The following is a 57671-nucleotide window of genomic DNA, read 5'->3' as shown; positions in this document are numbered from 1 at the left end:
CTGAAAGCCCTGGGATTCGTGGAAGATGTCCTCGGCCAGGTTGATGGCCACCGCGCGGCGCTTTTGCACCGTAGGATCCGCCACCAAGTGGCGCGCCCTGCCCACGTGGCGCAGGGAGGTGACGGCGGCGAGGCGGGCATCGTGATCCGAGGCGCCTTCGCTCACCAGCTGGGCAACGATATTGTCCACCGACGGCGAGGGGATGTACAGGTGCCGGCAGCGCGAGCGGAGGGTCTGGGAGAAATCCTCGGGGGCATCGGAAGGCGCGCACATGATAATCACGGTGCGCTCCGGCGGCTCCTCCACCGTCTTAAGCAGCGCGTTGGCGCCGTTATTGTTGAGGCGATCCGCGTTATTGAAGATCACCACGCGCCATGGGGCGACCGTGGGCAAGCTCGCGGCGCGCCCGATGACCTCGCGCACCGTATCCACCGGGATGATGACCTCCTGCGGGTCTACCAAGACCAGATCCGTGTGCTGCTTAGTACCCAGCACGGCGCGGCAGGCCTCGCATTTCCCGCAGCCCGGTTCCTCCGGATCGGTGCACATGAGCGCGGCCGCGAAATCGATTGCGGCCAAGGAACGCCCGGAACCGGGAGGTCCGGTAAAGAGCCAGGAATGGCTCATCGCCCGCGGATCTGCCCCCGGCATCCCCCGCGCCGCCCGCGCGGCACCCAAGATAGTGCGGGCCACACCTGGGGTATCTGCCAATCGTTGCGCAACGCTTCCCGTATTCACTCGCTCTAGCCTACTGGTCTTACTACAGTAAGTAGTTATGAACAGACTATTGCGTGGCGCTCGTTGGCTTATGGGAACCCAATGGCCGGTCTACGCTGCCTTGGTCTTGGGCGCCAATCTCATCGGCGCCATCGCGATCATGACCTTCATCCTCTATTTCCTGCCCATGCCGGAAATCGAGGACTTTGCCGCCGAGCTGCCCAACCTCAAGGGCGTGGCGGCGGTCTACCTCATCTTTGCCGTCATCATCGGCATCGCCGCTACCCTGCTGCTCTTCCGCCCCGTGCTGGACTGGCAGCGCAATCCCGATGCGCACGATCCGAATATGGTGCGCACCCTCGTGCTGCGCATCCCCGTGTACCAATCCCTGGTCGCGGCCGCGGTCTGGCTCATCGGCATCATCTTGACGGTGGCTATCTCCAGCGGGCAATCTGGGCGGCTCGGGCTCGTCGTGGGTGTCTCCACCACCCTGGCGGGCTTGGTGGTCATCATCTTGACTTATCTGCAGGCAGAGCGCCTCGTGCGTCCCGTCGCCGCGCAAGCCGTCGCCCGCCGCTTTGAAGATTCCACAGTCGAACCACCCATCAAATATCGCCTGTTTTCCACCTGGCTGATGACCTCCGGTGTGCCGCTGCTCGGCATCGTGTTGGTGCTGCTGGGGCAGCACACCGGGCTCTTCTCCGGCGATGCCAGCGAGATCATCCCAGCCATCGTGGCGCTGGCACTCACCGCGCTGGCTACTGGGTTTATCGGCACCAGCTTCGCCATCATGAGCGTGGTCGATCCCATCGTGGAGCTGCAGGATGCGATTAACCGCGTGCGCCGCGGCGAGTCCGATGCCGAGGTCGATATCTACGATGGATCCGAGCTCGGCGTCCTGCAGGCAGGATTTAATGAGATGATGCGCGGTCTGCGCGAGCGCCAGCGCGTCCGCGATATCTTCGGCCGCTACGTGGGCACCGAGGTGGCCCAGCGCGCCCTTGATGAGCGCCCCGAATTGGGCGGCGAGGACCGGAAGGTCGCGGTGTTGTTTATCGATGTCATCGGTTCCACCACCTTCGCGGTCAACCACTCGCCCGAAGAAGTGGTCACGGAGCTCAATAAATTCTTCGAGCACGTCGTGACGGTGGTGCACCGCAATAAGGGCATCATCAACAAGTTCCAAGGCGATGCCGCCCTCGCCGTCTTTGGCGCGCCGCTCAACGTGTACGACTCGACTTCGATGGCGCTGCAGGCCGCCCGCGAGCTGCGCGGCGAATTGCGCGGGCTTGAGTTACAGGCCGGCATCGGCGTCGCCTCCGGCCACGTGGTGGCCGGCCACATCGGCGGCGCGGATCGCTTCGAGTACACCGTCATCGGCGATGCCGTCAACGAGGCCGCCCGCCTGACCGAAATGGCCAAGGACACCCCTGGCCAGGTCTTGACCAATGCTGCTACCTTAAAGACCGCCAACGAGGCCGAACAGGCCCGCTGGACCGTCATGAAATCCATCGAGCTGCGCGGGCGCCGCCGCATGACCCAGTTGGCGCGCCCCATCCGCGCCAGCCTGGCAGAAAGGTGCGAAATCTAATGGCAAGCACCCGCCTCATCGTGCCCGATGCAGCGCGCGGCATGGCGCTTTTAGGCATCGCGATTGCGAATATGACCACCGCGTGGATCATCACCGAGGATCGCCCGGGCGCGTATTTCGGCGGCATCGTCAATGACAGCGTGCTCGATAAAACCGCCGTCGTCTTCGGCGCTTTCTTCGTGCACAACCGCGGCCTACCCATGTTTTCGACCCTGCTGGGCTTCGGCGTGGGGCTTATTGCGATGAGCCTGTGGCGGCGGGGATTTCCGCTGGGGGAGGCAAGGAGGGTCATCGCCAAGCGCTATGGCTTCCTCGCGCTGTTGGGCGCGGTGCACATGGTGCTGCTGTTTTGGGGCGATATCATGTTTGTCTACGGCATAGCGGGCATAGTCATTGCCCTGCTGCTCACGCTGCACAATTCTACGCTGCGCAAGATTTCTCATATCGCGCTCGGGGTGCTGACGGTGCTCGGCATCGCCACGTTTATTTTCTCCGCGATTGACGGCGGGCTCGATATCCCCGTCGATGCCGTTGGCACGGTAAATTCCTACGGTGACCTGCTGCTCAGCCAGCTTCTCACCCTGGGCGCGCAGATCATCTCCGCCCCGCTCATCGTGCTGATGTACCTGCCGGTCATGCTGGTGGGCTTTGTGTGGGCGCGCGAGGGCGTGCTTGCCGATGTCCCCTCTCACCGCCCCCAACTCCTGCGCTGGGTGGCCATCGCCGCCGCCGTAACGCTGGTCATTGGCACGCTGTGGTCCTTAGGCACCCTCGGGGTCATTGATGAGCGCTGGGCGAACGCCGCCAGTAGCGCCAATTCCACCCTCGGCGTGCTAACCGGGCCCGGAATCCTCGCCGGGCTCGCGCTTATCCTGCAGCCCGTGCAAGAACGCCTTGCGGCCGGCGCCTCCGTGCCCGCCTTCTTGTGGCCCTTCGTCGCGCTGGGAAAGCGATCCATGAGCGGTTATGTGGGCCAGTCGATACTGTTTTTCCTTATCGTGCACCCCTTCACGCTGGACTACGGCCACGAGCTAGGCGCCTTCGGCCAAGCCGCCCTCGCCTGCGGCGTGTGGCTGGTCACCGTAATCGGCGCCTGCGTGCTCGAAGCGCTAGGCCTGCGCGGGCCCTTCGAGGTGGTACACCGCCGGCTATCTTATGGCCCGAGCATGCAGCCGGAGCGGAGCTTACCCAGTCAGGACCTTACCTAGTCAGGGCATCGACTAGCAGGAAGTGCCCCAGAGCAAAGACGCCGGCCTCCGCCGCACCCACCGCCCGGGCCGCCTTCGTGGGCTTGGCCTGTTTCTTGTTTTTCTTCAGTATCCGCGTCTTCTGCTGAGACTCAGCAAAAGACAGCCACGCCCGCAGCGCAGTCAGGCCTTCCGCCGCGACCAAGAGATTGGCGCCGTGGCTCAAGCCCTTCGTCGCATCGGTGCGCAGGCGCGGATCGCCCGCCAGCGCCGAGGTGGTCAGCACCGCCGCGCCGCCCACCGCTACCGCGGTCCGGGTGGGCTGCTTGCGCGTGGCGAGGAGCGCCGCCGCCCACGCCATGGCGCGCAGGCCCCACCCGCGGGCATCGTTGCGCGCGCCGCGCCGATAAAGCACCCAAGAATATGCCGCGTGGCTAGCGCTAACGCCGGCTACCCCAAGGAAAGAGGGGTGATGCAAGCGGCGCGATTTTTCCGCCTGCCCCACCGCGCCGGCCAACAAGGCGGGGCTCAGGGTGGGGTCCTGCGCCTCCGCCGCCAAAAGCGGCAGAAGCGGCGCGCTCGTGACGGCGTGGGCCTTCTTCCAGCCAAAGAGGCGGGACCACACCGTGGACTCGCCTAGCGCTAGGTACGCGAAACGCCGCCAGCCCCGCGGCGTGCGCCGGGCTGGGTCGGTGACATCAGCAAAAGTTTCAGACACCGCGCGGGTCAAGGCCGCGGCGCCTTCCTCGGTGCGGGCAAGAAAATCATTCATGCCCGCCACCTTACTTATCTCTGCACTTATTTCTTCCGCGAGCCGGCCTTCACCACGTTCTTCGTGCCGGGCGAAGGCTTCGAGCTGGATTTCTTAGCCGCCTTCTTCGTGCCCTTCTTAGTGGCCTTCTTGCTGGACTTCTTGGTTGCCTTCTTCGTCGATTTCTTGGTCGACTTCTTTGTGCTCTTTTTAGAAGACTTCTTCGTGGACTTCTTCTTCGTCTCCCCAGAGGCCTCTTTGGCGCGGCGCTCGGAGAGGAGCTCGTTGGCGCGGGCATCGGTAAGCTGCTCCGGATCGTCGCCGCGGCGCAGGGACGCATTGGTGGTGCCGTCCGTAACGTACGGGCCGAAGCGGCCATCCTTAACGGTCATAGGCTTGCCCGAAACGTCATTATCGCCGAGCTGCTTCAGCGGCGGCTGTGCGGCCGCGCGGCCCCGTCGCTTCGGCTCCGCATAAATGCGGCGGGCCTCATCCAAGGTGATGCTAAAGATCTGCTCTTCCTTAGCCAGCGAGCGCGAATCCGTGCCCTTCTTCAAGTACGGGCCGTAGCGGCCGTTTTGGGCGGTGATCATCTCCCCGTCGTCCACGCCCACCTCGCGCGGCAGGGACAGCAGCTCAAGGGCCTGTTCCAGCGTGACGGTCAGCGGCTCCATCGAGCTAAAAAGCGAGGCCGTGCCCGGCTTCAGCTTCTCATCAATGTAGTCATTGATGCGCTTTTCCTTTTGCTTCGCGGCTGTCTTGGTCTCCCAATTCTTGGCGCGCTTGCCTTCCTCGGCGCGCTGTTTATCCTCTTCGGCGCGCTCCTTCGCGACGATCTCCAAGGCCTCCGCCTCGGCCTTTTCCCGCTCATCATCGCGGACGACCTCGGTGACATAGGGGCCAAAGCGGCCTTCCTTAGCCACCACCATGCGGCCGTTTTCAGGGTTTTCGCCCAGCTGGCGCCCGCCCTGCGAGGTAGCAAAGAGCTTTTCCGCCAGCTGTTCATTCAGCCCATCCGGGGTCACCGTCTCCGAGAGGTTGGCGCGCTGGTATTCCACGCTGCCGTCCTCGTTGGTGCCGATCGCGCGCTCGATATAGGGCCCGTAGCGGCCGACGCGCACGAAGACCTCGCGGCCCTCCGAATCGGTATAGAGCTTGAGCGAGTTGACCTTGCGGGCATCGATGGCCTCGAGGTTGACATCGATAAGCGATTTCAGCCCGCCATGCCGCGCAATGGAGGCCGCCTTGTGCTCGTTGGCCTCAGCGTTGCCAAAGTAAAAGCCGTTGAGCCAGTCCGTGCCATCCTCCGTGCCGGTGGCAATCGAGTCCAGCTCATCTTCCATGGACGAGGTGAAGTCATAATCCACCAGCTCGGTGAAGTTTTCCTCCAAGAGGCCCACCACGGCAAAAGCAACCCACGAAGGCACTAGGGCGTTGCCGCGCGAGACCACGTAGCCGCGGTCCTGGATGGTCTTGATGATAGAGGCATACGTCGACGGGCGCCCGATGCCCAAGTCTTCCATCTTTTTCACCAGGCTGGCTTCGGTATAGCGCGCCGGCGGGTTGGTGGAGTGGCCTTCTGCCGAGACCTCTTCGGCCTTCAGATCGCGGCCTTGCTCCAGGTGCGGCAGGCGGTTCTCGCTCTTCTTGCTCGTATCCTCGTCGGCGCCGTAAGCCTTCAAGAAACCCGGGAAGGTAATGGTGCGGCCGGTTGCAGAGAACTCGACATCATAGGCGCCATTATCCGTGGTCGCGGTGCCGGCGACCGCCACCTTCATGGAGGTGCCCTTGGCATCGGCCATCTGCGAGGCCACGGTGCGCTTCCAAATCAGGTCATAAAGCTTAAATTCCTCCGCATCCAGCTGGCTAGACAGCTGGCCTGGGGTGGCAAAGGACTCGCCGGCGGGGCGGATCGCCTCGTGCGCCTCCTGCGAGTTTTTGACGCGGCGGTCATAAACGCGCGGGGAATCCGAGACGTATTCTTCGCCATAAATGCTGGTAGCGGAGCTACGCGCGGCGTTCAAGCCCTGTTTGGACAGCGAAGAGGAGTCCGTACGCATATACGTAATGTGGCCGTTTTCGTAGAGGCGCTGCGCAATGCGCATCGTGCGTTCAGAGGTAAAGTGCAGGCGCCGGCCCGCCTCTTGCTGCAGCGTCGAGGTCATAAACGGCGCATAAGGCTTGCGGGTATAGGGCTTGTGCTCTACCCCGGCTACTGTCATGCCCGCGCCCTGCAGGGCCTTTTCCAAGGCTTCTGCCTGCGGCTGGGTGATGACGATGACGTCCTTGGTCTTCACATTTCCGCGATCGTCGAAATCGCGGCCCACAGCCACGCGCTTGCCATTAACAGCGGTCAGGCGCGCGTCAAAGGCGGACGGGCCCTCGCCGCTGCCGCTACTGGTACCCGCGTCCAGGGTGGCGAGCAAATCCCAGTAATCGGCGGAGATAAACGCCATGCGTTCGCGCTCACGCTCGACGATGACCCGCGTGGCCACCGACTGCACGCGCCCGGCCGAAAGGCGCGGCATGACCTTCTTCCACAGCACCGGGGATACTTCGTAGCCGTAGAGGCGGTCGAGGATGCGGCGGGTTTCTTGGGCATCAATAAGGTCATAGTCCAAATCGCGGGTGTTTTCCGCCGCCTCCAAGATGGCGGACTTGGTGATCTCATTAAAGACCATGCGGCGCACCGGCACCTTGGGCTTTAAAACCTCTAACAGGTGCCAAGCAATGGCCTCGCCCTCGCGGTCCGGGTCTGTTGCCAGCAAGAGGCTATCGCACTGCTTCAGCTTGGATTTAAGGTCAGCGACCTTTTTCTTCTTATCCGGGCTGACGACATAGAGCGGGGCGAAGTCATCTTCCGGGTTAACACCCAAGCGGGCCCAAGATTCCTTCTTGAACTTCGCCGGCACGTCGGCAGCGCCCCGCGGGAGATCGCGGATATGCCCCACGGAGGCCTCCACGATGTAGTTATCTCCCAGGTACGGCTGGATCTTTTTCGCCTTAGTTGCCGACTCCACAATCACTAAAGTTTTGCCCGGCTCGGCCGCTTCTGCCACTTCGACTTCATCCCTTTCGATGATGCGAACATTAAAATTTGTGCGCTTTCAGCAATCGCCCCTAGCGTACACAGGTGGTTTATACCGTTCTTCGCACCATATACTCGGTAACACCAAAAGGCTGTGTAGGGGGCACTTCGCACCCCCACCGAACCGGTCTATACTGACCTTTTTAGAAAGTCCAGCAGCTGTGAAAGCATTGTTGGGGACGATAGCACACCCACAACACACCCCGTGGAGGATTAGATGGTTGACACAGTAACCATGTGGATTGAAGCCATCATGGGCACGGAGTGGGTTTATCCCATCGTGGGCCTGCTCATTTTCGGGGACTGTTTCTTTCCAGTGCTCCCCTCTGAAATCCCGCTGAATATGGTCGGCGCTTGGTCCGGTTCGCAGGGATTTCCGCACCTGCCCACCATGTTCTTTGTGGCGCTCGTAGCAGCCATGTTGGGCGATAACCTGTGCTTTTTGCTGGGCACGCGGTTCATGCCGCTGCTTAACCGCATTCAAAAAGGAACGAAGGCCTACGAGGCCCTCTCCTGGGTAAAACGCAATGTGCGCCGCGGCGGCGGCGCGGCCATTATCATTGCCCGCTTTATCCCCTCGGCCAGGCTCTTTATGACCATTTTGCTGGGGTCAATGCGCTTTCCCTGGCCGGTCTTCCTCTTCTTCGACACCATTGGCGTGATGCTCTGGGTATTCCAGGCTTTGGCCATTGGTTATGTCGGCGGCATGGCGTTCTCCGATACCCCACTATTTGCGATGGTCATCAGCATTATCGCCGCCATCTTCATCGGCTTGGGTCTGCAAAAGGGCCAAAACAGCATCATGGAGTGGTGGGATACCCGCCGCGGCTACGCCGAAACGCCCTACGGCTCTAAACCCCCTGGGGCTCTAAACCCCCTGGGGTTTAGAGGATGGAAACGGCCTGCGCCTGGTCGCCCTTCGGGCCGGATCCAACCTCGAAGCTGACCTTCTGGTTTTCTTCCAAGGTGCGGAAACCGCTGCCCTGAATCTCGGAGTAGTGCACGAAGATGTCTCCACCGCCGTCCTCGCGCTCGATGAAGCCGTATCCCTTTTCGGAGTTAAACCACTTAACGGTTCCTTGTGTCATGGTGAACTGAGTTCCTTTTCTTAAAGAGGTAGCGCGGATTGCCGCGCCGGTAGTTATTCGGTAAATGGGTCCTCGAGCAGTACCGTGAAGTATAAAACCGCACCAAGACAACATTGGCCTGTCAACAGTGTGACACGTTCCACGCCAAAGCGATAGATTTAACTCACAAGGTGGTAAAAATTGTCTCACCCGGCTGGCGATAACCCCATTGGTGAAGAGCTCCTAGAACTCATCCAGCGGCGCCTTTCTGAGTCCACCCTGACATTTCACACCACGCTCCCGGCAAAGCGGGCGCGCTACGCCGATTGGCCGGAGTGGGTGCTGCCGGGGTTGAAGGAGGAGGTGATGGATGGGGGCATCGGCAAGCTCTATGCGCACCAAGCCGAGCTCGCCGAATGCGCGTGGCAGGGCCGCGACGCCGTGATTTCTACCGGCACCTCGTCCGGCAAATCCTTGGGCTACCAGCTGCCCATCCTCACCAGGCTGGCGGAGGAACAGACCGCGTGCGCGCTCTACCTCACCCCCACCAAGGCCCTGGGATCGGACCAGCTGCAATCCGCAATCGAGCTGTGCCGAGGGATTCCGGAGCTCAAGAACGTGGTGCCCGCGCCCTATGACGGCGATACGCCCCAGGAGTCGCGGGCAGGCGTGCGCGAGCATTCACGCCTGGTGTTTTCCAATCCCGATATGGTGCACATGTCCATGCTGGCCGCGCACGCGCGGTGGGCGCGGGTGCTGCGCCACCTGGAGTTCATCGTCATCGATGAATGCCACTCCTACCGGGGCGTATTCGGCGCCAATGTGGCCCTGGTTCTGCGCCGCTTGCTCCGCCTGTGCCGGCATTATGGATCGCAGCCCACCATCATTTATGCCTCCGCAACCATGAATGACCCGGCCCGGCATGCCGAGCGCCTCACCGGCCGCCCGGCGCACGCGATTACTGAGGATTCCGCCCCCACCGGCGCGCGCACGGTCGCGCTCTGGGAGCCTGGGTTCCTAGAAGGCGCGGAGGGCGAGCACGGCGCCCCCGTGCGGCGCGCAGCCACCACCGAGGCCGCCGAGATGATGGCGACCTTCATCGCGGAAGGCGCCCGGACCATGACCTTCGTGCGCTCCCGCCGCTCCGCCGAGGTCGTGGCGATGGTAGCCGCCGAGACCCTTTCCGGCAGTTTGGGCCGGCCTGATTTCGCGCAGCGCATCGCCGCCTACCGCGCCGGCTACCTGGCCGAGGACCGCCGCCGGTTGGAGCAGGCGCTTGACGATGCCTCCCTATTAGGCGTCGCCACCACCTCCGCCCTCGAGCTGGGCATCGACGTCGGCGGGCTCGATGCCGTGGTTACCGCGGGGTTTCCGGGCACGGTGGCTAGTTTTTGGCAGCAGGCCGGGCGCGCGGGCCGCCGCGGGCAAGGCTCGCTCGTGGTGCTCGTCGCCCGCGATGAGCCCATGGATACCTACCTGGTGCACCACCCCGATGCGCTACTGGGAAAACCGGTGGAAGCAAGCGTCTTTAACCCCACGAACCCCTATATCCTCTTTGGCCATATCTACTGCGCGGCGGTGGAAAAACCGCTGGATGATGCCACCATTGCTGAGTGGGGTGCCAGCGAGGTCATCCACCAGCTTGCGGAGCAAGGCCTCGTGCGCCGCCGGGAGCGCGGGTGGTTTGCCGTGCCCATTCCCGCCTCCAGCGCGGAGGAGCTCTCGCCGGAAACCGCCCACTCGGCAGTATCGCTGCGCGGCGGGGCGGGCGAGGAGGTCATGATCGTGGATGCCTCAGATGGCCGGCTATTGGGCACCATCGATGCAGCGCGCGCGACCAGCCAGGTCCACCCCGGCGCGGTCTACCTGCACCAGGGCGAAAGTTTTGTCATCGAGGAGCTCATCCTATCCGATTATGTGGCGCTCGCCCGCCCGGAGACCCCCGAGTATTCGACCACCCCGCGCTCTACTACGGATATTCGCATCGTGCGCGAGGCCGATAACCTGGTCAATTATTCCCCGGGCCTGTGGGTGGCGGACGTGGAGGTCGAGGTCACCGACCGCGTCACCGGGTACCAGGTGCGGCTTGCCGATGGCACCATCGGCGACGATATCCCCCTCGATCTCCCCGAGCAGCGGCTGACCACCCGCGCCGTGGCTTATACCATCGACCCGCTGGCACTTTCTGCGATGGGCATTACCGCCGCCGATATCCCCGGCACCCTCCATGCGGCCGAACACGCCACCATTGGGCTGTTGCCGCTTATCGCCACCTGCGACCGCTGGGATATCGGCGGCGTATCCACCGCATTGCACGCGGATACGCAGCTTCCCACCGTCTTTGTCTACGACGGCCACCCCGGCGGCGCCGGGTTTGCCGAAGAAGGCTTCCGCCGCTTCCCCGAGTGGATCGCGGCCACCTTTGAGGCGGTGCGCTCCTGCCCCTGCGAAGCCGGGTGCCCATCGTGTGTGCAATCGCCCAAGTGCGGCAACGGCAATAATCCGCTGAGCAAGGACGGTGCCATCAAGCTGCTCGGCGCGCTCGTCACCATGACGCAAGAGACCGCGGTTTAAACCGGGCCCGCCTTGGCCGTGGCGCTCTGGCCGCGCACCGCGGCAACGGCGATGATATCGGGTGCATTGTCGGTGCATTCCTCGAGGCTCGCGCCGTTTTCCCGCGCGGTGCTTTCTGCCGCCGCACACGCATCCTTGCCGGTGGCCAAGGCCCACGCGCCGGCCACGGCGGCAAGGTCCGCGGCTACCTGCGCTTCGTGGCGCGCGGTCACGCGAGACCCCACCGCCGCGATGACCAGCAATAAGCTGATGATGGCGACGATGATTCCGGTGGCGGCGATGGTGGCGTACCCGTCCTCGCCGCGCAGTTTGCTAGTCATTGCCGGCCACCTCCGCGGGAAAGACCGCTTCCGCGCTCATGGTGCCGATGGGAGCATCGACGCTTACCGATGCCCTGATAAGCCCCGCGCTTTCCTGCACGCTTACCCGGGCATCCTCGCGGGCCGGTTGGTACTCGACGCCGATGGCGTGCGACCTAGCCGCCGCGCCCGCCATGTCCACCGCCGCGATATAGGACGCCATCGTCGCGATCGCACCGATGATGCCCGCCGCCACGAGGACGAGGGAGCTTAATGCCAGGGCGGCTTCGATGGTCACGGAACCATCGTCATCGACTACCGTGCGCATGATTCCTCCTTTCTTGTGTTCTAGTGCGCCCGGTTAGCTCGGGGTATTCGACAGCGCATCGGTGATGATTCCCTCGATGGCATCGACCACGCCGCCGCCGTTGATGACCATGTACAGCACGCCGGCAAGTGCCGCGGCCGCAAGCGATCCCATGGCGTATTCGATCGTGCTCATCCCCTCATCGTTGCGGACGAGGGCGCGGGTGAGCTGGGAGTACTTGATAAATAGTGCAGACATTTTAGGAGTCCTTTCTGAAAAGGTGTGGTGGTTGAGTAGTTGAGTAGAAGTGAAAAGTGGTGCGTCTAGAAAAGCTGCGCGCCCAAGCTGATCACTACGGGCGCGAGGCCTAGAACGATAAATGCTGGCAGGAAGCACACCGCCAGCGGGAGGGCAATGAATACTCCTGCGCGCTCTGCTTTAGCCGTAGCGTGAGCAGATGCTTCGGCGCGCAAAGAAGTACAGATTCGCGTGCATCCGGCGGCTATGGTGGCGCCGGACTGGCCCGATAAGATGACAAGCCCCGCCACGTCCTCTAATCCCGCATGGCCCTTCATGTGGTCCCATGCAGATTCCGTGGGCACGCCAACTCCTAGGAGCGCGGATACCGTCTCCCACAGGTGCTGGGTATCGGCCTCTGCCGTACGCGCGACTGCCGTAGCAGCGGCGTGCACCGTCAGGCCCGCACTCAGGCAAGCTGCGAAAAGCTCGATATCCCCGGCCACGAGGAGTGGATCCACGGTGGTAGAGGGCTGGAGTTTGCTCATCAATCCCCCGCGCACTGTTGCGCCATCGCGCTTTCTTGGGCCGGCGCGCGGGGTCTTCGCCGTGTGCTGTGCTGAGTTCTGTGCGGTAGCCGGTCCCAGCCTCCCCTTGGTGGCCGGCAGCCCAACGAGCACGGCCAGCGCCAGGCAGATAAAGGCCATCATGGTGCCGCCTTCCTGATGATGACGCGGGACCAGGCAAAGCCGCCGCAGGCAAGCCCCACCCCGATGACCAGCAGGATTCCGCCTAATCCCCCGCCGAGCAAGAAGCCCAGCGAATTAGCCCCCATCGCCCCGCCCATGGCGATGCCCGCTATGGGAAGACACGCCAAGACCGTGGCGGTAGCTTGGGGTCCTTGCAGTCCGGCCGCGGTGGATTGGTGGTGGCGGCGCAGCGCATCCATCCGGCTTTGGGCCTGCTCAAAGAGGCTTGCTACCGCGATGCCGTGCTGAGTAGATAATTCGAGCAGGTGGCCCAGCCGGGTAAGTTCCGCATCCGCATGGGCTCCTGAGAGCGCCACGTGTGGGGGCGCGCCGCGCGCCGCCGCAGTAGCGGTGGATTCTAAGGCCGCGCTCATATCCCGCGGCGTCGTTACGGGTAGGGACTCCGCCCCGCGCGATAGCGCGCTTGCAAGGGTTGCCCCGGCGCGCAGGTCAGCGGTGACGACCCCAAAGTATCCGGCCAGGGCCTCGCGGCCGCGCCGGCGCGCGCGGGCGGCCATGATGTCCTTGATATACCACGACACGCACCATGCGATGATCGCTGCCGCGACCGCAATGCTCATCCGCCCGACCGAGAAGAAGACCAAGCTGCCGCAGAATACGGCGCCCAAAATGACCAAGGAGCTGGCCTTTATCCGGCTGCCCTTGCCAGCAATGCGGGACGCGCTCGAGGGCGCAGACAGCAAGAGGGCTGCGGCGAGCAATAAGAAACTAAGCATCCGCCTGACCTCCTGCTTCTTCGCGCTGTTCCTCCAACAGCGCGGCGGAAAATTTCGCAAAGCCGGGCGCGGGTCCCTCGGTCGCGCTCCAGACAATGCGCGGGGTGACCGGATTGCCCTCTAAGACGCCGATATGGGCCAGGCGCCGGCCGTGTGGCGTGCGCTCCATGGTCAGGACCACGTTGACGGCGGCCGCCAATTGCGAGTGGAGCGCGCTGCGGTCCAGGCCGCCGAGCGCGCCGAGGGCCTCCATGCGGGCGGGTACCTCAAAGAGGGAATTGGCGTGCAAGGTGCCCGCGCCACCATCGTGTCCCGTATTCAGCGCGGCGAGGAGATCGACTACCTCTGGGCCGCGAATTTCACCGACGACGATGCGGTCCGGGCGCATGCGCAGCGCCTGCCGCAGCAACTGCGCCATCGTGATTTCGCCGCTGCCTTCCGCGTTTGCCCGGCGCGAAACGATGCTCACGCAATGCGGGTGGTGCGGCGACAGCTCCGCTGTATCTTCGATGACCACGATGCGCTCGCGCTCGGATACGGTTCCTAAAAGCGCCGAGAGCAGCGTCGTCTTGCCAGAACCGGTACCGCCAATAACGAGGAAGGACACTCGCTTTTTCACCATCGCGATAAGCAGTTGGCCAATGTCTTCGGGCACGGTGCCATTGGCCACCAACTGCGGCAGGGTGGTCTGTGCCTGACGCAATACGCGCAGGCTAATGCACGTTCCGCCCACGGCGGGTGGGCTTAAAAGGGCATGCACGCGGAGCACGACGCCATCGGGGCGCGTGACGCGGCCATCGGCAAAAGGCTGGGCATCATCAAGCCGCGTGCCCGAGGCCGCCGCCAACCGGGAAGCGAGCTGGCGCACCTCCCCATCGTTGCGAAAGGTGATATCGCTGCGCTCTAGCCCCTCGCCGCGGTCCATAAAGACGTCTTCGGGCCCGTTGACCACGACATCGGTCACGCCCTGCCGGGCCAATAAGGCATCCAGTGGCCCCATGCCGGTGGCATCCTGTCGCAGGCGCCGGAGCAAATCCACCACGGCGACGTCACTGATAATCCCTGCTTCCTCGCGGATCCGCCGGGCCAAGCTAGAGGCGTCGTGCACCAGATCCGGCTCGGCGGCAATGAGCCGCTGCATCTTTTCCATGGTCTTTTCCATGGTTTCGGCCGAGCTATCCATCGCCGCGCTCATACCCCTACCTCCTCGCGCACCGCACGGGCGGTTTTGGCGAGCGCCGCGGGAAGCCGGGCCGGGAGTCCACCGATTTCGATGCTGCGGGTCAGCCCGCGCACCGTGGGCAATTGGGCACTGACCCGGTGGTGGATGATGTCTTCTACCTCCGGTGCGCTCAGCGCCGCCCACTGCCGTTGGCGCAGCACCACCACGATGTCGCGCCGCGCCTCATCCAGGCGCAGTATGAGCTGTGCGGCCGCCGCTGCCGATCGCACCTCCGCGGCCACCACCAACACCACGTGCGTGCAGGCAGCCGGGATATTTTCCGCCGTGCAATCCACAACGCACAGGCCCTCGCCCGCGTGCGCGGCAGACGTCGCCGCCGCTAGAAGCGTGGTATCCAGCTTGAACGAGTCCTTCACCGTACTGCGCGCTGCGGATAGCACCGCTATGCCATCGGCAGTAGAAGGCAAGGCGCGGTAGAGATCGGCGGCATCGATGCTGCCATCGCCAATATTGAGCTCTGGCCAGCGAGCGCCTGGCAAAGCTTCCACGCCGAGGAGGAGATCGAGGCCGCCGGAGTGCGCAGTGGCATCGATAAGAAGCGCCCGCGCCTGCTCGTCCGCCGTGCAGTGGGATCGCGCCAAGGCTGCTGCAAATGTGGAGGTGCCTACCCCACCGCTGGCGCCCACCACCGCGATGGTGGCGCTACCGGGGCGATCTTCCGGCGGGTGCGCTGCCTGGGCAATAGCCGCCAGCAAGTCCTTAATTTCCGCGGGAATAATGAAGGCGCGGTCCGCATGGCAGGCAAGCGCTGCTTCATAATCGATGGGACCCGGGTCCGCGGCGAGGAAAAGCACCGGGGCGGGCGAGGTCTGTGCGGCTTGCGCCGAAGCGATAACGCGCGCCATGAGCGCGTCGACCAAGACCGTATAAGCCCCGGGAAGGCTGCGCGGGATATCGCGGGGATCGGTTACCGTAATGACCTCGTGGCTGGTCGCGGCGGCTGCGTGGACCGCCTCGGCGCGCAAGGCTTCCTCACCTATAGCGACGACGATGGTGGAGCGAGACTGTGCTGTATTCATGCCCCCTAGCCTGAAGCACCCGCGCCACCAGCACTAGAGACGTGACTTCCCGCCTGTGGATAAAAGCGCGAAAGCTACCACTTAGCGCTCGGTTAGTTGCATTTTCAACAAAGCCTTGTGGATAACCGTAGATATAGGTGACGGCCCGCGCATCGGGGGGTGCGCGCGGGCCGTCAGTAACCCGGCCTCGGGGGCGAGCCGGGGCAGGCCACACTGTATATCGGGGCCTTGCACCGCTTATTATGACACGTTCATTACCCGATCACAACAGCTAAGAAAAATAAGCTACCTGCACGGTCCTGACCTGCACCGAATGGATGTTCACCGCCTACCGGGTACGGGCTTACGGTTAGGCGGCGCGGGCGATGGCATCGGCTTCTTTGCCGCCTACCTCCCAGGCGGAGAGATGGAAAAGCACCACCTCACCGGGTTTGTCGCGGTAGTTCGCACTGCACTCGCGATAGGCCTTGGAATGGCGGTGGAAATACACCTCCGGCACGGCGAACCCGCGGGGATCGAAGCCGGTGTGTATGGCCGCAAGGCGGGCTGCAACGCGCGCTACGACACCGCTGCGCGGGCCAAAGAATTCACCGGCCGCGATTTCCGCGTGCACGACGCTTGGCAAGAGATCGCGGAATGCGGGGCCACTGCCCTGCGCAATCAGGCGCGCCAAGCCCTGCAAGCGCGCACTATCGGCGCTGGGAATCCCAGTTCCACCAGCGGCGACGTCGATGCGCGCGAGCACCTGCAGCGGCGCGCGGGCAAAGGAGCGGACGGTAGAATCCACCACCTCAGGTGCCGCTACGGAATACGCGCTGACCGCGCCGGCGAGCGGACCGCTTTCCACATCGTCAGGGCCAGGGTGCGGGGGGATGGCATGGCCATCCAAGGCCACGCTGGCGCGCGCTCCGCGCATCAAAGATTCCGCAGAGATGACCTCATATCTGCGCAGTCCCGCCGGCCTGCGGTGGGCGCGCGCGATGGCAGCCGCGGCTTTGTCCGCACCTTCTTTCACCCCCGGGAGGCGAAATAGCGGGGATAACGGGTCATTTTCTGGCATATACATTAGGATAGCCCTAGACGCCCCGAGCCCCGAAGGCCCCTACCTTTTGGCGTGGCACCGTAAAACCGCGCTGTATCTATTATCATTGGGGCCGTCACAAGGTTTAGATGAAAACGAGGAGAATTAATCGTGAGCAACGATGGATTATTTACTGACGGCACCGATCAATTCGCACCAAAGGTTAATTCGATTCCTTTGAGCGATGTTGATGCATCGTCCTCCGAAACCTCCATCGGCAAGTTGGTCTCCAACGCCACCGAGCAGATGTCCCAGCTCGTGCGCTCTGAGGTAGAGCTGGCCAAGACGGAGCTGGCGCAGTCCGCAAAGAAGGGCGGCATCGGCGCCGGTTTCTTCGGTGCGGCCGGCACCATCGCGCTGTACAGCTCTTTCTTCTTTTTCATCTTCGTCGCTGAGCTCCTCGCGCTCTGGCTAGATCGCTGGGCCGCTTACTTGATCGTCTTCCTCGTGATGATCGTGGCAGCCGGCGCCCTCGCCCTGCTCGGTGTCAAGAACGTCAAGAAGGTCAAGGCGCCGCAGAAGACCATAGATTCCACCAAGGAACTCAAGAACCTGATTCCGGGCAAGGCGCAGAAGTCGCTGGACCGCAAGGACACTCACGGCCTGTATACCTAAACCGCACGCACTATTAGATCCGCCTCAGCCTTTCCTGGGGCGGATTTTCTGTACACATAGAAAGGCGCCTTGCCCTCCATGGCCTTAGCACCACTTCCCCCCTCCACGGTTGAGCTGGAAGGACCCTTTGCGCACGAGTTTGTCCACACCCGGGGCATCCGCCTGCACGTGGCCATAGCGGGCGATAGCGCCGATCCCCTCGTCGTTTTTATTCACGGCGCTTTTGGCGGCTGGTTCGATTTCCAGGAGGTCATAGGCCCCCTCGCGCAGTGCGGCTACCACGTCGCCGCGGTGGATATGCGCGGCTTTGGCATGTCCGATAAGCCGCCTATCGATCCCGGCCAGGATATCCGCACCTTGGTCGGGGATCTGGATGGCCTCATCCAGGCCTTGGGCCACGAGGATGCCTATATCGTCGGCGCCGATACCGGTGGCGCGGTAGCGTGGTGCCTGGCCGCCGAGCGCCCCAATCGCGTGCGCGGCTTGGTTTCGGTCTCGGCCGCGCACCCCGTCGATATCCGCCGCGCCATCGCTGCCCGCCCCTGGGACTTTGGGTGGATGATCCTGCGTTCCCTCCTCTGCCACCTGCCAAAGGTCACCCGCGCGAATACCCTGTTGCTCAGCCCCCGGGCCTACCGCAAGGAGCTAAGCCTAGATACGGGGCCCGCGCTTGCCGATGCCACCTTAGAGTCCATCCTTAGCCTGCGCCTGCGCGCCTCACAGATTGGCAAGGTGCGCCGCGGGATCCTGTGGAACCACCGGATGCGCACCGCCGTGGTGCCCTTAAACTGGTCAGAACTAGGCGTAAAACGCCCCGTCCTTTTCATCCACGCCCAACAGCGTTTGTGGAACCCAGTTATCAAGCGGGCCGCCCTCCGCGCCCGCGCTGGTTTTAGCGCCACCTCGATTCCAGGCGCCAAGAACCTGCCCTTCCTCGAGGCCCCTGAGGAGTTCGTCGACGAGCTGCGCCGCTGGCTCGACGCGTAGGGCGGATTGCCCTACGCGGATCTAATGCGAAAGCTAGTGCGCCACGCACTCGCCGGTTTCTACTGGGCGCTGCAATTGGGTGACATCCCCAATGTGGCCGATGACCTCGTCTGCGGTCAGCGCGTATCCGGTCTCAGAATCGTCTACTGAGGCGCCGAAGATAACGCCCAAGACCTCGCCCGCGGTATTGACCAGGGGGCCGCCGGAATTGCCCTGTTGGATATTGCCGCGCACCGTATAGGAATCGCGCTCTACCCGGCCTTGGGAGTAGATATCTGGCCCGGCGATGGTGATGCGATCGCGCACGCGGGCCATTTCCGCATTAAAGGGGCCGGAGTGTGGAAAGCCCATGACCATGGCATCGTCGCCGGTCTGGGCCGGCTGCTGCGCCCACGGCAGGGGCTGGATGCCCAGATCCGGCGCGCGCAAGACGGCGATATCGACCTCTGGGTTGTAATAGACCACCGTGGCGTCCTTCAGGCCTAGCTTCGTATCCAACCTCACCGTTTGGGTGCCGGCCACCACGTGGGCATTGGTGACCACATAGTCATCGGCCACCACAAAACCGGAGCCCAAGAGGCGGCGGGAGCACTCTTCGGCATCGCCAAGCACGTGAATGATGGATGGACGGATGCTGCGCACCAGCTCCGGGTCCTGCACGTCAGGGGCTGGATCCTCGACGTCCTCGCCGCTGATGGACTTTTCCCACGGTGAAACCAGGGGCGGAAGGCCCGATTCATTGAGCAACGCCGCCACGCCATTGGGAAGGGAAGCAAGGCGCGGCGGGGCGGCCGCGTTGAGGTTGCTCAGGATGCGGGAATCGCGCAGACCCTGCCCCGCGGAACCGCCCAAATTGGTGGCCACGGGAATGGAAATCATCCAGATGACAATAAGCGCGATGAAGGACTGAAAGACCGCGCCGAATAGCGAATCTACCCGTTGGGTGCTGCGCGCCTTCATGCGATCGCGCACGCTGGTGCCCAAGGAGGAACCGATGATTTGCCCGATGCCCACCAGCAAAACCAGGATGCCCACGAGCAGGAGCAAACGCAGCGAAGGCTCGTCCACTGTGCGCAATACGCTGGGGGCTACGGCGATGCCTACCACGAGGCCCGCGCCCACGCCGATGGCGGAGAGCACCGCGGCGAGCGCACCATTGCGCCAACCACTGAGCAATGCTGCTAACACGGCAAGCACAATCAGGCCGTCAACAATGAGCGCAGCAGTCATGGCTTTGGTTCTTTCTCTATCGAAATCTCGTGCGTCTCCCGGCGCCTTAAGCGCGCGGGCAATTAGGACATCTTCTCATTATTGCGGGACTTTTTGAGAGTGTCACGCAGGTCTATGACCGAATTGTTATCCCACGGTACGCTCCACCCAGAATGATCCAATAATGCTGCCAGCACCCCGGCAGTAAAGCCCCAAATCACGTAGTCATTGGCATAAAACGCCGGGCCTTGCCACTGCTTAAATCCCACCAGCAGGCGGTTGCGGGGGTCAATGAGCTCCCTAATCGGGACGAAAAACACATCATCGGTCTCCGCCGGGCTTGCGGGATAGACCTCGCCCGGTTGCTTCCAATGGGCCAAAATCGGGCTGACCGGATTGCCCGTGGCGCGAATGTGCAGCTGCTCCCACTGCTCTAAGGGAGTGACCGTATGGCGCTGCAGGTCGGTTTCCTCCCATGCCTCCCGTAGCGCGGTATCAACCAGCGACGTATCGCCCGGATCCCGCCGGCCACCCGGGAAGGCAATCTGGCCGGAGTGCGAGCGCATGGACGGCGAGCGGTGCGTGAGCAAAATTTCGCCATCCTCCACGCTGTTCCCGCTCAGTAGCATCAGCACCGCGGCTTCCCGCTTGGTTGGCACCTCTTCCTCGGAGCCATTGAGCTGCGAGGCCTGCCGCTTACCAATGAGCTCTTGCACCTGACTCGTATCGACACCCAGCGCGGGTTTTATCCACTCGGGTGTGTATTCGGGCCATACTTTACTCATCCGGCAAGCGCCTCCTTGACCGTCTTTTCAATCTCGTCCGCAGAGGTAAACGGCTGGGCCGCCTGTTTGATCACTTCGCCATCGCGGAGGATCACGGTCACGGGAACCACGCCCGGCAGGCCCAGCGTGCCCGCGAAGCTATTATCCGGATCCTGGAAGCTCGGCAGGTCTACTCCCACATCGTTAAGAAAGGCAGCCCCGTTGGCGGCGTTTTTATCCGCGTGCACTCCAATGACCTTCCAGTCAGGGTGGGACTCTGCTACCTCGTCCAAGTGGGGCAATTCCGCGCGGCACGGCTCGCACCACCACGCCCACACGTTGGCGATGGTAATGCCCTCATCCGCCTTGTCCCCCTCACCGGCATCATCGCCGCCCAGGCATTCCAGATCCACCCCGGCGATGGGCCCCGCGGGGCAATCTGGGCGCTCGGCTACGTCCTGGCCGTCCGCCGCGCCCGATTCCATGCCAGGGGCCTGCGCCGATTCACCCGCGCCGGTGTCATCCCCACGCAGCTGCATGACCCCCACTACCACGAGGACAGCGATGACAATGGCCGCAATGACGGTGCCGAAGACGTATTTTTTCATACCGCTAGCTTAATGCAGCCGGGCACAGATCCCGCACCACGCAATCCCCACACTCCGGGTTCCGGGCATGGCAGACCCGCCGGCCGTGAAAAATGACACGGTGGGAAAACATCGTCCACTCGGCCTCTGCAATGAGCTTGGCGATGTCCCTTTCTATCTTCACCGGCGTCTTCTCCCCCGTCAGCTCCAGGCGCTGCATCAGGCGGCTAAAGTGCGTATCCACGGTAAGGCCGGGCACCCCGAAGGCATCGCCCAGCACCACCAGCGCCGTCTTGCGGCCCACCCCAGGCAGGGAGGTCAATTCCTTTACGGTCTGTGGCACCTCACCGTCGAATTCAGAAACTAAGCGCTCGCCGATGCCCATGAGGTGCCCCGCCTTCGCCCGCTGAAACCCCAGCGGCCGCAGGATTGCCTCAAGGTCCTCCCGCCTGGCCGCTGCATAATCGGCCGCCGTGGGATAGGTGCGGAAAAGCTCAGGGGTCACCGAGTTCACGCGCGCATCCGTGCACTGCGCGGAAAGCACCGTGGCCACCAAGAGCTGGAGGGGCGAGTCAAAATCGAGCTCGCACCGCGCATCGGGGTGTTCGCGTGCCAATCGTTCATTAATGACGGGCGCTCTCTTGCTCGGGGCCGCGGTGCTTGGCAATGCTGAACTCATGCCGCCAAGCTTAGTAGGATAGGAATACATGATTTCACTTGTTATTTTCGTTCCGCTTGGCATCGCTCTTTTTGCCCTCCTCATGGAAAAACTGGAAGCGATTGTCTTCGCGGATTAGCAGAAAACCCGCTGGCTGTAACGCTAGGGGCGTAAGTGATCCCATTTCTGTTATGTGAACGAAACAAGGGGCAGTACCCAAAAGTGACGAACTGCACTGTAAAATGGGGTACGCTAAAAAATTGACCCCGCTTGTTCCGCATTAGCGTGCCTCCCTGGAGCCCGCAAAAGGATGTGGCCCAAGCACTTTAGTGACTTATCGCAGTCGACATCCAAGGAGTAAAACGTGGAAGGCGTACAGGACACCCTCTCCCGCGCCGGAATCTTCCAAGGCGTTGATCCCGTAGCAGTGCAGAATCTTCTCGAGCAGATGGAGACAGTGCGCTTCCCGCGCGGTACCACCATCTTCGATGAAGGCGAGCCCGGTGACCGTTTGTATATCATCACCTCCGGCAAGATTAAGCTCGCCCGCCACGCCCCGGATGGCCGCGAAAACCTCCTGACTGTGATGGGCCCTTCCGATATGTTCGGTGAGCTCTCCATCTTCGATCCGGGCCCGCGCACCTCGTCCGCCGTCTGTGTGACCGAGGTCCAGGCCGCCACCATGAACTCCGAGCTGCTGGATAAGTGGGTAAGTGATCACCCCGCCATCGCCCAGCAGCTGCTGCGCGTGCTGGCCCGCCGCCTGCGCCGCACCAACGCCAACCTTGCGGACCTCATCTTCACCGATGTGCCCGGCCGCGTTGCCAAGACCCTGCTGCAACTGGCTAACCGCTTCGGCGTCCAGGAAGGCAGCGCGCTGCGCGTCAACCACGATCTCACCCAGGAAGAGATTGCCCAGCTGGTCGGCGCTTCCCGCGAGACCGTCAACAAGGCCCTGGCTACCTTCGCCCACCGCGGCTGGATTCGCCTCGAGGGCAAGTCCGTGCTCATCGTCGATACCGAGCACCTCGCCCGCCGCGCGCGCTAAAAAATTCCCTCCGTCCCCCGTGCACAAGCACTAGGGGCGGAGGGAATAAGCGTTTTAGTCGGCTGCCTGCCGCGACGCGCGTTAGTTATCGGTACCGGAACCGGTGCCGGTGCCGTCGAGGTACTTCAACGCGGTGCGCGTGGACTGCTCTGCGGCATGGCGCAGCACCGGATCCACATCGTCATACATTTCATTGACCAGGGTGGTCAGATCCACGTCATCGCCCAGCCGGGAGCGGATCTCCCGGATCTGATCCAGGCGGTAGTGACGGCGGTCAATGTATTTGCGCGCCACCTGCGAGGTATCCTCCAAATCCGGCCCATGGCCTGGGAAGAGCGGAACATCCTTGCCGCGAGATTCCAGCACGTCCAAGGCGTGCAGGTAATCGGCCAAATCGCCGTCGGTTTCAGAAAGCAAAACGGTATGGCGCCCCGCGATGGTATCGCCGGTGATAATGCCCTCTAGCCGGGAATTTTCCACCTCCCCGCTCCACACGAAGAAGGACGTGGAGTCCGCGGTGTGGCCCGGCGTGTGCAGGACCTCCAGCTGCGGGGTGATGCCCTCCAAAGTCAGGATCTCACCCTTCTGTAACGCCTCCGCGCCATTGCAATAGCTGGGATCGAAGGCGCGGATGGGCGCGCCAGTCATCTGCCGGAGCCGCTGCGCGCCAGAGGCGTGGTCATCGTGGCGGTGGGTAAGCAGAATTAAAGCCACCTCACCAGCATGACGATGCACAACGTTGAGGTGGCCTTCATCCTCCGGCCCCGGGTCCACGACGATCGACCGGGAGTCTTCAGCGGCACTAATAATCCAGGTATTCGTGCCCTCGAGGGCGGTATAGCTGGGATTATCACAAAGAACTACGCCAACGGATTGGCTTACGGGACGCAATTGACTATATGCGGGGTGCTCCATGCCTACCAGCCTATCCGATCACTCAGCGATCTCTACGATCAATTCGATCTCCACCGGGGCGTTCTTTGGCAAGGCCGCAACGCCGACTGCAGAACGAGCGTGCGTGCCAGCTGCGCCGAATACCTCCCCGATGAAATCCGATGCCCCGTTGACCACCGCTGGCTGATCCTCGTAGCCGGGATCCGACGCCACGAAGCCAACGAGCTTGATCACGCGGGAGATATTGTCCAGCCCGATCTCTGCATCGACAGCGGCCAAGGCATTGAGCACGGCGGTGCGGGCCTGTTCTTGGGCCTGTTCCGTGGTGACCTCAGCGCCCACCTTGCCGGTCACCGGCAGGGAGCCTTCCACCAGGGGAAGCTGGCCAGAAGTCCATACCTGATTGCCCACGCGCAGCGCTGGCACATAAGAAGCCAGCGGCTTAGCGACGCCCGGCAGTTCCACCCCTAGCTCTTTCAAGCGAGCGGAAAAGCTCATTTACTCTGCCACCTCGCGCTTGAAGTAGGCCACCACGTTCTCCGGGTTCGGGCCAGGGGTGATGGAGACCAATTCCCATCCGTCTTCGCCCCAAGAGTCAAGAATCTGCTTGGTGGCGTGGGTCAGTACTGGTGCGGTTGCGTATTCCCATTTAGTCATGGGTTTCATTCTAGCGATTTAATACGACTTATGCCGCCCCTATTCCGGAGCGTCACCGCTGTCGGGCGGGCAATTACCCCTCTGACCGCCTTAAATGCCGACGAGTTCGCCGCCCTTAGCCAGGTAATTGGCCCAGTCTGTGATGTGGGGGTTCTTGCGCAGCAGCGCGCGGCGCTGGCGCTCGGTCAACCCGCCCCACACGCCAAATTCCACACGGTTATCAAGGGCATCCGCCCGGCATTCCGTTAATACCGGACAGTGGCGGCAAATGACGGCGGCTTTGCGCTGTTCAGCGCCGCGCACGAATAATGCGTCTGGGTCCTCATTGCGGCACTTTGCTTGAGTAACCCACTCACCACGCTCGGGATTTCGGGCTGTATTGGACATTCCCGCAGTCTTCACTCGAACGGTCATGGGTGAGTGTTCTCCTTCCCAGACGGAATACTATGTACCGAGGCCTGAGTCTATTCACTAGAACGCGGAATTGTCTACGAGGTCACACTTTAGGGGGTGCAGGTCACCTTCCCCATTGCCAGGCAGACCACGTAGGGTATTGGGGGTGACTGTCTTCAAATCTTTGTCCAAGATAGCCCTGTCCACGGTCTTGGTAGCCGCGCTCATCGCGCTCGCGCTCGCCCCCTTTGCGGGCATTTCCGGCGTGGCGATCGCCCGCACCAACCAGACCATGCAATCGGACCTGCAAGATCTAACAGCGGGCAATATCCCCGGCGTCACCACGGTGCAAGACGCCTCGGGCAAAGATATGGCCTATGTCTATAGCCAACGCCGCCACCCCGTAAGTGGCGATGAGATTTCGGACGCGATGAAAAACGCCATCGTCTCCATTGAGGATGAGCGCTTCTACGAACACGGCGGCGTCGATCTCCAAGGCAATTTCCGCGCCCTGTGGACCAACCTCACCTCCGGCGGGGTCTCCCAGGGTGCGTCCACCATTGACCAGCAGTACGTCAAGAACTACCTCCTGTTGGTCTCCGCGCAGACCGATGAAGAACGGGCCGCGGCGACCGAGCAGTCCGCCACCCGCAAGCTGCGCGAAATGCGCATGGCAACCCAGATGAATGAGGAATTGGATAAGAAGGAAATCCTCACCAACTACCTCAACCTGGTCTCCTTTGGTAACCATGCCTACGGCGTGGAGGCCGCCGCGCGGACCTATTTTGATAGCCATGCCGCAGATCTCACGGTGCCGCAGGCGGCGATGCTCGCGGGCATGGTGCAGTCCTCGGAGCGCCTCAACCCCTTTACTAATGAGGAAGAGGTGCTTGACCGCCGCAACGTCGTGCTCCAATCCATGGTGGATAACGGCTATCTGGAGCAGGCGGATGCGGATGAGTATAAGGGGGAAGAATTGGGCGTCGGCAAGCAGCCCAATACCCTAGACAATGGCTGCATCGGCGCAGGTGATCGCGGCTTTTTCTGCGACTTTGTGCTGCAGTACCTCGAGGAAAAGGGCATTAACCAAGACCAGCTCGCCCACGGTGGATACACCGTAAAGACCACGCTGGACCCGCAGGTGCAGGATACGGCGCTATCCGCGGTGCAATCGCATACCAACCCGGATGCCCAGGGTGTGGCCGAGGTCATGGACGTTATCGAGCCTGGTACGTCGGACCGCAAGGTCTTGGCCATGGTTTCCTCCCGCGCGTACGGGCTGGACCAAGACAATAATGAAACCCTGCTGCCGCAGACCAACTCCTTGGTGGGCAATGGCGCTGGTTCGGTCTTTAAGACTTTTACCGCCGCGGCCGCCATCGAGGCAGGCTACGGCATTAAAAATACGGTGGATGTGCCCACCCGTTACGAGGCCGAAGGCCTTGGCCACGGCGGCGCCGATAACTGCCCCGCCAACCGCTACTGCGTGGAGAACGCGGGCAATTATAAGGCCACAATGTCGCTGCAAGAGGCGCTGGCGCACTCGCCCAATACGCCGTTTATCAAGCTCACCGAGCAGGTTGGCGTGGCGCCCATCGTGGATATGGCGGTGCGCCTTGGCCTGCGCTCCTACGGCGACAAGGGCACCTTTGATAAGGACACCTCCATCGCTCAGCGCACGAAGGACGCCAATTCCGGTTCCTTTACCCTGGGCCCCACCCCGGTCAATCCGCTGGAGCTATCCAATGTGGGCGCCACCATTGCCTCCAATGGCCGGTGGTGCGAGCCCAACCCCATTGACAAGGTCCTGGATAAAAACGGCAACGAGGTCTACCTCAAGGAAACCCCGTGCGAGCAGGCAGTAGACCAAGACGTGGCCCACGCCCTGTCCAATGCGCTGTCTGAAGATGCTACGCAGGGTACCGCCAAGGACGCCGCCCAGGCCGCCGGTTTTAGCTCCCCCATCGCCGCCAAGACCGGCACCACCGAGTCCAACCAGTCCTCGGCATTTTTGGGATTCAACGACGGGCTCGCCGCCGCTCCTTATATTTATAACGACGGCACCGATACCCAGCCGCTGTGTACCTCCCCCGTGCGCCAGTGCACCGGCGCCGGCAACCTCTTTGGTGGCTTGGAGCCCGCGCAGACATTTTTCACCATGGCATCGCAGCTGCCGCGGGCTACCCAGAGCGGGCTGCCCAATTACAATAAGAAATACGATGACGGCACCACCGGGGACAAGCTGCTCGATAGCGTGCGCGGGCAAAGCGAGTCCCAGGCCCGCAGCGCCCTTGAGGCCCGGGGCTACGTGGTAAAGACCTCCCGCGTCGTCGGCGGGGACGTTCCCTACGGCCGCGTGGTGCGCGCAATTACCGGCAAGGATGGCAAGAAGGAAGGCGCGGAGATTACGCTGCAGCTTTCCGATGGCTCCCCTGCCACCCAATCCCCCTCCAGCGGCGTCGGCAGTGCGAATGCCACCGGCGCACAAAATAACACCGGCAGCGCGAACACTACCGGTGTGAGCAACGAGGGAGGACATGGTGCCGGCGATTTCAACCTCAGTCCTGAGGACTTTGGAATCCGCCAAGAAGATATCGATAACTTCCGCAACGATATCCGCAGCCTCCTCGGCCACTAAAGCTTAATTAAGCTGGCCTTTTACCTCTGCGGAAAGGCGCTTGCCGTCGGCCTGGCCGGCGGCTTTTGCGTTGGCCACCTTCATAACCGCACCCATCTGCTTCATGGTGGGTGCTTCACCGTTTTCCTTTTCTACCTCAGCAATTGCCTCTTCTACCAAGGCCTTAAGCTCCGCGTCATCGAGCTGGCGCGGCTGGTAGGCCTCGAAAAAGGGGACATCGACAAGCTCAGCCTCTGCCAATTCCGGGCGGCCGTTTTCTTCATAGACCTCCGCGGACTCGCGGCGCTTTTTAATCTCGCGCGCGATGACCTTGAGGATGTCTTCATCCTCCAGCTCGTGGCGGGAGCCGGTAGTTTCCTCGGCCTGGATTGCCGCGAGCAGCGCGCGAATGGCGCTGGTGCGCTGCTTTTCCTTGGCCTTCATCGACGTTTTCAGATCTGCTCGGATAGTATCTTTTAGCTCGCTCATGCCTTTCAATATACGTCCATTTAAGGCAGGTAGTGTAGAAGCTGTGAAACTTCAACGGATTCTTGGCGGCGTCGCCGCCGGCCTAGGTGTTGCTGCTTGGGGCTTTAGCGAGCTCAACAAATTCGAGCTCAAGGAATATACTCTTCCGCTCCTGCCCAAAGGCACCCTGCGCGGCGAAGAAGAGTTCCGCCTGCTGCATATTTCTGACCTGCACATGATCCCGGGGCAACAGACCAAGATCGATTGGGTCTCTGCCCTCGATGCGCTGGATCCAGACCTCGTGGTCAATACCGGCGATAACCTTTCCGATAAGCAGGCCGTGCCCGATACCCTGCGCGCGCTCGGCCCGCTTCTCGCCCGGCCCGGCGTCTTCGTATTTGGCACCAATGATTATTGGGCACCCCGCCCGGTCAATCCCTTCAAGTACCTGCTGGGTAAAAAGCGCGAGCCCTCCTACGTTGACCTGCCCTGGCGCGGCATGCGCGCGGCCTTCGTGGAGCACGGCTGGTACGACGGCAACCAAGCCCGCCACGAGTTCAAGGTGGGCAATGTCCGCCTCGCCGTAGCTGGTGTGGACGATCCGCACCACGACTTGGACGATTATTCCGAAATCGCCGGCCCGCCCCACGAGGATGCCGATCTCTCGCTCGCGCTCCTCCACGCCCCCGAGCCGCGCGTGCTCGAAAAATTCGCCGCCGATGGCTATCAGCTTTCCCTTTCCGGCCATACCCACGGCGGGCAGGTGTGCCTGCCTGGTTCGCGCGCCATCGTGACCAACTGCGGCATCGACCGCCCGCGCGCACAGGGCCTGCATGACTTCGGCCCGATGAAGATGCACGTCTCCAATGGCCTGGGTACCTCCAAATTCGCCCCGGTGCGTTTATTCTGCCGCCCCTCAGCCACCCTGCTGCGGATCACTGAGGTGGACTAGACCTGCCGTTTTGCCGATCTCATTCAACGTGCGTTAAAGTATCTCAGTACTGCTTTTAAGCAGTGACCGGGATATGGCGCAGGTTGGTAGCGCGCTTCGTTCGGGACGAAGAGGTCGCAGGTTCAAATCCTGTTATCCCGACAGCAGCCCGCAGGAAACTGCGGGCTTTTTCGGGTTAAATAGCAAAAAGTGTGTCTGGGTTTCAGCGTAAGCCTTGGTTAGCTTGTCTAAATAGGAGCTGAATAAACTGTTGTGGCTTATTCGGTCCTGCTGTTTGTTCAATCCATCGGAATGGCACCGGCATGTGGTATGCAGTGCGTTGGTTGAATTTTCCGATGCCCACTAACCGACCACGATACCCTATTTGTGCAGGACAAATGAAGAAAATGGCACAATACTCAAAGGTGGGATGAACATAACATTGGCTTCTGCGTTCACCGACCTTGATACCCAGACCTGATGAATGTAGGGACGGGATAAGATCACCCCCTGTTTGGGGTTCCTTTCTTTCGATATTCTAGACACCCGAGCCAGAACCACAAGCTCAGAGCGCACACAGCCTCAAGCAAGTGCACCGCTGTCACACTTTATGAGAAAATGGACAGCAGCCCGACGGAGACAACCAACGGGAAACCCAACCGGATTTAAACTGGACGGGTTGAACACAGAAAGGACGCAGCATGAGCAACACGCTTCACAAGAACGCGGCTGATTGCGGGAAGATGCTGGCATTTTCGGACTCTGCAGGTCGCGTAACCCACGTTGCGAAAGAAGACATGAACCAAGATATCGAGCTTCTTTACTCGAACCCCGATGCCCTTCGCGTATTCCGAGATAGCTTGGAAGATTACGCAGACGGCCGATTTGTGGATTTTGAACTCTAACTGACCAGCAAGAATAAATGCCACGCTTCAAGATCCAGTTTGCCCTATCCGCCGCAGAAGACCTTAAGAAAGCGCTAGCCAAGTATCCCGACAAGAGGAAAAAGGTCAAGAAAGCAATTGGGTTCTTGGAAGACCCAGGCCCTTCATACCCAAGCCTTAACACGCATACCATGAAGGGTAAGACGGCCAATAATGGTGAGACCATCTATATCTCTTATGTAGAGAATCACAGTCCCCAAGCATGGAGGATTTACTGGTGCTACTGGGGACCTGACAATATTAGAGTTCTGTACGTTGGCCCCCATGAATGAAGCATAACCACCGACAAAATCTTCAAACCCGCCTTCGTCTGTGAAGGCGGGTTTCTTCTTCAGGCTGAAGTCTCCTAGGTTTTATTCCGTTTGAGTAGATGACAAAATCTGGAACACTTCAAACTGCGTTTCCCAACGGAACCGACTACGGAAACCGATGGTGCAGGTGGGCGGGTGGTTTCGCAAAAGACCCTTCGCCTTGGATTCCAGGGCCACCGTTTCTTAGGCCAGCATTCCGGTAAAGAATGCGATGGCAACGAGGAAGATGGAAAATACCCATGCGATGGGGAAGGCTATCTTGAGGTACTTGCCCATCTGGCCGTCCGCCAGTCCCAACGCCAACCACAGCGCCGGCGAAAATGGGGAGACGAAGGTTCCGACCACGTTGCCGATGATAAGTGCGCTCGCAGCGCCCATACCGCTGACGCCGAAGGACTCCACCGTGCCCTGGACAATGGGCAGTACCGAGAAGTAATACGCATCCGTGGAGGTCAACAGATCCAGCGGAACCCCAAAGAATCCCACGATGACGTGCAGGTACGGCGCCACACTTTCCGGCAGGATATTCACCAGGCTCAGCGCGATTTCTTCCAGCATCTTAGTCTCATTGAGCACGCCCAAGAACATCGCGGCCGCGATGATCACTCCGGCCATGGACAAGGCGTTGGGGGCGTGACGCCGCAAGGCGTCGCCCTGCTCCATCGCGCCGTCAAAGTTGACCACCAAGGCAATGGTGGTAGCAATGAGGAATGCGGGCGCTGGTGGCAACAAGCCCGAAAGCAGGGCGGCAAGCACGGCCAAGGCGACGACGATATTCGCGATGGTCACCCACCGTGCTTTCCGGTACCTGAACCCAAGTTTCTGCTGTTCTTCGGCCTGCTTGGCGGAAAAATCATCCGCCAACGAATTCACGTCCACTGAAATGGCGCCCTTAATCTCGCCGCTTTCCTGCAGCTTGGCCAAGCGGCGCTTTTCGCGCCACCCCAATAGGGCTGCGATGGCGAAGATGAGGACCACCGCCACACCCTGGATGGGCAATAGGTGCAGCCAGATATCGTTGGGGTCTTGCTCAACCACCGCACCGGCGCGCCCCAGCGGCCCGCCCCACGGGACCATATTCATCACTGAAGCGGCCAGGGCCACGATAGTAATCAGGACGTAGCGCGACATGTGCAGCGCCCGGTACAGCGGCAGCAATGCGGGAATCGTAATAAGGAAGGTCGTGGAACCCGATCCATCGAGGTGCGCCACGATGCCGATCGCTGCCGTACCTATGGTCACGGCCATGACATTGCCGCGGGTCGCCTTGATAAGGCTGCGGATTACCGGGGTAAAAAGGCCCACATCCTGCAGGATGCCGAAGAAGATAATGGCGAAGATGAACATCACCACGACGTTGATGACAGAGCTTAAGCCTTCGCCAAAGAAATCCGCGATATCTTCTATGCCGAAACCGGCTATCACAGCGCCGATGACGGGCACCAGGGTCATGGGAATAATGGGATTAACGCGGCCGCGGATGAGGATGCCCACCGTTACAAAGATGATGGCCAATCCCATCAGGGTCAGCCCGAGGGAGGTCTGCATTGCGCTCCTTTAAATGTCACTGGCGCCCGCGCGGCGCACGCCATTAGCCAAAAGACGTATGGCTAATGTTAAACATTACTGTGTGGTAGCGCACATTTCTGCCCATAACCGCATAAAACAACCCCACCTCACCGTGGATATATAGCTTTGGGTAAAAACGGGAAACGACGCGGCGCCCCTACAGCACCGCGTCGTCCCTATTCCCTATCACTCACAACGGCGCAAGCCGCTCGCCTACCCCCTAAGTAGGCGGTGTGAGCACTAGTAAGAATAACACTTATCGTATTCCAGCCATAGCGCTGGCAAATATTGCCAGCTTTATACAAGCTTTTGTCTATTTAAGTATAAATTTTCATACTTTAGCGCCGGATTTTTGAATCTTTTTGACAGGAACGAGCCATTTCACTGCACTCAGGCCCACCAGAGTGATAGCACCCAAGACGCCAAGGCCCGTCCACAGCACCACGGCCTCCCCGTCGTTGCCAGCCACGGTCACGGCGGCCGTCGTCCAGTTCAGCGGCAAAAGGTTGGCCACTACCTGCCATACCTTGTCCACCCCGGCGATGGCCGCGGATTTCCACAGCCAGCCCACCAACGCGGTCTGCCCAATGCCAAAGAGCGCAGCGAGGATGGACCCCACGGTCATGCCGCACAGTTCGAGCAGGCCGCGCACGATAAGCGCGGAGGACAGCGCACCCAGGAAGAGCGCCCCGCCGGCGGCCACGGCGGCGATGGGAGTAATGCCGATGGACAGGACGTAAAGCAGGCTCTCCCCGATGGCCACCGCTGCCAGCGAGCCGCCGAGGACCATCAACCACGGGCGGAATCCCAGTTTCCACGCCACCCCGGCGGCGGATCCGGCCAGCAGGACGAGCGCGGAAATGAGCATGGCGATGACCGGGCTCAGCTGGCGCGCATCCTCCTCCGCGGCCACGTGTGCGGGCGGCAGCGCACGCTGCACCTCACCCAGGTTCGATTGGTTTTGTTCTGCCATGCCGGTGAGCTTGCCGGCGCCATCGTCAAGCTTGCCCACCCCATCGAGCGCCTCATCCACGCGGCTATTAAGTTCCGCGATGGACTGGTTGAGCTGCTGCGCGCCAGCCACGGCCTGGTTAATGCCGTCGTGATAGGCATAGCCGCTTACCGCCAGCTGATTGGACAGATCGCGCGAGCCATCCTTGAGCTTCTTCAACTCCCCGGTCAGGGATTCATCGAGGCGGAAATTTTCCACTTGCTTGCGCAGATCCCCCAGCTGAGAGCGGACCTGTTTCGCTTCCTTGGAATCATTTCCCTCCAAATCGCGCACCGTGCCATCAATGGCCTCCAGGATTTGGCCTTGGACGGCTCCCAGGCCCACGACCTGGTCGACGGCCCCGCCAACGGTATTGGCCAGCTCCGTCGCCCCTCCGCCGAGGGTATTCGTCCCCGACTGCAGCTGGTTCAGCCCCGCCACCAGCTCTTGCGAACCGCCGGCGAGCTTGTCGACGCCCTCTCCTAGCTCCCCCGCACCCTTATCCAACTCGCTGGTGCCCTTGTTCAACCGGTCCGCCCCGGATTTCAAGATGCTGGCCTGCGCCTGGGCGCGGCTGGCGGCCTCGGCAGCTTCCTTGAGCTCTGGCGATGCCGAATTCGCCTGCGGTGCGCCATAAGGCTGCGCGGCGCTCGACCACGCGTGCGCCGGCTCCCACTGCGACCAGGTCGCCACTGCGGTACCAACGATAAGTGGTACGGCGAGCAATACGAGCAATAAGAGCGTGCGCCACTGCGAGGAACTCGCGGACGCAGTAGACGCGGTCGAGGCAAGGCTTTTGGTCATGCTAGTAACCTATCGCTGCAGGTCATTCCCTTTCTGCAGGCGCGCCGATCCCCGCGCATAACAAAGAGAATCTACTATTAAGACATGCCTATCCCCCGAAAATCCGTTCTCTCCCGCACGCTAGCCTGCGCGGCCGCGTTTCCGCTGAGCATGGCACTGGTGTCCTGCGCCGATGATGCCGATAACTCCGCCAACCCTAGCGAGCCCCATTTTTCCGATGCCGTGGCGCAGTCCAGCTCCAGCGCTACAAGCTCCACGGAGGAGACGACGGCTACTACATCCGATGCCCCAGCAACCTCGCCCGCACAGACGCACGCGCAGCAGCCCACCCCGCAAGAGGTCACGGTCACCACGACCGCCAAGAAGGCCAAGGGCGATTGCTCACCAGCATCCTTTGCTCCCCTAGCCCCCGATATGAGCAATATTGTGGTGCTCGATTGCGATGGTACTTGGGCACACTTTGGTCAAAACCAAACAGATTGGCTCGTATGGGCCCACTTTGTCGATGGCGCATGGACGGTCATCCGCCCGATTGGCCAAGCCACCTCGGGGATGAGCGAGCCGTGCTATGACGTGGATAAATGGCTTAACCAGGGCGCGCCTCAATTCGTTGCAGACGATATGCGCCGCTGCAATTAGCCCGGCGTAGAAAAATCACAAAAGCCGCCTCCGACCAACTGCCCCAGTTCACAGCAGATGGTCGAAGGCGGCCTGTGTCTTATGCCTCTAAGAAGCAGTACAAGCGCAGCGGCGGGCTACTTCTTTTCAGCGAAGACCTCGCGCACGCGCTGACCCAAGTCCGGGTGGACGTTGGTCCAGTACTGGTACACGCGCTCTTCGGTTTCTTCGGAGACGCCGGCCATCGCGTTGGTGATATTGGTGACCAGGCGCTCCTTGGCGGCGTCGTCGTAGACGTTTTCGTACAGGTCGCGAGCTTGGACGAAGTCATCGTCTTCCGCGTGGCGCACGTACGGCGCGCGGACCAAGTCCTGGCCGTGAGGATCCGGGTTCACGTAGAGGTCCGCCGCAGTGGTGGTCTCGAGGTCCTCGCGGTTGTTGACGGAGGCATCGTCAAGCACGCCCGCGCCCTTCGCATGTCGGTTGGGCGAGTACACCGGATCCTCTGGAGCATTGTAGAAATACTGCATTGGGCCCTCGTGCTCGTAGGTATTGACCTTCTCCGCATTGCGCGGCTGGTTGACCGGCAGCTGCTTGTAGTTCGGCCCGATGCGGTAGCGCTGCTGGTCAGCATAGGCAAAGACACGAGCCTGGAGCATCTTATCCGGGGACAGGCCAACGCCCGGCACGATATTGGAGGGATCGAGTGCAACCTGCTCAATCTGGGCAAAGAAGTTGCGCGGGTTGCGGTTGAGCTCAAAGTAGCCCACATCGTGCAGCGGGTAGTCCTTCTTGGACCAGACCTTGGTCAGATCGAAGGGGTTGAAGCGGTAGTCTTCAGCCTCAGCAAGCGGCATGATCTGCACCTTGACGTCCCAGATGGGGTAGTTGCCCTCTTCAATGGCGTTGTAGAGGTCCGCGCGGTGGCTATCCGGGTTCTTACCGGCTTCCACGGTGGCCTCTTCATCGGTGAAGTTCTCTACGCCCTGGCGGGAGATGAAGTGGTACTTGACCCAGAATGCCTCGCCGTCCTCGTTGACCCATTGGAAGGTGTGGGAACCGTAGCCATTTTGGTGGCGGGTGGTCTTCGGGGTGCCGCGGTCACCCATCAGGTAGGTCACCTGGTGAGCGGATTCCGGGTTGCGGGTCCAGAAATCCCACTGCATATCGGCATCGCGCAGGCCATTAGCACCCAGGCGCTTTTGGGAGTGGATGAAGTCCGGGAACTTCATGCCATCGCGCAGGAAGAATACCGGGGTGTTATTGCCCACAATGTCGAAGTTGCCGTCTTCGGTGTAGAAGCGCAGGGCAAAGCCGTGCACGTCGCGCCAGGTATCCGGGGAGCCCTGTTCGCCGGCGACGGTGGAAAAACGGCCCATCATTGGGGTGACGGTGCCCTTTTGGAAGACCTTGGCCTTGGTGTAGGCGGACACATCTTCGGTGATGTGCAGCTCACCGAAGGCGCCGTGGCCCTTGGCATGCGGGGTACGCTCAGGCACGCGCTCGCGGTTGAAGTGGGCGAGCTTTTCAATGAGGTGAATATCGTTGAGCGCGACCGGACCCTGGGGGCCGGCGGTCACGGACGTGTTCTCGGACGGCACGGGCTGGCCGGACGGACGGGTCGTGGTGCCCTTACCTGCGGGACGCTGTCCCTTGTTCAGGATGTCATCAGCAGTGGAATCAGTCATGGTATGTCTTTGCCTCCTGGCAATCAGTCGATAATTTGGGGTCAATTATCAATCACGGACAACCCATAGTTTACTACGTTTAACGGCGCCGCGCTACTTTGCGCGCGCATGTGTTGATTGCTCGTGCCCCAGCCACCGCAACCTTGGATAAGAAATCCAGGTGCTACTGGTAGATTCATTCAGGTGACCCACCACTCCGCAGCAGACGACGCCCGCGTCACCGAGCTCGCCCTCCGGGCTGGGCGCGGCGACCGAGCAGCGCTTACGGAGTTCATCAAGGCCACCCAGGATGATGTCTGGCGCCTGCTCGCCCACCTGGGCGGCCCCGAAATCGCCGACGACCTCACCCAGGAGACCTACCTGCGCGTCATTGGCGCCTTGCCGCGCTTTGCCGCCCGCTCTTCCGCACGCACCTGGCTGCTCTCGCTGGCCCGGCGCGTGTGGGTGGATAATATCCGCCACGACATGGCCCGGCCCCGCAAGTCCGCCACGCAATACGAGGACGCAATGAGCTCCGCCGCGGAAAATTCCGGTTCCTGGAGCGATTGGATCGATGCCCGTGCGCTTATCGATGCCCTGCCAGCCGACCGCCGCGAAGCCCTCATCCTCACCCAGGTGCTGGGCTATACCTATGAGGAAGCGGCCAAGATTGCCGGGGTGCGCGTTGGCACCATCCGCTCCCGCGTGGCGCGCGCCCGCAAGGACCTCATTGAGGGCGCAAATTAATACCCCCGAATGTTCGAGCGCCTAGACGTATACTTTCGCCGCAATACTTATCAAAGTGCAGGTACTTAGGGCAGCGCAGCGGGCGCATGCGGCCTGAGGTCGGGGTAGAAAAATACTAAAGTGACACGATTTCAGCTGTGAAGTGACGGGTGAAATGTGATTCTATTAGATACACACACGTGATAAATCGACCGTCGATCCGGGCCCGCGCGTTCCCAAAGCCGGGCCCGGCGAGTGTGAGTAAGAGAGTTTCTCCCCTCATGATTAAACGCGCAATCGGAATTTCCATGGCGTTTATTGGCGTCGTGGTGGGCGCAGGCTTTGCCTCGGGCCAAGAAGCCATGCAGTACTTCGTAGCTTTCGGTGAATGGGGCCTGTGGGGCATCGCCCTCGCCGCCGCCCTCATGATGGTCACCGGCGTGTCCATCCTGCAGCTGGGCTCCTATTTCCAGGCGGTGGAACACACCGCTGTCTACAACAAGATCGCTTCACCAGTCACCGCCAAGATCTTGGACTGGTCCACGCTGATTACGCTGTTTTCCATCGGCTTCGTCATGTTCGCCGGTGGTGGCTCCAATATCAACCAGCAATTCCCCAGCATCCCCGTGTGGGTCGGCGGCACCGTCATGCTGATCCTCGTGCTGCTGGTGGGCCTTATGGATGTGGACCGCGTTACCCGCGTCATCGGTACCATCACCCCGTTCATCATCGTCTTCGTGGTACTGGCCACCGGCTACACCATCCTTACGGCCGATGTGGACTTCGCATCCCTGAATACCTGGGCCATCGATAACGTCAATACCTCGCTGCCTAACTGGTGGCTCTCCGCCCTGAACTACACCGGCCTGAACGTCATGACGGCCGTATCCATGTCCATCGTCATCGGCGGTAACTTCCTGGATAACCGCGCCGTGGGCATCGGTGGCCTCATCGGTGGTTTCCTCTACCTCATCCTGCTGGCCCTGCTCGTCTTCGCCCTCTTCTTCGAGGCCAAGGACGTCAACGGCGAGGACATGCCGGTCCTGAAGCTGATTACGGGCATCCACCCAGTTCTTGGCATCTTGATGACCTTCGTCATCTACGGCATGGTCTTTAACACTGCCATCGGTATGTTCTACGCGCTGGGCAAGCGCCTGACCCGCAATAACCCACAGCGCTTCTACCCCGTATACGCCGCATCCTGCATCATCGGCTTCATCCTGTCCTTCATCGGCTTCCAGTCCCTAGTCAGCAACGTCTACCCCATCCTGGGTTACCTCGGCCTACTGATGATTTTCGTGATGGTTTATAACCGCATTAAAAACCGCGGCATGCTTGCCGATGAATCCGATCGCCGCATGCGTGCCCACGATCTCGTCGCCCGCAAGCTCGACCCTCGCGAGCGCTTTACCAAGAAGAATGAGCGCGAGTTGCGCATGCTAGCCGCAGCATCCAATATGGGGACGCAGGAATTTATCGATCACCTCGCCGAGGATATCCACGAGGAGCTCGAAGAGGACGATGAACTCGATTACGACCGTTCAGCGCCCGCGCCTTCCGTCACCTACGTCCAGCACACGAAGCCGGAAGTACCTTCCGTTGATAGTGACTTGGACTTTGGCAAGAAAGACGAAGACTAAGGTTTAAGCGCCACTAAATACAATTCGGCTCCTCCTTCCCGCGGTGGGAAGCGAGGAGCCGATTTTTCATATTGCAAAGCGCCGGGCAAGGCTTCGCAGCTCTTGCCCGGCGCGGTGGTACCTTGCGGCTATACCAACAGTTCTGCGATCTGAATGGTATTAAGCGCAGCGCCCTTGCGCAGGTTATCGCCGGAGACGACGAGCACGAGGCCTTTATTGTCATCTACCGTCTGATCCTGGCGGATGCGCCCGACCAAGGAATCGTCCTTGCCGGCGGCAGCGAGGGGGGTGGGGACATCGGCAAGCGTCACGCCTGGGGCATCGCCCAGAAGCTCGGTGGCCTGCTCCGGGGTGATGGGCTTGTCGAACTCCGCGTGGATGGTCAGGGTGTGGCCGGTAAAGACGGGGATGCGCACACAGGTGCCGGCGACCTTGAGGTCCGGCAGGCCGAGAATCTTGCGGGATTCATTGCGCAGCTTCTGCTCTTCGTTGGTCTCATTGCTGCCGTCATCGACGAGGTTGCCGGCAAAGGGCAGCGCGTTATAGGCGATGGGCGCAACGAAGGGCCCCAGGTCCTCATCATCGAGGGCAGAACCATCGTGGACCAGGTTCACGTTGTGATCGCCCACGCTGTAGACCTGCGCGGCGAGTGTCTGCACGCCGGCCAGGCCGGAGCCGGATACCGCCTGGTAGGACGATACGTGCAGCTTATTGAGGCCGGCGGCATCGTGCAGGACCTTCAGCACCGGCATGGCGGCCATGGTGGTGCAGTTCGGGTTGGCGATGATGCCCTTCGGCGTGTTCTTCGCCTCCTCAGGGTTTACCTCCGATACCACGAGCGGGACCTCCGGGTCCTTGCGGTAGGCCGAAGAATTATCCACCACGGTAGCGCCCGCGGCAGCGAAGACCGGGGCCCACTTCTCAGAGGTGGACCCGCCCGCGGAAAATACCGCGATATCGACATCGGCCACGGATTCTTCGGTGACCTCGGCCAAGTCCTCCACTTCGATCTGCTCGCCGCGGAATTCCAGCTCGGTTCCTGCGGAGCGGGCGGAGGCGAAAAAGCGCACCTTATCCGCCGGGAAATTGCGTTCTTCCAAAATGGAGCGCATCACGCGGCCGACCTGGCCGGTGGCGCCGACGACTGCAACGGTAGTCATTGTCTTCCCCTTGATTTGTTCTGGTTTAGCGTCCGGTTCCAGCATAGACGGTGGCTTCTTCCTCGCCGCCGAGCTGGAATTTATCGTGCAGGGCGCGCGCCGCCTTTTCTAGGTCCGCCTCGCGCGTCAGCATGGAGATGCGGATTTCGGAGGTGGAAATAAGCTCCATATTCACTCCCACATCGCGCAGGGCCTCGGTAAAGTCCGCCGTCACGCCTGGGTGGGACTTCATGCCGGCGCCGACGAGGGAGACCTTGCCCACCTGGTCATCGTAAAGCACATTGGACCAGCCGCCCTCGGACTGCAGCTTGCTCAATAGCTCCATCGCGCGGGGGCCATCGGCGCGCGGGCAGGTGAAGGTGATGTCGGTGGTGCCGTCCTCCAAGGAGGAGACGTTTTGCAGCACCATGTCGATATTGATCTCCGCATCGGCGATGACGCGGAAAAGCTTCGCGGCCTCGCCCGGGCGATCTGGGATGCCCAGCACGGTTACCTTCGCCTCGGATTTATCAGTTGCTACACCAGTAAGTACTGCTTCTTCCACGGGGATATCCTCCATCGAGCCGGTCACCAACGTGCCGGGGTCATTTGAATAAGACGAGCGAACTCGCAACGGAACATTGAAAGCGCGGGCGTATTCCACGCTGCGCAGGACCAGAATCTTGGATCCTACGGCGGCCATTTCCAGCATCTCTTCAAAAGAGAGCTTTTCTAGCTTTTGCGCATCCGGAACAATGCGCGGATCGGCGGTATAGACGCCATCGACATCGGAGTAGATTTCGCACACATCCGCTTTAAGCGCCGCGGCCAAGGCCACCGCGGTGGTATCGGACCCGCCGCGGCCCAGCGTGGTCACATCGCGCGAGTCCTTATTCACGCCCTGGAAGCCGGCGACGATGCAGATCTGTCCTTCCTCTAGGGCCTCGGTCAGGCGGCCGGGGGTGACGTCAACGATGCGCGCATTGCCGTGGCGCTCGGTCGTCAGCACGCCCGCCTGGGAGCCGGTAAAGGACTGGGCCTTCGCACCCAGGGACTCCACCGCCATGGCCACGAGCGCATTCGAGATGCGCTCGCCCGCGGTAAGGAGCATATCCATTTCGCGTTGCGGGGGAACGGGATTGACTTGCGCTGCAAGGTCAAGCAGCTCATCGGTGGTATCCCCCATAGCGGAGCACACCACGACGACATCATTGCCCTGCTTTTTAGTGGCCACAATCCGCTCCGCTACCGCGCGGATGCGATCTGCGGATTCGAGGGAGGAGCCGCCGTATTTTTGAACGATCAGGGCCACGGTGTGGTTGCCACCTTTCGTTTTAAAAGGCACTCCTGGGCGCAGGCGCGCCACAGAAATACCTGTCGGACACTAGTCAAATTCCTATGCTACCCCGCAAGGCGCTACACCTCATCATAATTCCGAAACAATACTTTTATTTTATTCACACCCACCCCCGTGCATGCGCGAGGCGGCGGGGCGGGGGCGGCATCGATAAGCAAAATGCATCTCCGTCACTTTTTTACTAGCGTTGAGCGGGTGTTAAGCAACTTCCTGGCCGTATTCTTCGCGCTCGCCTCCGCGCTTACGGTTGCTTGGGGCACGGTCGTTCGCCACCGCATCGCCCTTGAAGCAGACGATTCAGTCATGCGCTCCGCCATGACCAACCCACTGTGGTGGGTCGGCACCGGCGCGGCCATACTCGCCTACGGCCTCCAGGTCGTCGCCCTGGGCTTTGGTACCTTGCTGGTGGTCCAGCCCATTTTGGTGCTCTCGCTCATGTTTACCCTGCCGCTTTCGGCCTGGTATGCCAAGCGCCCCATGCCCGTGCACGAGACCTTCTGGTCCATCGCGCTCACGGTGGCGGTCGGCGTGATGGTGGTCTACGGCCGCCCCGTTGCCGGCAATCCCCGGCCCGAGTGGAGCCAGTGGTGGCCCGCGCTGCTATTGGGCCTGGCCACCCTGGTCGCGTTGGGCGTGGCCGGCCATAAATTCCGCGAGCAGCGCCCGCTTGCCCTGGGCACTGCCTGCGGCGTCATCTATGGCTTCGTCGCGCTGCTCTCTAAGGCCGTGGTGGACATCTTCACCCACGAGGGCTTGAGCGTCTTGGTGGGCAGCTGGCAGTTCTACGGCCTCATCGGCCTCGCCCTGACCGGCACCGTCGTGCAGCAATACTCCTTTAACGCCGGCCCGCTGGCGCAGTCGCTGCCGGCCATGACCATCTTCGAGCCCATCGTCGCCTTCGGCTTGGGCTATATGGTCTTGGGCGAGAAATTCCTCATCGATTCCACCGCCGGCTGGCTCGTCATGATGGCCGCGCTCGGCGTCATGATCGCCGCGACCATCATTTTGTCGCGCAACCCGGTCAGCCAGCGCAGCTAGATGGCCCACTCGAATACGGCCAGCATATAGGCCGAAAACCAGGCGCCGAAGAGCACCCAGGCACCCACGCTTGCCGATGCCCCCTTCTTGCCCACCCACGGCACCAAAACCACCGCTGCGGGCAGTAAGAGGCGGGGACGGGAGTGCATGATGCCATCGGAAAGCAGCACATTAGCCATCAGCACCGCAGCAAACAGCCAGGCCGGCAGCGGGAGGCGTCCCCAGGCCAACAGCAGGCAGATGGGGGCGGCGATGATTACCGCGGCGCTGAGCAGGTACCCACCATTCGTGGCATTAGACAGCGTATCCGCCACCCAGGACACCGTCGCCCGGCCGCCGTCGAAACCGGAATTCCAGTGCTTTTCCTGCAGGCCAAAGTAGCCGCCGGCGCCGGATAAATGGCGATTGGCCCACAAGATATAGCCGGCTAGGGGCAACGCCGATACCGCCACGCTCAGCCAAGCCCACCAGGTGCGCCACGCCTTAAAGAGCACCATAAGCGCGAAAACCACGATGAGATCCACCGCTGTCAGGCGGACGAAAGAGGCAAGAAAAATCAGCGCCCCGGCCGCAATCCAGCGCTGATCGTGCAGCATCACCACTGCCCAGATCGCGAGCGCGCCGAAGAGCGCCTCCGTATAAGGCATGGCAAAAACGATGCTCATGGGCGCGCTGGTAACCACCGCCGCGCCGAGCACCTGGCCGCGCGTGCCCAGCCCCATCTGCCTAGCCAGCGCCATAACGCCCGCCGCCAAGGCGATGGTGAAAAAGAGGTTGAGGACCATCGCCGTGCCCGCAATATCCGTACCCAGCAGGTTGCTGACTGCGCGCACCACCAGCGGGAAGCCGGGAAAGAATGCGAGGGTCGTTTCTTCCGCTGGGGCACCATCCGCCCCGGCATAACCCGCGCGGGCGATGTCGACGTAGTAGTGGGCGTCCCATTTATTCAACAGCCCCCACAGGGAATCGCCTTGCGCCGCGGCCATCGCCGCGAGCACGCTGAGGCGAATCGCCGTGCCTACAACCGCCACGAGCGCGGCATAAAACCAGCAGCGCAGCGTGGACATCGCTGTAGGGCGGCGGGTGTTAGGAGCGATAGGCACACCAGCATGGTACGCCACGGGCCCGCGCGTCCCGTTGAATGAAATATGTTGCCACGCAGTGAGATTCTCTGTAGTGTGACCGGTATGACATTGCGGTACGACCTACTCCTTATCTGCCGCGGCGGGATTTCGGCCTAAACCTACGGCCAGCGCCCCGTCGCGGAGTCTGGCAATCCTTAGCCCAGCTGGCCGTCGCACTTCCCGACACCAAACACATTAAGGACACCGCACCCCATGTCTCCCAACGATTCCTTCATCAGCGCACCCCGCGAAATCACCACCCCTGCAGGCCCTCCCCGCGAGGGACAGCCCGCCTGGAATAAGCAGCGCGGCTCCTCCATGCCGTTCGAGCGCTACCAACCCTTCTCCGTCGAGGTCGAGGACATCGACCTGCCGGACCGCACCTGGCCGGGCAAGAAGATCACCCACGCCCCGCAGTGGTGCGCCGTGGACCTGCGCGATGGCAACCAGGCGCTGATCGATCCCATGAGCCCCGAGCGCAAGCACCGCATGTTCGACCTGCTGGTACAGATGGGCTACAAGGAAATCGAGGTGGGCTTCCCGTCCGCCTCCCAGACGGACTTCAACTTCGTCCGCGAAATCATCGAAGGCGATAAGATTCCAGAGGACGTCACCATCCAGGTCCTCGTCCAAGCCCGCGAGCACCTGATCCGCCGCACCTTCGAGGCCTGCGCCGGCGCCAAGAACGTCATCGTGCACTTTTATAACTCCACCTCGAAGCTGCAGCGCCGCGTGGTCTTCCGCAAGGACAAGCCGGCCATCAAGAAGCTGGCTACCGATGCCGCCGAGCTCATCAAATCCATCGCCGCCGACTACCCCGATACCAACTGGCGCTGGGAGTACTCCCCTGAGTCCTTTACCGGCACCGAGCTGGATTTCGCCCGCGAGGTCTGCGATGACGTGGTCGCCATCATGGATCCGAGCCCCGAGAACCCGATGATCATCAATCTGCCGTCCACGGTGGAGATGATTTCGCCGAATGTCTACGCCGATTCCATCGAGTGGATGGACCGCAACCTGGCCCGGCGCGATTCCATCTTGATTTCGCTGCACCCCCACAATGACCGCGGCGAGGGCGTTGCCGCCGCCGAGCTGGGCTATATGGCCGGCGCCGACCGCATCGAGGGTTGCCTGTTTGGCAATGGCGAGCGCACCGGCAACGTGGATCTGGTGACCTTGGGCCTGAACATGCTCACCCAGGGCGTTGACCCCCAGATCGACTTCACCGATCTGCCCAAGATCCGCGAGACCGTGGAGTATTGCAACCAGCTGCGCGTTCCCGAGCGCCACCCCTACGGCGGTGAACTGGTCTTTACCGCGTTCTCTGGCTCGCACCAGGATGCCATCAATAAGGGCCTGGACGCGCTGGCCGCAACGGTGCGCCCGGAGGCCAATTCCACCGACGTCAGCTGGGAAGAGCTGCGCGATGCCATCTGGGAGGTTCCCTACCTGCCCATCGACCCGAAGGACGTGGGCCGCGATTACCAGGCCGTTATCCGCGTCAACTCCCAGTCCGGCAAGGGTGGCGTCGCCTACATCATGAAGACCGACCACGGCATCAATATGCCGCGCGCCATGCAGGCGGAGTTTTCCACCGTCGTGCAGGAAATCACCGATACCGAAGGCGGCGAGGTCAATTCCAAGAATATGTGGGACATCTTCGCCACCGAATTCCTGGACCGCACCACCCCGCTGCAGCTGGAATCGTTTGAGATCGACAATATTTCCGCCGAAGATACCGATGCCACCGTCACCGCCACCGTGACCTACAACGGCAAGGAATCCGAGGTCACCGGCACCGGCAACGGCCCCATCGCCGCCTACGCCAATGCGCTGGAGTCCTTGGGCATCGACTTCGATGTCATCGATTACTCCCAGCAATCGCGCTCGGCCGGCGATGATGCCGAGGCCGCCTGCTACATTGCCGCCGACGTCAACCAGAACAAGGTCTGGGGCGCGGGCATCGCCGCTTCCACGACCCGCGCCTCCATCAACGCGATTACCTCCGCAGTAAACCGCGCGTTGGCCTAACGCGGACGCAGCCGGGCATGGTAGAAGATCGACTATGCCTTCTTCTACCTACCTCATCCCCCACCGCGGCCTCGGCGCGGTGCAGGCCTTGCCCATTCACGGCGCATCGGTGAAGGGCACGGAGGAATTTACCGTCACCCTGGCTCCCGGCCAGGAGGGCGGTTTAAGCGTGGAAACCCAAGAACAGATAGGCACCATTAGCGCCGCGGACCGCGCGGAATACCCCGAGATCGACCTGCTTTTTCGCGCCGGTCTCACCCCGGCCGCCACGGCCCAGCCGCATGCCGATGGCCACGTCACCCTCCTGCTTCCCCGCCCCGGACTCTGCCTGCCGGCGAATAATCCGCCCGGCGGCCCCTATACGATGCTGGGTTACGCCCCGCCCATCGATATCACCGATCTCCCCACGGATCTCGACATCCCGGCCCAGGCCCGGATGCACGTGCTGGTCAACCTCGTGCCCTCCGCCAACACCGTCGACGTCTTCTTCGGCCCTAAATTCCTCACCACACTGTCCCCGGGTCCCTCGCTGCCCCCGCTTGCCGATGCCCCCATCCTCGCCCACGCCTACCACGCCCCGCGCGGCAACGATCGTGTGCTGAGCATCTACGCCGGCGACCCGCTTCCCGCCTCCAACGAGGACTCGGTGGCCGTGGCCACCCCGACCACGCAGGCGGCGACCGAGACCTTCGAAACCAGCAGCTTTCGCGCCGTCACCGCCACCCCGGAGCCCACGCGCCACACCGGGTGGTGGGTCACGGCCATAGCCCTAGTCGCCGTCGTGGCGCTGGTGACCGTATTCATCGTCGCGGTTTAGTGTCCACTAAACCGGATTAGGCAACGAAAAGGCCCGGCGCGCCCTGTCCCGCCACAGGAATTCCGGGATACTAGACTTAGGTTGATGAATAACACACCTGGCCCCTCCCCACGGTCGCCGCAGGCTCCTTCGCCGGCGACCATGGCGTCCCAGCATGCGGCTAGGACCCACGCCCAGGCGTCCCCTCACTCCGCAGCCGACTCCACCAACCCTGCCCAGCCGGAGACCAAAGCTGCGGCACAGCAGCGCAAGCCGGGCCCCAACTCCCAAAGCGAATCCAGCACCAGCGTCCCCAACAGCACAGGTATGGCCAAACCAGGCCCGCGCCGGCCTCGGCCGCGTCGCGCCGTCCGTCCCTCCGGCGGTCCTGCAACGCCGAAAACTCCAGCCGGCCCAACCGCTTCGTCTGCCCCGACCGAATCAACCGGATCAACCTCCGCATCCAGCGCGGACAACGCCGCGCAAAAGCAGCCGGAAAAAGCCGAGACCGTCACCAAGCACCCCTACGTGGCCCTCACGCTGCAGACCACGGGCATCCACCCCTCGACCGGGCGCATAGTCACCATCGATGCGGTGGCCTTCGATAATGCCGGCGATATTGGCCAGCGCTTCCACGCCGTGCTCAAGCCGGATATCGACGCCGGCCCGCACCACCTCCACGGGCTGACCGTCGCGGATATCGAACAGGCCCCTGCTTTTAGCAGGATCCTCAAATCGCTGGATAAGCTTATCGATGGCCGCACCCTCGTCGTCCACGATATCCCCTATACCTGGGGCTTTATCGTCGCCGAGGCCCGCCGCGCCATGATGACCGCCGCCCGCCAAAATCGCGCGCGCAACCGCGGTCGCAATAAGGGCAAGCGACGCCGCCAAAAGGTGGGCCACATGCCCGCCCCCGTGCGCATCATCGATACCTTGGCCACCTCGTATGCGCAAGGCGTGCGGTCGAATGATGTGCGGCTGAGGGGCGTCGCTAAGCAGAATGGCCTGGATGCCGATCCGAAGGCAACGGTGGAACGCGCCCGGCGCCCGGAGCAGGAAACCTCGCGCGAGGAGACGGAGCTGCTCATCCAGCTCTACCAGCACCAACAACGCGGCCCGGTGCGCAGCTATGCCCCAGACGATGTCCGCGCCGACCGCTTTGGCCTGCAGCGCTCGCACGTGCGCGTCGATGCGGCCGAAGCCCCCGTGCAGCACCACAACCCCGGCAAGTACGAGCCCGGCAAGGAGCTGCGCCGCGGCATGGAAATCGTCGTGACCCCCGAAATCCTGGAGGACCCGGACACGATTATCTCCGCCCTCATGCGCGAAGAGCTGAACTATTCGGAAAAGCTCACCCGCGAGGCATCGCTTGTCGTGTGCAATGTCACCACGGATCTCGTGGGCAAAGCCATGCACGCCCAACGCAAGGGCATCCCGCTGATGTCTGATGCCGCGTTTCTCGATGCCCTCACCCGCATCGAAGACCCCACCACTGCGCGGCGCCAGCCCCCGCAGAAGAGCGGTGGAAATAACCAGAGCAAGAGCCAGAAGCGGCGGCGCAGGCGCGGCGGGCGCGGCCGGGGGCGGCGAAATTCTGGCGGCTCGGCGCCCAAGAACAACGCCTAGGCCGCTTCCCCGACTACCCTAGGGGGCATGAGTTTTTCAGTCCCGGGTGCCTTGAAGAAGTTGCGCACCACCGCCGCGACATCCGCCGCGAAGCTGGCCACCACCGCTTCCCGCGCCACCGGCCGGGGCGCCGGCGGAATGATCGGCGGCCTTATCGCCAATGCCATTGATCCCTCCATCATGACCAACCTGGGCGGCGGGCGCCCGACCGTGCTGGTCACCGGCACCAACGGCAAGTCCACCACCACCCGCATGCTCGCCGCCGCGGTCCGCGCAGAGCACCGCGTCGCCACCAACGACGGCGGCGATAACATGGACGCCGGCATCATCTCCGCGCTCATGGCGGGCAAGGACGCCTCGCACCTGGTCCTCGAGGTCGACGAGCTGCACGTGCCGCACGTTGCCGATAACCTCAACCCGCAGGCGCTCGTCCTGCTCAACCTCACCCGCGATCAGCTCGACCGTGTCGGCGAGATCAACAAGATCGAACGCGCCCTCCGCGGCGCCGTGGAGGCCCACCCGGACATGCTGGTCATCGCCAATTGCGATGACGTGCTCATGACCTCGGTGGCCTATGACGCCAAGAACGTCATTTGGGTCTCCGCCGGCGCCGGCTGGCTCGGCGATTCCGTCACCTGCCCGCGCACCGGCGGCCACGTCGTGCGCACCGAGGATGACTGGTACGCGGTCAAGCCGCTTGCCGATGGCCGCGAGTTCCGCCGCCCGCAGCCGACGTGGGGCATCGATAAGCATGGCGTTATCACCCCCACCGCGAAGCGCCCGCTGAACCTCGCGTTGCCGGGCCGCGCCAATCGCGGCAACGCGGCACAGGCCATCGCCGCGGCCGTCGAGGGCTTCGGCGTGGACTTGGACCGCGCAATTGCCGCGGCAGAAAGCATCGATGACGTCGCCGGCCGGTATTCCACCATCCACTGGAAGGGCCGCGAGATTCGCCTGCTGCTGGCCAAGAACCCCGCCGGCTGGCAAGAGGCCCTGTCCATGGTGGACCGCAGCGCCGATGGGCTGGTCATCGCCACGAACGGGCAGGTTGCCGATGGTATCGACATGTCCTGGCTCTGGGACGTAAAATTCGAGGGCTTTAACGGTCTCAGCGTCAAGGCCGCCGGCGAGCGCGGCACCGACCTTGCCGTCCGCCTCGTCTACGCGGATATCACCCACGAGCTCATCCCGGACCCCATGGATGCGCTCGCCGCCTGCCCCGAGGGCCGCATCGAGGTCCTTGCCAATTACACCGCCTTCCGCGATCTGAAAAAGGCCCTGTCCAAGGAGGCTAATAATGCTTAATATCGGCCTAGTGCTTCCCGATGTCCTCGGCACCTACGGCGATGACGGCAACGCCCTCGTGCTGCGCCAACGCGCCCGCATGCGCGGCCTCGACGCCGAGATTCACCCCATCCGGCTGGGCGAACCCGTGCCCGAGACGCTGGATATTTATACCATTGGCGGCGGCGAAGACACCGCGCAGATTCTTGCCGCAGAACACCTCATTGCCGATGGCGGCCTGACCCGCGCCGCCACGTCCGGCCGCCCCATCTTGGCCATTTGCGCCGGCTTGCAGGTCCTGGGCGAGTCCTTCCGCGCTTCCGGCCGGGTTATCGATGGCGTCGGGCTTATCGATGCCACCACCGCCGGCATGCAAGACCGCGCCATCGGCGAGGTGTCTTCCACCCCTACCGGCGCCGGCGTGACCGCAGATCTCACCGAGCCGCTCACCGGCTTCGAAAATCACTTGGGCGCGACCATCCTCGGTCCGTCCGCTCGCCCGCTGGGAATCCTCACCCGCGGTAACGGCAACGCCGACCAAGCTGCCACCGCAGACCTCGCCGATGGCTCCACCCAACGCACCTACGAAGGCGCCGTGCAGGGCAGCGTCATCGCCACCTATATGCACGGCCCGGCGCTTGCCCGGAACCCACAGCTCGCGGATCTGCTCCTCGCCCGAGCCATGGGCGTCTCGCTCGCGGATCTCGATCCGCTGGATATCCCCGCCGTCGACCGCCTGCGCACCGAGCGCTTCAACGCCACCGAACCGCCGCGCTCCCAGCGCTAAACCTGTGGATAACTTCGCCAATTCTCGGCCCTCACAACCAAAAAGAGCCTAGTTATCCACAGGCCGGGCGCGGCCGCCTTGTAGCTCCCAGTCCCCAACCCTAGGCTGCGGGGCATGACGTTATTGGAGCAGCTGGGGGACATCGCCAAGCGCGGCGTAGACCTGATTGAAGAGGCCTACGCTGCCGCTGACCTGCCCCTGCCTGCGGACCAAGCGAGCGAGCTGCGCCGCACCGCCGAGGCTTTCCTCGCGCCCACCAGCCACTCGCGCTATCAACGCCGCGCCCTGGCCGCCGCGCGCCGCAACCAGCACAGCCTGGGCACGCTCGCGCTCATCGCGCGCCGCTCCCGGCGGGTGAAGAATCCCACCGAGCGCTGGCGCTTCCGCGAAACGCTGTGCGCCACCGCCGGGACCACCGCCGAAGTGTCCCGCGCCGCCACCCGCCTGCTACGCGACATCGCCCCGCCGCCCGAGCGCGAAGACGGCGGGCGCCGCATCCTGCACAGCGAGAAAACCACGCTGAGCTTTACCGGCCCCGCCGCCGAAATGGCCGATATCTGGGCCACCGCGAAGGGCGATCCCCTCGCCTGGCTCACCGGTTCCCGCGCCGTCGCGCCGGCCAGCGTGACCACCAATGTCATCATCGAGCTGCCGGATTACCTGAAGATCCTGCGCGGCGAGGGCTCAGAGGTTCTCCTCGCGATGACCAACGGCGCCACCATCACCGGCGCCGACCTTATCCGCCGCACGCTCGCCGGCGCCGGGCTTTTCACCCTCATCCACCCCGAGGAAGGCCCCGTAAATCTCTACCGCGCCCGCCACGCCTCCGCCAAGCAGCGCCGCATGCTCGAGGCCGAAGGCGCGCGCTGCGCCTGGCCCTCTTGCAGGCGCCCCGCCGCCGAATGCCAAGCCCACCACATCTTCGAATACGCCCGCGGCGGCCACACCCACCCGGCGAATATGTGCCTTTTGTGCCCGTACCACAATTCGATCAACGGCCTTCCGGGGCGCGGGCGGATGGCGCGCGTCAACGGGCGCATCGCCTGGCTGCCGCCGCATCCCCGCCACGCGGACCGGCCAGCCGACCCGCCGAATTCAGCTGCACCGTCGCACTCTGCCTCACCGCCTGACTCGGCGTCGCCACCGGAGTCGAATGCGCCTCCCCCAGTCTTCACCGGCCGCGCGCCACGCGGGCCCACCGCCGCCGTGCCTTAAACCGCAAGAAACCAAATGTCCCGGGCCGTTGCCGAACGGCACCGCGGTCGGTGCTGCGGACGCCTAGATGGTCAAGCGCCCCGAGAGCGCACGGGACAAGGTCAGCTCGTCCACGAACTCCAAATCGCCTCCGAGCGGCATGCCGGAGGCCAATCTGGTGATCTTTAAATCGGGAAAGTCCCGCAATAACCGCACCAGGTACGCCGCGGTGGCCTCGCCCTCCGTATTTGGGTCGGTGGCGAGGATGACTTCGCGGATGGTGGGGGTGTCGTCGTAAAGCGGGGCCTCTGGCGTGGAATCCGCCAATTCCCTATCCGGCAGCACCCCGCCCAGCCGTTGGAGGAGCGTGGAAATATTCAAATCCTTCGGCCCAACATTGGCCAGCGGGTCCAGCGCACCGCCGAGGACGTGGTAGCGGCCCTCGTACTCACCCGTACGCTCGATGACCTGGATGTCCTTCGGCTCCTCCACGACGCAAATGGTCGAGGCGTCGCGCTGCGAATTGATGCAAATCCGGCACACATCCTCGCGCGAAATATTGCAACAGATGCGGCAGAAAGTAACGCCGTCGCGCACCCCGCCTAAGGCATTTTGCAGGCGCTCGATATCCTCCGGTTCCATGTGCAACACATGAAACGCGATACGCTGCGCCGACTTCGGGCCGATGCCCGGCAGGCGCGAAAACTCATCAATGAGGTCCTGCAGAGGTCCTTCAAACACCACAACTCCCAAAATTACGTCAAGGCCGCGGCCCCGCTATCGGGGCAACGGCCTTTTAAGAATATCGCGCGGTTAGAAGCCGCCGAACATGTCATCCATCGACGGTCCACCCTGGCCGCCCATGCCCTGCGAGAGGGGACCAATCTTTTCCTGTGCCAGCTTGCCCGCAGCGGCGTGGGCATCCTTAAACGCGCCCATCACCAGGTCCTGCAGCGTATCGATGTCCTCCGGGTCAACCACGGACTTATCAATCTGCAGGTCTACCAGCTCGGCGCCACCGGTCATGGTCACCTTAACCAGACCATTGCCCGCGCTGCCCTCAACGTTGGTGGCCAGGATTTCTTCCTGCGCCTTCTGCAGCTCGGCCTGCACCTGCGCGGCCTGCGCGATGAGGTCATTCATGTCGTTGGGTTGTGGGGTGGAATCTTGTTCAGCCATAGCTTTCGTCCTTTCTCAATAGCTTTGCTACCGCCCGAGTCTACCGTGCCACAGTCCTAGACACGGCGAGCGCCTAGTTCCTTTTCCACGAGTTCTATCGCTATCTCGGTCGCGCTGCGATGGTCCATTTCGCCTGCGGACTGCGCGGCTTCGACCATGTCGCGTTCTTCATCATCGCGGGTATAGGCCGGCGGTTCTTCCGGCGGCGGCTCGTCCGCGGGGCCCTCCGGCTCAGGCGGCAGCGGCACCCCGTTGCTAAATTGCGGCGTGCGCGCGAATTCGTCGTCGCGCTGCTTCGCCACCTCAGTAGCCTTGGCGATGCGCGAGCGCCAACCAGGCTTACTCTCCGCCTCCTTATCGTCGCTGGGCTCCCGCTCGGGCGCGTTGGGGTTCCATTCGGGTTTAGCTTGCGGGGCCCGCGGCGCATCGAAACCGGCGGTCTTCGGGTCCGTGCCCACCACGCAATTGACCTCAATATCGCGTTGGAATTCCTCCCGCAGCACGTCCACAATGACGGAATTATTCGCCGGCGCATTGATGCGTTCTGCCAGCGCACCGGTGGTATGCCCCAGCGTCAGCGTATTATCGCGGAATCCGAGCACGCGGGCTTCGGCAAGCATGATTTCAGCAACCTTATTCCGCTTGCCGACGCTCCCCCTCAGCTCCACCCATTTCCGCTTCACTGCCTCCACGAAGTCACCGTCATCGCCGCTTGCCGATGCCCCCTGGCCCTGCCCCTCCGACTGCACTGTCGCCTGCGCTGCCTGGGTCTGGCTCTGCCCCTCCGACTGTGCTGTCGCCGCTGGCACCGGTTTCTCCAATGGTTCCCCTTGGCCGTTGCCGCGGGCTGGGGCATTCTGCGGAACCTGGCGCTCCTGGCCCCATGGATCCGCGCCATCGTCAGTTTTTACGTCGTCGCCTGCTCCAGCAGGCGAAGCGTCCTTTTCAGGCACATCGCTAGACTGCGAATCCGTGGACTGCTGCTCAGGCCGCCCAGCCCAATCAGCCTGCGCCGATTGCGCATGCTCCGCGCTCGGTTGTTCTTGGGACAACTCAGATCGTCCCTGATTCTCAGCCCCTGTCGACTCCGTTTGCGCTGGCTGTTCATGTTGCGCCGCCGGTGCTGGCTGCGCAGACTGCTCAGCCGGGGTGGCCTGCGCCGACTGCGCAGGACCCTCATGCTCGCCACGCGATTGCTGCGCCGTTGCCTCCGGTTGAGACGATGGTGACGGTGATGTTGCTTGCCCCGACTGTGCCTCGGTGCCAGCGGCCGCTTGATTTGATTGTTGTGCAGGCACCTCTGAGCCAGTAGGGCCCGTGGCGGCCTGGTTTTGTCGTTGCTGTGGCTCCGCCGGTGCGGTGGAGCCCGGAGCAGGCTGGTTTTGCTGGGCCTGGGACTTTGCGCGGCGCCGCGCGATGATGGCGGCCGCTGCCGACTGCGGGTCTTGGGCCCCCGAAAAGGCGGGGCCGTTTCCCGCAGAGGGTGCCGCCTGGCCCGATTGTCCTGGCTGCCCTGACTGCGCTGCCTGCGCCGATTGTGCCCCTTGGCCGGCCTGGTTGGGCTGGCTTGCCTGTGCGGATTGCGGGGCGCCGCTGGGTTGGGCGGCCTGAGGCAATTGGCCTGGCTGGCTCGCGGCGCCCAGAGCTGCACCCGGCGCCGCGCCGGACGAGGTACCGATGAGCAGGTGTGCGCACATGATTTCGAGCAGCAGACGCGGCGAGGTGGCCCCGGTCAGATCGCTGATGCGGTCATTGACGGTGGAGGCAAGATAAGTCAACTGCGGGCCGGAAAAACGCTGCGCTTGGGCGGTGAGCACCTCGGCGCGGTCGGTAGGCGCGGAAACCAGGCCGGCATCGATGGCGCCCGGCACTGCCTGCAGGATCATCAGGTCGCGCAAGCGGTCGAGCAGATCCACCGCAAAGCGGCGTGGGTCGTGGCCGGCCTCGATGACGTTGTCGATCTGCGCGAAGAGGCCGGCCTTGTCGTTTTCGGCAAGGGTGGCGATGGTGTCATCGAGAAGCGTGACGTCCGTAACGCCCAGCAGCGGGCGCGCGAGGTCATAGGTCAAGCCATCGGGGCCCGCACCGGCCAAAAGCTGGTCCAGTAGCGACAAGGTATCGCGCGGGGAGCCACCGCCGGCCTCAATGACCATGGGATAGACGGCGTCTTCAACCTGCACGCCCTCGGAAGCCACGGTCTTTTGCAGCAGCCCCTTCATCGCGGGCGGGGTAAGCAGGCGGAAGGGATAGTGGTGCGTCCGGGAGCGAATGGTGCCGATGATCTTTTCCGGCTCCGTCGTCGCAAAGATGAAAATCACGTGCTCCGGCGGCTCTTCAACCACCTTGAGCAACGCATTGGCGCCGGACGGGGAAATCATGTGCGCCTCGTCGATGATGAAGATGCGATAGCGCGATTCCGCCGGCGCATAGTAGGCGCGGTCGCGCAGCTCGCGCATGTCCTCCACGCCATTGTGCGAGGCGGCGTCGAGCTCCGTCACGTCCAGGTTGCCCGGGCCGCCGGGCGCAAGCGACACGCACGAATCGCACTTGCCGCACGGCGTCGACGTGGGCCCGTGCTCGCAGTTGAGCGAGCGGGCCATAATCCGCGCCGAAGACGTCTTACCGCAGCCGCGCGGGCCGGAAAAGAGGTAGGCGTGGTTGATGCGCCCCGCGTCGAGGGCGGCAGATAGCGGCGTGGTGACCTGCTCTTGTCCCACGACCTCGGCAAACGTTGCTGGACGGTATTTCCGGTATAAAGCCACGGTTAGCCAGTTTACCGGCTAACCCTCGCGCGACCAGTCCAGCAGGTCAATGCCCTGCTCGGCCACGGCCTGCTGCAGCTTGCCGACGCCCTCTTCCACCCCAAACGCATATTCCGCATCCGTCAGCATGACCAGCTGCAGCACGAGCGTCAGGCGGTCATCCTCGCGGTATTGCGGCGTCTGCCCGCCCCAGAGGTACGGGGCGATGAGCAGCCCGTGGTGCACGGACGGCTCGCCGGGGAGATCAAGAAGCGATGGTAGCAAGACGCCGGGTTGCGCGGGCAAGAGGCCGCCCGCCTTCTCCAGCTTCGCGGCGGCAGCCCCCACTGCAGCGGCGACTTCGGGCTGGCCCACGCGCGCTACAGTGACGAGTTCGCAGCGCACATCCAGGCCTTCGGCATCGCTGCGCAGGCCGGTATCGACGTCGTTGAAGGTGGTGGTGAGGGCCAGGGATTGGGCATCGGCAAGCGTGGCTAAACCCAGCCTGCGCCCGTCGACGTACCGGAACTCCAGCGGAGCCGGGATGACCTCGCTGAGCCACACTGCGGATTCGTCGGCGTTGATTTTAGCCCTCCGCCTTTTCGATGGCCGCCAGGAGCACGCAGGTGGCAACGCCGTCGATGGCTTCCTCGATTTCCTCCTGCGGCGGCAGCGACACCGCAAGGCGGATATTGCGGTCATTCTCATCGCGTCCGTGCGGGTAGGCCGCGCCCGCCTTGGTGAGCACGATGCCGGCGTCCTTGGCCAGTTCCCACACGCGGGTGGCGGTGCCGTCGACGACGTCCATGGAGATGAAGTAGCCGCCCGCTGGGTCGGTCCATTCCGCCACGCCGTACTCGCCCAGGCGCTCATCCAGGATGCGGCGCGCGGCGGCGAACTTCGGCGCCAGCAGCTCGGCGTGGCGGCGCATCAGCTCGCGCACGCCGTCCGCGGAGCCGAAGAACTCGGCGTGGGCGAACTGGTTAATCTTGTTCGGCCCAATGCCGCGGATGCCCGCGTGCTCCAAGTACCAGTCGAGGTTCTCTGCCGAGGACCCGAAAAAGCTCACGCCAGAGCCCGCGAAGGTGACCTTGGAGCTCGAGGACATGGCCCAGAAGCGGTTGGGGTGCCCGCCCTGCTTGGCGATGTCCAGAACCGGCAAGACTTCCGGAAACTCCTCTGTCAGCGTGTGTACTGCATAGGCGTTATCCCACACGATGCGGAAATCAGGCGCCGCGGTGTCCATTTCTGCCAGGCGGCGGGTCTTTTCCTCCGAGATAAGTACGCCGGTGGGGTTGGAGAACATGGGGATGAGCCACATGCCCTTGACCTGTGGGTCCTGGGCGAGCTTAGCGATGGCCTCGACATCCGGGCCGTCGTCTTCCATCGGCACCGTCACCAGCTCGAAGCCAAAGAGCTCCGTGATGGCAAAGTGCCGGTCATAGCCGGGGATCGGGCAGATCCACTTGACGGTTTCTTCCTCGCTCCACGGGCGCGGCGAATCATTGGTGCCGAAGGTATAGGACCAAGAAATTAGGTCGAACATGATGTTGAGCGAGGAGCTATCGCCTGCCAGCAGGAGCTCTGGGTCAATATTGATTAACTCGCCCCACAGCTCGCGCAGCTTCTTGACGCCCCTCAGGTTGCCGTAGTTGCGCAGGTCAGCACCTTCAGCATCGGTATAGTTTCCCTCACCCGGCAGCAACAACAGCGCATTGGAGAGATCGAGCTGCGCCTTCGAAGGCTTGCCACGGGTCAAATCCAGCTTGAGGCCCTTTGCCTTCAGTCCCGCATATTCTTCGCGGACTTTCGCGGCAAGTTCTGCCAAGGCGGACGATTCCAGAGTGAGAAGCGACATTAGTATGTCTTACCTTCCATAGTGTGGTGCGACGTTTAGCCACCAATACTAACGCACCCTGCACAAAAAAGGGACCCCGCGCACCCGTCAGAGCCTCCTGACCCTTGCTGCATTCCTGCCCTGGGGGAGTTCAGAGGATGGACGCCACGCGGAATCCTGTCTTTACCTTAACGCCCACGGCCCGCATAAGCCAAATACACCGCCGCCCGACATCGCTTGGGGCGAGGCGGAAGGCTGTGGGGGCATCGGCAAGCGGCAGCAGTTCGGTGAGCGCCGGGTCCTGCCCTACCGAAACCCAATAATTGCCCAAAAATCGGTACTGACCAGGCGATTGGCATTCTAATTGCCACGGCTGCTAATGTTTCTTCTCGGAGGATTCGACTAGCGGCCTATGTCACACGCCTGGAACGCGTGCGGGGTTCACGCCCCTCGTGGGTTCAAATCCCACATCCTCCGCCACTGGAAATCCCGGCTCGAAAGAGTCGGGATTTTCACATATCTACAGCCTGCTTGTTTAATCCGTGAAAACCCGTCAAAATAGAGATAGTTCCTTTCCCCATAAACTATCTCACTAGGACGCTCTCCCTATGGACTATGTCTTGGCTCTCGGCGAAAACCCCGATTTTCCTTTGTGGCTTCGCGCGACACACCTCATCAACTTTGTACTCATCGGCATGCTCTTGCGCTCCGGGCTGGAAATGCTTTCTTCCATGCCGCGCCTGTGGTGGCGCAATGACTGCGCCCCTGGCACCGAATGGCTGCGATTTACCAAGCGCAAGCTGCCCAAGGAAGAGGGCGTATATACCTCTTTGATGGACGAGCTTTCGTGGTCGCCGCTGGTGACCCTGCCGGGCCGCGAAAACGTGGGCCTCGGCCGCCACTGGCACGGCCTATCGGTCATGCTGTGGGTCCTCAACGGGCTGGTATATGTCGTGCTGCTCTTTGCCACTGGCTTGTGGCAGCGCATCATCCCCACGTCCTGGGATATCTTCCCGGAGGCTTGGGACACCTTCAAGGTCTATATCAGCCTTAGCGCGCCTGGCATCGAGCACTTCACGCCCTACGATGCCCTCCAGCAGCTTGCCTACGCCTTCGTCATCTTCATCGTCGCACCCTTCATGATGGTCACCGGCCTGGGCATGTCTCCGGCCATCCGCGTGCGTTTCCCGTGGTTCGTGAAGATGCTGGGCGGCCACCAGGGCGCACGGTCGCTGCACTTTATCGGCATGGTCTTGATGTCCGCGTTCATCCTGGTCCACGTGGTGCTGGTCTTCTTCGTGCACCGCGAGCACAACATGGTCCACATCGTCTTCGGTGACGTCTCCACCGAACGCTATATGCAGGCTTTTACCACCGTAGTCATCACCATCGTGGCGGTCATCATCTTCTGGATTGCCCTGTCCTATTGGACCTTGGCGGACCGCGCCCGGGCGCATAATTTCTTGGTCTCGTTCACCGAAATCGGCCGCAAGCTTTCGCTGAATCACTTCCACCCGCGCAAGCCCAAGGAAACCAAGGACTCGCCGCTTCCCATTTCCTCCTTCCACTGGACCAACGGCCTGCCGCCGACGGAGAAGGAGTCCCCGGAGTGGACCGAGTACAAGCGCAATGGCTGGGAGGACTACGCCATTACCGTGGCTGATGATGTCAACGGCACCGAAAAGACCGTCACCCTTGAACAGTTGCGGGAGCTGCCGCAGACGTCCTACATCGCCACGCATACCTGCATGCAGGGATGGTCTGCGACCTCCAAGTGGGGAGGGCCCAAG

52 protein-coding genes, 2 tRNA genes, 1 other RNA gene and 1 pseudogene (2 of these 56 running past the window's edge) are annotated in these 57671 nt (G+C 62.4%); 23 read left to right on the top strand and 33 right to left on the bottom strand.

Annotation, left to right across the window (positions count from 1 at the left end):
- Positions 1 to 738 carry the 5' portion of a DNA polymerase III subunit delta' gene (locus EL217_RS01160; protein WP_126318105.1) on the bottom strand. Its footprint begins 462 nt before the window's first position, so 738 of the gene's 1200 nt are visible here — the first part of the coding sequence; the start codon lies at positions 736 to 738; its stop codon lies off the left edge, out of view.
- 37 nt (positions 739 to 775) lie between these two features.
- Here EL217_RS01160 and EL217_RS01155 point away from each other — a divergent pair, with 37 nt between their 5' ends.
- Both EL217_RS01155 and EL217_RS01150 read left to right on the top strand, forming a co-directional pair.
- Complete coding sequence (locus EL217_RS01155; protein WP_034657889.1) at positions 776 to 2308, top strand: adenylate/guanylate cyclase domain-containing protein; 1533 nt, start codon at positions 776 to 778, stop codon at positions 2306 to 2308.
- Positions 2308 to 3516, top strand: a complete 1209-nt coding sequence (locus tag EL217_RS01150) for a DUF418 domain-containing protein (RefSeq protein ID WP_126318103.1) — start codon at positions 2308 to 2310, stop codon at positions 3514 to 3516. Before EL217_RS01155 ends, EL217_RS01150 begins: the two co-directional genes overlap by 1 nt.
- Here EL217_RS01150 and EL217_RS01145 read toward each other — a convergent pair.
- Entirely contained in the window at positions 3509 to 4267 is a 759-nt protein-coding gene (locus tag EL217_RS01145) for a hypothetical protein (protein WP_126318101.1), read from the bottom strand. The genes EL217_RS01150 and EL217_RS01145 overlap by 8 nt on opposite strands.
- A gap of 26 nt (positions 4268 to 4293) precedes the next feature.
- Complete coding sequence (gene topA / locus EL217_RS01140; RefSeq protein ID WP_126318099.1) at positions 4294 to 7305, bottom strand: type I DNA topoisomerase; 3012 nt, start codon at positions 7303 to 7305, stop codon at positions 4294 to 4296.
- Between the two features lie 246 nt (positions 7306 to 7551).
- Here topA and EL217_RS01135 point away from each other — a divergent pair.
- Positions 7552 to 8178: pseudogene (locus EL217_RS01135) on the top strand (DedA family protein); the annotation flags it as partial.
- A 40-nt stretch (positions 8179 to 8218) separates the two neighbouring features.
- Here EL217_RS01135 and EL217_RS01130 read toward each other — a convergent pair.
- Positions 8219 to 8422 carry a cold-shock protein gene (locus EL217_RS01130; protein WP_005276524.1) on the bottom strand — a complete coding sequence of 68 codons (204 nt, stop codon included), beginning with the start codon at positions 8420 to 8422 and terminating at the stop codon, positions 8219 to 8221.
- Positions 8423 to 8602: 180 nt separating this feature from the next.
- Here EL217_RS01130 and EL217_RS01125 point away from each other — a divergent pair, with 180 nt between their 5' ends.
- A complete protein-coding gene (locus EL217_RS01125; protein ID WP_126318097.1) occupies positions 8603 to 10975 on the top strand; it encodes a DEAD/DEAH box helicase in 2373 nt (790 codons plus the stop codon).
- Here EL217_RS01125 and EL217_RS01120 read toward each other — a convergent pair.
- The 8 genes from EL217_RS01120 to EL217_RS01085 form a co-directional block, all read right to left on the bottom strand.
- On the bottom strand, positions 10972 to 11295 hold the full coding sequence (locus EL217_RS01120; protein ID WP_126318095.1) for an Rv3654c family TadE-like protein: 324 nt from the start codon (positions 11293 to 11295) through the stop codon (positions 10972 to 10974). The two genes, EL217_RS01125 and EL217_RS01120, sit on opposite strands and share 4 nt — an antisense overlap.
- Positions 11288 to 11602, bottom strand: a complete 315-nt coding sequence (locus tag EL217_RS01115; protein ID WP_023016597.1) for a hypothetical protein — start codon at positions 11600 to 11602, stop codon at positions 11288 to 11290. The genes EL217_RS01120 and EL217_RS01115 overlap by 8 nt, the downstream gene beginning before the upstream one ends.
- Before the next feature lie 33 nt (positions 11603 to 11635).
- Entirely contained in the window at positions 11636 to 11839 is a 204-nt protein-coding gene (locus tag EL217_RS01110; RefSeq protein ID WP_005276515.1) for a DUF4244 domain-containing protein, read from the bottom strand.
- Positions 11840 to 11904: 65 nt separating this feature from the next.
- Positions 11905 to 12528: a type II secretion system F family protein gene (locus tag EL217_RS01105; RefSeq protein WP_126318093.1), complete on the bottom strand. Its 624-nt coding sequence runs from the start codon at positions 12526 to 12528 to the stop codon at positions 11905 to 11907.
- On the bottom strand, positions 12525 to 13304 hold the full coding sequence (locus tag EL217_RS01100) for a type II secretion system F family protein (RefSeq protein WP_126318091.1): 780 nt from the start codon (positions 13302 to 13304) through the stop codon (positions 12525 to 12527). Before EL217_RS01100 ends, EL217_RS01105 begins: the two co-directional genes overlap by 4 nt.
- Entirely contained in the window at positions 13297 to 14499 is a 1203-nt protein-coding gene (locus EL217_RS01095; protein WP_126318089.1) for a TadA family conjugal transfer-associated ATPase, read from the bottom strand. Before EL217_RS01095 ends, EL217_RS01100 begins: the two co-directional genes overlap by 8 nt.
- Positions 14496 to 15566 carry a septum site-determining protein Ssd gene (ssd, locus tag EL217_RS01090; RefSeq protein WP_126318087.1) on the bottom strand — a complete coding sequence of 357 codons (1071 nt, stop codon included), beginning with the start codon at positions 15564 to 15566 and terminating at the stop codon, positions 14496 to 14498. Before ssd ends, EL217_RS01095 begins: the two co-directional genes overlap by 4 nt.
- Positions 15567 to 15915: 349 nt before the next feature.
- Positions 15916 to 16632, bottom strand: coding sequence for an oxidoreductase (locus EL217_RS01085; protein WP_126318085.1), 717 nt, complete (start codon positions 16630 to 16632; stop codon positions 15916 to 15918).
- A gap of 126 nt (positions 16633 to 16758) precedes the next feature.
- On the opposite strand from EL217_RS01085, the gene EL217_RS01080 reads away from it, so the two are divergent.
- Positions 16759 to 17262, top strand: a complete 504-nt coding sequence (locus EL217_RS01080) for a phage holin family protein (protein ID WP_005276502.1) — start codon at positions 16759 to 16761, stop codon at positions 17260 to 17262.
- 78 nt (positions 17263 to 17340) lie between these two features.
- A complete protein-coding gene (locus tag EL217_RS01075; RefSeq protein WP_126318083.1) occupies positions 17341 to 18249 on the top strand; it encodes an alpha/beta fold hydrolase in 909 nt (302 codons plus the stop codon).
- A 33-nt stretch (positions 18250 to 18282) separates the two neighbouring features.
- On the opposite strand, the gene EL217_RS01070 is transcribed toward EL217_RS01075, so the two are convergent.
- From EL217_RS01070 to nth, 4 genes are all read right to left on the bottom strand, one after another.
- Complete coding sequence (locus tag EL217_RS01070) at positions 18283 to 19479, bottom strand: MarP family serine protease (RefSeq protein ID WP_005280895.1); 1197 nt, start codon at positions 19477 to 19479, stop codon at positions 18283 to 18285.
- A 62-nt stretch (positions 19480 to 19541) separates the two neighbouring features.
- On the bottom strand, positions 19542 to 20243 hold the full coding sequence (locus EL217_RS01065) for an NUDIX hydrolase (protein WP_126318081.1): 702 nt from the start codon (positions 20241 to 20243) through the stop codon (positions 19542 to 19544).
- Positions 20240 to 20830 (bottom strand): TlpA family protein disulfide reductase, encoded by a 591-nt coding sequence (locus EL217_RS01060; RefSeq protein ID WP_126318079.1) that lies wholly within the window; start codon positions 20828 to 20830, stop codon positions 20240 to 20242. The genes EL217_RS01065 and EL217_RS01060 overlap by 4 nt, the downstream gene beginning before the upstream one ends.
- Positions 20831 to 20834: 4 nt before the next feature.
- On the bottom strand, positions 20835 to 21488 hold the full coding sequence (gene nth / locus EL217_RS01055) for an endonuclease III (protein ID WP_126318077.1): 654 nt from the start codon (positions 21486 to 21488) through the stop codon (positions 20835 to 20837).
- A gap of 343 nt (positions 21489 to 21831) precedes the next feature.
- On the opposite strand from nth, the gene glxR reads away from it, so the two are divergent.
- Positions 21832 to 22515, top strand: coding sequence for a CRP-like cAMP-activated global transcriptional regulator GlxR (gene glxR, locus EL217_RS01050; protein ID WP_005276495.1), 684 nt, complete (start codon positions 21832 to 21834; stop codon positions 22513 to 22515).
- Between the two features lie 81 nt (positions 22516 to 22596).
- Here glxR and EL217_RS01045 read toward each other — a convergent pair whose 3' ends face one another.
- The 4 genes from EL217_RS01045 to EL217_RS01030 form a co-directional block, all read right to left on the bottom strand.
- Complete coding sequence (locus EL217_RS01045; RefSeq protein ID WP_005276494.1) at positions 22597 to 23430, bottom strand: MBL fold metallo-hydrolase; 834 nt, start codon at positions 23428 to 23430, stop codon at positions 22597 to 22599.
- 18 nt (positions 23431 to 23448) lie between these two features.
- The gene (locus tag EL217_RS01040; RefSeq protein ID WP_126318075.1) at positions 23449 to 23907 is read right to left on the bottom strand and encodes a RidA family protein; all 459 of its coding nucleotides are present in this window, start codon (positions 23905 to 23907) and stop codon (positions 23449 to 23451) included.
- Entirely contained in the window at positions 23908 to 24066 is a 159-nt protein-coding gene (locus EL217_RS01035; RefSeq protein ID WP_126318073.1) for a DUF4177 domain-containing protein, read from the bottom strand.
- 90 nt (positions 24067 to 24156) lie between these two features.
- Positions 24157 to 24480 (bottom strand): WhiB family transcriptional regulator, encoded by a 324-nt coding sequence (locus EL217_RS01030; protein WP_005276491.1) that lies wholly within the window; start codon positions 24478 to 24480, stop codon positions 24157 to 24159.
- Positions 24481 to 24625: 145 nt separating this feature from the next.
- Here EL217_RS01030 and EL217_RS01025 point away from each other — a divergent pair, with 145 nt between their 5' ends.
- Positions 24626 to 27097, top strand: a complete 2472-nt coding sequence (locus EL217_RS01025) for a transglycosylase domain-containing protein (RefSeq protein ID WP_126318071.1) — start codon at positions 24626 to 24628, stop codon at positions 27095 to 27097.
- A gap of 3 nt (positions 27098 to 27100) precedes the next feature.
- Here the strand turns inward: EL217_RS01025 and EL217_RS01020 are convergent, their stop codons facing one another.
- Positions 27101 to 27565, bottom strand: coding sequence for a GatB/YqeY domain-containing protein (locus EL217_RS01020; protein WP_005276488.1), 465 nt, complete (start codon positions 27563 to 27565; stop codon positions 27101 to 27103).
- A gap of 43 nt (positions 27566 to 27608) precedes the next feature.
- On the opposite strand from EL217_RS01020, the gene EL217_RS01015 reads away from it, so the two are divergent.
- From EL217_RS01015 to EL217_RS01005, 3 genes are all read left to right on the top strand, one after another.
- Complete coding sequence (locus EL217_RS01015; RefSeq protein ID WP_126318069.1) at positions 27609 to 28496, top strand: metallophosphoesterase; 888 nt, start codon at positions 27609 to 27611, stop codon at positions 28494 to 28496.
- Positions 28497 to 28563: 67 nt separating this feature from the next.
- Positions 28564 to 28637, top strand: a tRNA-Pro gene (locus EL217_RS01010).
- Between the two features lie 539 nt (positions 28638 to 29176).
- Positions 29177 to 29380 carry a hypothetical protein gene (locus tag EL217_RS01005; RefSeq protein ID WP_023028168.1) on the top strand — a complete coding sequence of 68 codons (204 nt, stop codon included), beginning with the start codon at positions 29177 to 29179 and terminating at the stop codon, positions 29378 to 29380.
- Between the two features lie 533 nt (positions 29381 to 29913).
- Here the strand turns inward: EL217_RS01005 and EL217_RS00995 are convergent.
- Positions 29914 to 31278, bottom strand: coding sequence for a CitMHS family transporter (locus EL217_RS00995; protein ID WP_005280862.1), 1365 nt, complete (start codon positions 31276 to 31278; stop codon positions 29914 to 29916).
- Positions 31279 to 31630: 352 nt separating this feature from the next.
- Positions 31631 to 33094, bottom strand: coding sequence for a hypothetical protein (locus tag EL217_RS00990; RefSeq protein WP_126318065.1), 1464 nt, complete (start codon positions 33092 to 33094; stop codon positions 31631 to 31633).
- Positions 33095 to 33178: 84 nt separating this feature from the next.
- On the opposite strand from EL217_RS00990, the gene EL217_RS00985 reads away from it, so the two are divergent.
- Positions 33179 to 33733: a hypothetical protein gene (locus EL217_RS00985; protein WP_126318063.1), complete on the top strand. Its 555-nt coding sequence runs from the start codon at positions 33179 to 33181 to the stop codon at positions 33731 to 33733.
- 116 nt (positions 33734 to 33849) lie between these two features.
- Here the strand turns inward: EL217_RS00985 and EL217_RS00980 are convergent, their stop codons facing one another.
- The gene (locus tag EL217_RS00980) at positions 33850 to 35400 is read right to left on the bottom strand and encodes a catalase (RefSeq protein WP_126318061.1); all 1551 of its coding nucleotides are present in this window, start codon (positions 35398 to 35400) and stop codon (positions 33850 to 33852) included.
- Between the two features lie 183 nt (positions 35401 to 35583).
- On the opposite strand from EL217_RS00980, the gene EL217_RS00975 reads away from it, so the two are divergent.
- Together EL217_RS00975 and EL217_RS00970 are read left to right on the top strand one after the other, a co-directional pair.
- Positions 35584 to 36126: an RNA polymerase sigma factor gene (locus tag EL217_RS00975; RefSeq protein ID WP_005276476.1), complete on the top strand. Its 543-nt coding sequence runs from the start codon at positions 35584 to 35586 to the stop codon at positions 36124 to 36126.
- 260 nt (positions 36127 to 36386) lie between these two features.
- Entirely contained in the window at positions 36387 to 37745 is a 1359-nt protein-coding gene (locus EL217_RS00970; RefSeq protein WP_126318059.1) for a hypothetical protein, read from the top strand.
- Between the two features lie 128 nt (positions 37746 to 37873).
- Here the strand turns inward: EL217_RS00970 and EL217_RS00965 are convergent, their stop codons facing one another.
- Positions 37874 to 38905, bottom strand: a complete 1032-nt coding sequence (locus EL217_RS00965) for an aspartate-semialdehyde dehydrogenase (RefSeq protein WP_126318057.1) — start codon at positions 38903 to 38905, stop codon at positions 37874 to 37876.
- Positions 38906 to 38930: 25 nt separating this feature from the next.
- Entirely contained in the window at positions 38931 to 40196 is a 1266-nt protein-coding gene (locus EL217_RS00960; RefSeq protein ID WP_023029986.1) for an aspartate kinase, read from the bottom strand.
- A 240-nt stretch (positions 40197 to 40436) separates the two neighbouring features.
- Here EL217_RS00960 and EL217_RS00955 point away from each other — a divergent pair, with 240 nt between their 5' ends.
- Positions 40437 to 41279, top strand: coding sequence for a DMT family transporter (locus tag EL217_RS00955; protein WP_034653341.1), 843 nt, complete (start codon positions 40437 to 40439; stop codon positions 41277 to 41279).
- On the opposite strand, the gene EL217_RS00950 is transcribed toward EL217_RS00955, so the two are convergent.
- Positions 41276 to 42382, bottom strand: a complete 1107-nt coding sequence (locus EL217_RS00950; protein WP_232018337.1) for a hypothetical protein — start codon at positions 42380 to 42382, stop codon at positions 41276 to 41278. The two genes, EL217_RS00955 and EL217_RS00950, sit on opposite strands and share 4 nt — an antisense overlap.
- A 234-nt stretch (positions 42383 to 42616) precedes the next feature.
- Between EL217_RS00950 and leuA the strand changes: the two genes are divergently transcribed.
- From leuA to EL217_RS00920, 6 genes are all read left to right on the top strand, one after another.
- Positions 42617 to 44434 carry a 2-isopropylmalate synthase gene (gene leuA / locus EL217_RS00945; RefSeq protein WP_023029984.1) on the top strand — a complete coding sequence of 606 codons (1818 nt, stop codon included), beginning with the start codon at positions 42617 to 42619 and terminating at the stop codon, positions 44432 to 44434.
- Between the two features lie 34 nt (positions 44435 to 44468).
- Positions 44469 to 45251 (top strand): hypothetical protein, encoded by a 783-nt coding sequence (locus tag EL217_RS00940; protein WP_126318055.1) that lies wholly within the window; start codon positions 44469 to 44471, stop codon positions 45249 to 45251.
- A gap of 306 nt (positions 45252 to 45557) precedes the next feature.
- On the top strand, positions 45558 to 46859 hold the full coding sequence (locus EL217_RS00935; RefSeq protein WP_420026257.1) for an exonuclease domain-containing protein: 1302 nt from the start codon (positions 45558 to 45560) through the stop codon (positions 46857 to 46859).
- Positions 46860 to 46886: 27 nt separating this feature from the next.
- Positions 46887 to 48164, top strand: a complete 1278-nt coding sequence (locus tag EL217_RS00930) for a Mur ligase family protein (protein ID WP_126318051.1) — start codon at positions 46887 to 46889, stop codon at positions 48162 to 48164.
- Entirely contained in the window at positions 48157 to 48930 is a 774-nt protein-coding gene (locus tag EL217_RS00925) for a type 1 glutamine amidotransferase (protein ID WP_126318049.1), read from the top strand. Before EL217_RS00930 ends, EL217_RS00925 begins: the two co-directional genes overlap by 8 nt.
- A 114-nt stretch (positions 48931 to 49044) precedes the next feature.
- Positions 49045 to 50145, top strand: a complete 1101-nt coding sequence (locus tag EL217_RS00920; protein WP_126318047.1) for an HNH endonuclease signature motif containing protein — start codon at positions 49045 to 49047, stop codon at positions 50143 to 50145.
- 63 nt (positions 50146 to 50208) lie between these two features.
- On the opposite strand, the gene EL217_RS00915 is transcribed toward EL217_RS00920, so the two are convergent.
- The 6 genes from EL217_RS00915 to ffs form a co-directional block, all read right to left on the bottom strand.
- Entirely contained in the window at positions 50209 to 50865 is a 657-nt protein-coding gene (locus EL217_RS00915; protein ID WP_023029977.1) for a recombination mediator RecR, read from the bottom strand.
- Positions 50866 to 50937: 72 nt separating this feature from the next.
- A complete protein-coding gene (locus tag EL217_RS00910) occupies positions 50938 to 51303 on the bottom strand; it encodes a YbaB/EbfC family nucleoid-associated protein (protein ID WP_023024999.1) in 366 nt (121 codons plus the stop codon).
- 56 nt (positions 51304 to 51359) lie between these two features.
- The gene (locus EL217_RS00905; protein WP_126318045.1) at positions 51360 to 54065 is read right to left on the bottom strand and encodes a DNA polymerase III subunit gamma and tau; all 2706 of its coding nucleotides are present in this window, start codon (positions 54063 to 54065) and stop codon (positions 51360 to 51362) included.
- An 18-nt stretch (positions 54066 to 54083) separates the two neighbouring features.
- Positions 54084 to 54608, bottom strand: a complete 525-nt coding sequence (locus EL217_RS00900; protein ID WP_126318043.1) for a suppressor of fused domain protein — start codon at positions 54606 to 54608, stop codon at positions 54084 to 54086.
- Between the two features lie 22 nt (positions 54609 to 54630).
- Complete coding sequence (locus tag EL217_RS00895) at positions 54631 to 55902, bottom strand: aminotransferase class I/II-fold pyridoxal phosphate-dependent enzyme (protein WP_126318041.1); 1272 nt, start codon at positions 55900 to 55902, stop codon at positions 54631 to 54633.
- 64 nt (positions 55903 to 55966) lie between these two features.
- An RNA gene (ffs, locus tag EL217_RS00890) (signal recognition particle sRNA small type) lies at positions 55967 to 56063 on the bottom strand.
- 209 nt (positions 56064 to 56272) lie between these two features.
- Here ffs and EL217_RS00885 point away from each other — a divergent pair.
- Both EL217_RS00885 and EL217_RS00880 read left to right on the top strand, forming a co-directional pair.
- Positions 56273 to 56361: transfer RNA gene (locus tag EL217_RS00885), tRNA-Ser, on the top strand.
- 128 nt (positions 56362 to 56489) lie between these two features.
- On the top strand, positions 56490 to 57671 hold the 5' portion of the coding sequence (locus EL217_RS00880) for a molybdopterin-dependent oxidoreductase (RefSeq protein WP_126318039.1). 360 nt of this gene lie beyond the right edge of the window; 1182 of the gene's 1542 nt are visible here — the first part of the coding sequence; it begins with the start codon at positions 56490 to 56492; its stop codon lies beyond the right edge, outside the window.

This window comes from Corynebacterium segmentosum (assembly GCF_900637825.1).
Taxonomy (GTDB): Bacteria; Actinomycetota; Actinomycetes; order Mycobacteriales; family Mycobacteriaceae; genus Corynebacterium; species Corynebacterium accolens.
Note: the sequence above shows the minus strand (reverse complement) of the source record. Positions and strands in the feature narration are given on the sequence as shown.

Excerpts from the sequence above, each read along its gene's own strand:
- EL217_RS01045 (WP_005276494.1), bottom strand. The coding sequence starts at position 23,430 with ATGGAGCACCCCGCATATAGTCAATTGCGTCCCGTAAGCCAATCCGTT.
- EL217_RS00935 (WP_420026257.1), top strand. The coding sequence starts at position 45,558 with ATGGCCAAACCAGGCCCGCGCCGGCCTCGGCCGCGTCGCGCCGTCCGT.
- EL217_RS01020 (WP_005276488.1), bottom strand. The coding sequence starts at position 27,565 with ATGAGCGAGCTAAAAGATACTATCCGAGCAGATCTGAAAACGTCGATG.
- EL217_RS00940 (WP_126318055.1), top strand. The coding sequence starts at position 44,469 with ATGCCTTCTTCTACCTACCTCATCCCCCACCGCGGCCTCGGCGCGGTG.
- EL217_RS00990 (WP_126318065.1), bottom strand. The coding sequence starts at position 33,094 with ATGACCAAAAGCCTTGCCTCGACCGCGTCTACTGCGTCCGCGAGTTCC.
- EL217_RS01115 (WP_023016597.1), bottom strand. The coding sequence starts at position 11,602 with ATGCGCACGGTAGTCGATGACGATGGTTCCGTGACCATCGAAGCCGCC.
- EL217_RS01145 (WP_126318101.1), bottom strand. The coding sequence starts at position 4,267 with ATGAATGATTTTCTTGCCCGCACCGAGGAAGGCGCCGCGGCCTTGACC.
- EL217_RS01095 (WP_126318089.1), bottom strand. The coding sequence starts at position 14,499 with ATGAGCGCGGCGATGGATAGCTCGGCCGAAACCATGGAAAAGACCATG.
- EL217_RS01085 (WP_126318085.1), bottom strand. The coding sequence starts at position 16,632 with ATGTATATGCCAGAAAATGACCCGTTATCCCCGCTATTTCGCCTCCCG.
- EL217_RS00930 (WP_126318051.1), top strand. The coding sequence starts at position 46,887 with ATGAGTTTTTCAGTCCCGGGTGCCTTGAAGAAGTTGCGCACCACCGCC.
- EL217_RS00970 (WP_126318059.1), top strand. The coding sequence starts at position 36,387 with ATGATTAAACGCGCAATCGGAATTTCCATGGCGTTTATTGGCGTCGTG.
- EL217_RS01035 (WP_126318073.1), bottom strand. The coding sequence starts at position 24,066 with ATGACTAAATGGGAATACGCAACCGCACCAGTACTGACCCACGCCACC.
- EL217_RS01040 (WP_126318075.1), bottom strand. The coding sequence starts at position 23,907 with ATGAGCTTTTCCGCTCGCTTGAAAGAGCTAGGGGTGGAACTGCCGGGC.
- EL217_RS00910 (WP_023024999.1), bottom strand. The coding sequence starts at position 51,303 with ATGGCTGAACAAGATTCCACCCCACAACCCAACGACATGAATGACCTC.
- EL217_RS01100 (WP_126318091.1), bottom strand. The coding sequence starts at position 13,304 with ATGCTTAGTTTCTTATTGCTCGCCGCAGCCCTCTTGCTGTCTGCGCCC.
- ssd (WP_126318087.1), bottom strand. The coding sequence starts at position 15,566 with ATGAATACAGCACAGTCTCGCTCCACCATCGTCGTCGCTATAGGTGAG.
- EL217_RS01105 (WP_126318093.1), bottom strand. The coding sequence starts at position 12,528 with ATGATGGCCTTTATCTGCCTGGCGCTGGCCGTGCTCGTTGGGCTGCCG.
- EL217_RS01155 (WP_034657889.1), top strand. The coding sequence starts at position 776 with ATGAACAGACTATTGCGTGGCGCTCGTTGGCTTATGGGAACCCAATGG.
- EL217_RS00965 (WP_126318057.1), bottom strand. The coding sequence starts at position 38,905 with ATGACTACCGTTGCAGTCGTCGGCGCCACCGGCCAGGTCGGCCGCGTG.
- leuA (WP_023029984.1), top strand. The coding sequence starts at position 42,617 with ATGTCTCCCAACGATTCCTTCATCAGCGCACCCCGCGAAATCACCACC.
- EL217_RS01110 (WP_005276515.1), bottom strand. The coding sequence starts at position 11,839 with ATGTCTGCACTATTTATCAAGTACTCCCAGCTCACCCGCGCCCTCGTC.
- EL217_RS01060 (WP_126318079.1), bottom strand. The coding sequence starts at position 20,830 with ATGAAAAAATACGTCTTCGGCACCGTCATTGCGGCCATTGTCATCGCT.
- EL217_RS00895 (WP_126318041.1), bottom strand. The coding sequence starts at position 55,902 with ATGTCGCTTCTCACTCTGGAATCGTCCGCCTTGGCAGAACTTGCCGCG.
- EL217_RS01065 (WP_126318081.1), bottom strand. The coding sequence starts at position 20,243 with ATGAGTAAAGTATGGCCCGAATACACACCCGAGTGGATAAAACCCGCG.
- EL217_RS00920 (WP_126318047.1), top strand. The coding sequence starts at position 49,045 with ATGACGTTATTGGAGCAGCTGGGGGACATCGCCAAGCGCGGCGTAGAC.
- EL217_RS01075 (WP_126318083.1), top strand. The coding sequence starts at position 17,341 with ATGGCCTTAGCACCACTTCCCCCCTCCACGGTTGAGCTGGAAGGACCC.
- EL217_RS01005 (WP_023028168.1), top strand. The coding sequence starts at position 29,177 with ATGAGCAACACGCTTCACAAGAACGCGGCTGATTGCGGGAAGATGCTG.
- EL217_RS01150 (WP_126318103.1), top strand. The coding sequence starts at position 2,308 with ATGGCAAGCACCCGCCTCATCGTGCCCGATGCAGCGCGCGGCATGGCG.
- EL217_RS00980 (WP_126318061.1), bottom strand. The coding sequence starts at position 35,400 with ATGACTGATTCCACTGCTGATGACATCCTGAACAAGGGACAGCGTCCC.
- EL217_RS01030 (WP_005276491.1), bottom strand. The coding sequence starts at position 24,480 with ATGACCGTTCGAGTGAAGACTGCGGGAATGTCCAATACAGCCCGAAAT.
- EL217_RS00995 (WP_005280862.1), bottom strand. The coding sequence starts at position 31,278 with ATGCAGACCTCCCTCGGGCTGACCCTGATGGGATTGGCCATCATCTTT.
- EL217_RS00925 (WP_126318049.1), top strand. The coding sequence starts at position 48,157 with ATGCTTAATATCGGCCTAGTGCTTCCCGATGTCCTCGGCACCTACGGC.
- EL217_RS00985 (WP_126318063.1), top strand. The coding sequence starts at position 33,179 with ATGCCTATCCCCCGAAAATCCGTTCTCTCCCGCACGCTAGCCTGCGCG.
- EL217_RS01130 (WP_005276524.1), bottom strand. The coding sequence starts at position 8,422 with ATGACACAAGGAACCGTTAAGTGGTTTAACTCCGAAAAGGGATACGGC.
- nth (WP_126318077.1), bottom strand. The coding sequence starts at position 21,488 with ATGAGTTCAGCATTGCCAAGCACCGCGGCCCCGAGCAAGAGAGCGCCC.
- EL217_RS01070 (WP_005280895.1), bottom strand. The coding sequence starts at position 19,479 with ATGACTGCTGCGCTCATTGTTGACGGCCTGATTGTGCTTGCCGTGTTA.
- EL217_RS01120 (WP_126318095.1), bottom strand. The coding sequence starts at position 11,295 with ATGACTAGCAAACTGCGCGGCGAGGACGGGTACGCCACCATCGCCGCC.